Annotated in this window: 43 protein-coding genes, 2 tRNA genes and 3 pseudogenes; 26 read left to right on the top strand and 22 right to left on the bottom strand. The window is 52.6% G+C overall.

The genetic code is table 11. From position 1 onward, the window contains the following. Positions 1-132 precede the first annotated feature (132 nt). The 9 genes from VB712_RS05805 to VB712_RS05765 all read left to right on the top strand — a co-directional run bounded on the left by VB712_RS05805 (position 133) and on the right by VB712_RS05765 (position 7,014). The gene (locus VB712_RS05805; protein WP_323253061.1) at positions 133-954 is read left to right on the top strand and encodes a hypothetical protein; all 822 of its coding nucleotides are present in this window, start codon (positions 133-135) and stop codon (positions 952-954) included. Next, positions 951-1,913 carry a succinylglutamate desuccinylase/aspartoacylase family protein gene (locus VB712_RS05800; protein ID WP_323253059.1) on the top strand — a complete coding sequence of 321 codons (963 nt, stop codon included), beginning with the start codon at positions 951-953 and terminating at the stop codon, positions 1,911-1,913. The genes VB712_RS05805 and VB712_RS05800 overlap by 4 nt, the downstream gene beginning before the upstream one ends. A 395-nt stretch (positions 1,914-2,308) precedes the next feature. Beyond that, complete coding sequence (locus tag VB712_RS05795; RefSeq protein WP_323253057.1) at positions 2,309-2,827, top strand: phycocyanin subunit beta; 519 nt, start codon at positions 2,309-2,311, stop codon at positions 2,825-2,827. A gap of 113 nt (positions 2,828-2,940) precedes the next feature. Then, positions 2,941-3,429, top strand: coding sequence for a phycocyanin subunit alpha (cpcA, locus tag VB712_RS05790; RefSeq protein ID WP_323253054.1), 489 nt, complete (start codon positions 2,941-2,943; stop codon positions 3,427-3,429). Between the two features lie 120 nt (positions 3,430-3,549). Further along, complete coding sequence (locus VB712_RS05785) at positions 3,550-4,404, top strand: phycobilisome linker polypeptide (RefSeq protein WP_323253052.1); 855 nt, start codon at positions 3,550-3,552, stop codon at positions 4,402-4,404. A 137-nt stretch (positions 4,405-4,541) separates the two neighbouring features. Next, the gene (locus VB712_RS05780) at positions 4,542-4,811 is read left to right on the top strand and encodes a phycobilisome linker polypeptide (RefSeq protein ID WP_323253050.1); all 270 of its coding nucleotides are present in this window, start codon (positions 4,542-4,544) and stop codon (positions 4,809-4,811) included. Positions 4,812-4,817: 6 nt separating this feature from the next. Continuing rightward, positions 4,818-5,624, top strand: a complete 807-nt coding sequence (locus VB712_RS05775; RefSeq protein WP_323253048.1) for a HEAT repeat domain-containing protein — start codon at positions 4,818-4,820, stop codon at positions 5,622-5,624. 10 nt (positions 5,625-5,634) lie between these two features. Next, positions 5,635-6,258, top strand: coding sequence for a HEAT repeat domain-containing protein (locus VB712_RS05770; protein WP_323253047.1), 624 nt, complete (start codon positions 5,635-5,637; stop codon positions 6,256-6,258). A 108-nt stretch (positions 6,259-6,366) separates the two neighbouring features. Continuing rightward, entirely contained in the window at positions 6,367-7,014 is a 648-nt protein-coding gene (locus VB712_RS05765) for an LON peptidase substrate-binding domain-containing protein (protein WP_323253045.1), read from the top strand. Here VB712_RS05765 and pheA read toward each other — a convergent pair. From pheA to VB712_RS05750, 3 genes are read right to left on the bottom strand one after another with little or no spacing between them, the layout of a single operon-like run. After that, the gene (gene pheA / locus VB712_RS05760; RefSeq protein ID WP_323253044.1) at positions 6,986-7,864 is read right to left on the bottom strand and encodes a prephenate dehydratase; all 879 of its coding nucleotides are present in this window, start codon (positions 7,862-7,864) and stop codon (positions 6,986-6,988) included. The genes VB712_RS05765 and pheA overlap by 29 nt on opposite strands. Positions 7,865-7,910: 46 nt before the next feature. Next, the gene (locus tag VB712_RS05755; protein ID WP_323253042.1) at positions 7,911-10,295 is read right to left on the bottom strand and encodes an adenylate/guanylate cyclase domain-containing protein; all 2,385 of its coding nucleotides are present in this window, start codon (positions 10,293-10,295) and stop codon (positions 7,911-7,913) included. A 54-nt stretch (positions 10,296-10,349) separates the two neighbouring features. Next, positions 10,350-11,405: a sugar ABC transporter substrate-binding protein gene (locus tag VB712_RS05750; RefSeq protein ID WP_323253040.1), complete on the bottom strand. Its 1,056-nt coding sequence runs from the start codon at positions 11,403-11,405 to the stop codon at positions 10,350-10,352. Between the two features lie 147 nt (positions 11,406-11,552). Here VB712_RS05750 and VB712_RS05745 point away from each other — a divergent pair, with 147 nt between their 5' ends. The 5 genes from VB712_RS05745 (at position 11,553) to VB712_RS05725 (ending at position 17,798) form a co-directional block, all read left to right on the top strand. Beyond that, the gene (locus tag VB712_RS05745) at positions 11,553-12,428 is read left to right on the top strand and encodes an Npun_R2479 family HD domain-containing metalloprotein (RefSeq protein ID WP_323253039.1); all 876 of its coding nucleotides are present in this window, start codon (positions 11,553-11,555) and stop codon (positions 12,426-12,428) included. A gap of 119 nt (positions 12,429-12,547) precedes the next feature. Next, positions 12,548-14,782: a M48 family metalloprotease gene (locus VB712_RS05740; protein WP_323253036.1), complete on the top strand. Its 2,235-nt coding sequence runs from the start codon at positions 12,548-12,550 to the stop codon at positions 14,780-14,782. A gap of 213 nt (positions 14,783-14,995) precedes the next feature. After that, entirely contained in the window at positions 14,996-16,429 is a 1,434-nt protein-coding gene (locus tag VB712_RS05735; protein ID WP_323253034.1) for a tetratricopeptide repeat protein, read from the top strand. Between the two features lie 39 nt (positions 16,430-16,468). Then, positions 16,469-16,915 (top strand): GTP pyrophosphokinase, encoded by a 447-nt coding sequence (locus VB712_RS05730; RefSeq protein WP_323253032.1) that lies wholly within the window; start codon positions 16,469-16,471, stop codon positions 16,913-16,915. A 25-nt stretch (positions 16,916-16,940) separates the two neighbouring features. Then, positions 16,941-17,798, top strand: coding sequence for a fructosamine kinase family protein (locus tag VB712_RS05725; RefSeq protein ID WP_323253030.1), 858 nt, complete (start codon positions 16,941-16,943; stop codon positions 17,796-17,798). Between the two features lie 200 nt (positions 17,799-17,998). Here the strand turns inward: VB712_RS05725 and VB712_RS05720 are convergent. Then, positions 17,999-18,072 (bottom strand) — tRNA-Arg (locus VB712_RS05720). A gap of 62 nt (positions 18,073-18,134) precedes the next feature. Between VB712_RS05720 and moaC the strand changes: the two genes are divergently transcribed. Next, positions 18,135-18,629 carry a cyclic pyranopterin monophosphate synthase MoaC gene (gene moaC, locus VB712_RS05715; RefSeq protein WP_323253028.1) on the top strand — a complete coding sequence of 165 codons (495 nt, stop codon included), beginning with the start codon at positions 18,135-18,137 and terminating at the stop codon, positions 18,627-18,629. A 184-nt stretch (positions 18,630-18,813) separates the two neighbouring features. Further along, on the top strand, positions 18,814-20,172 hold the full coding sequence (gene der / locus VB712_RS05710) for a ribosome biogenesis GTPase Der (protein ID WP_323253026.1): 1,359 nt from the start codon (positions 18,814-18,816) through the stop codon (positions 20,170-20,172). Positions 20,173-20,235: 63 nt separating this feature from the next. Here der and VB712_RS05705 read toward each other — a convergent pair whose 3' ends face one another. Together VB712_RS05705 and VB712_RS05700 are read right to left on the bottom strand one after the other, a co-directional pair. After that, on the bottom strand, positions 20,236-20,460 hold the full coding sequence (locus tag VB712_RS05705) for an NfeD family protein (RefSeq protein ID WP_323253024.1): 225 nt from the start codon (positions 20,458-20,460) through the stop codon (positions 20,236-20,238). A 21-nt stretch (positions 20,461-20,481) separates the two neighbouring features. After that, positions 20,482-20,625 carry a hypothetical protein gene (locus tag VB712_RS05700; RefSeq protein WP_323253022.1) on the bottom strand — a complete coding sequence of 48 codons (144 nt, stop codon included), beginning with the start codon at positions 20,623-20,625 and terminating at the stop codon, positions 20,482-20,484. Between the two features lie 184 nt (positions 20,626-20,809). Here VB712_RS05700 and VB712_RS05695 point away from each other — a divergent pair, with 184 nt between their 5' ends. Beyond that, on the top strand, positions 20,810-23,185 hold the full coding sequence (locus VB712_RS05695; protein WP_323253020.1) for a LuxR C-terminal-related transcriptional regulator: 2,376 nt from the start codon (positions 20,810-20,812) through the stop codon (positions 23,183-23,185). A 95-nt stretch (positions 23,186-23,280) separates the two neighbouring features. Further along, positions 23,281-23,469 (top strand): annotated as a pseudogene (locus tag VB712_RS20400) (DUF2283 domain-containing protein); the annotation flags it as partial. 257 nt (positions 23,470-23,726) lie between these two features. Here VB712_RS20400 and VB712_RS05685 read toward each other — a convergent pair. Beyond that, positions 23,727-24,305 carry a Uma2 family endonuclease gene (locus tag VB712_RS05685; protein WP_323253016.1) on the bottom strand — a complete coding sequence of 193 codons (579 nt, stop codon included), beginning with the start codon at positions 24,303-24,305 and terminating at the stop codon, positions 23,727-23,729. Between the two features lie 119 nt (positions 24,306-24,424). After that, positions 24,425-25,063: a DUF3386 domain-containing protein gene (locus VB712_RS05680; RefSeq protein WP_323253014.1), complete on the bottom strand. Its 639-nt coding sequence runs from the start codon at positions 25,061-25,063 to the stop codon at positions 24,425-24,427. A gap of 99 nt (positions 25,064-25,162) precedes the next feature. Between VB712_RS05680 and VB712_RS05675 the strand changes: the two genes are divergently transcribed. Then, entirely contained in the window at positions 25,163-25,867 is a 705-nt protein-coding gene (locus tag VB712_RS05675) for a 4'-phosphopantetheinyl transferase family protein (RefSeq protein WP_323253013.1), read from the top strand. Here the strand turns inward: VB712_RS05675 and VB712_RS05670 are convergent. From VB712_RS05670 to VB712_RS05660, 3 genes are all read right to left on the bottom strand, one after another. Further along, entirely contained in the window at positions 25,835-29,497 is a 3,663-nt protein-coding gene (locus VB712_RS05670; RefSeq protein WP_323253011.1) for a CHAT domain-containing protein, read from the bottom strand. The genes VB712_RS05675 and VB712_RS05670 overlap by 33 nt on opposite strands. A gap of 27 nt (positions 29,498-29,524) precedes the next feature. Continuing rightward, positions 29,525-30,397, bottom strand: a complete 873-nt coding sequence (locus tag VB712_RS05665; protein WP_323253009.1) for a DUF928 domain-containing protein — start codon at positions 30,395-30,397, stop codon at positions 29,525-29,527. A 563-nt stretch (positions 30,398-30,960) separates the two neighbouring features. Beyond that, the gene (locus VB712_RS05660; protein ID WP_323253007.1) at positions 30,961-31,971 is read right to left on the bottom strand and encodes a septal ring lytic transglycosylase RlpA family protein; all 1,011 of its coding nucleotides are present in this window, start codon (positions 31,969-31,971) and stop codon (positions 30,961-30,963) included. 382 nt (positions 31,972-32,353) lie between these two features. On the opposite strand from VB712_RS05660, the gene purM reads away from it, so the two are divergent. Then, positions 32,354-33,373: a phosphoribosylformylglycinamidine cyclo-ligase gene (gene purM / locus VB712_RS05655; RefSeq protein ID WP_323253005.1), complete on the top strand. Its 1,020-nt coding sequence runs from the start codon at positions 32,354-32,356 to the stop codon at positions 33,371-33,373. 71 nt (positions 33,374-33,444) lie between these two features. After that, a complete protein-coding gene (locus VB712_RS05650; RefSeq protein WP_323253003.1) occupies positions 33,445-33,648 on the top strand; it encodes a hypothetical protein in 204 nt (67 codons plus the stop codon). Between the two features lie 69 nt (positions 33,649-33,717). Here the strand turns inward: VB712_RS05650 and VB712_RS05645 are convergent, their stop codons facing one another. Then, positions 33,718-34,278 carry a hypothetical protein gene (locus tag VB712_RS05645; RefSeq protein WP_323253001.1) on the bottom strand — a complete coding sequence of 187 codons (561 nt, stop codon included), beginning with the start codon at positions 34,276-34,278 and terminating at the stop codon, positions 33,718-33,720. A gap of 219 nt (positions 34,279-34,497) precedes the next feature. On the opposite strand from VB712_RS05645, the gene VB712_RS05640 reads away from it, so the two are divergent. Continuing rightward, a complete protein-coding gene (locus tag VB712_RS05640; protein WP_323252998.1) occupies positions 34,498-35,217 on the top strand; it encodes an ATP-dependent Zn protease in 720 nt (239 codons plus the stop codon). 75 nt (positions 35,218-35,292) lie between these two features. Then, positions 35,293-36,420, top strand: coding sequence for a glycine cleavage system aminomethyltransferase GcvT (gcvT, locus tag VB712_RS05635; RefSeq protein ID WP_416236261.1), 1,128 nt, complete (start codon positions 35,293-35,295; stop codon positions 36,418-36,420). A 70-nt stretch (positions 36,421-36,490) separates the two neighbouring features. On the opposite strand, the gene VB712_RS05630 is transcribed toward gcvT, so the two are convergent. After that, entirely contained in the window at positions 36,491-37,972 is a 1,482-nt protein-coding gene (locus tag VB712_RS05630; RefSeq protein WP_323252993.1) for an FAD-linked oxidase C-terminal domain-containing protein, read from the bottom strand. Between the two features lie 163 nt (positions 37,973-38,135). Between VB712_RS05630 and VB712_RS05625 the strand changes: the two genes are divergently transcribed. Further along, positions 38,136-40,523 (top strand): NACHT domain-containing protein, encoded by a 2,388-nt coding sequence (locus VB712_RS05625; RefSeq protein ID WP_323252991.1) that lies wholly within the window; start codon positions 38,136-38,138, stop codon positions 40,521-40,523. Here the strand turns inward: VB712_RS05625 and VB712_RS05620 are convergent. From VB712_RS05620 to hemC, 3 genes are all read right to left on the bottom strand, one after another. Then, complete coding sequence (locus tag VB712_RS05620) at positions 40,520-42,061, bottom strand: MFS transporter (RefSeq protein ID WP_323252989.1); 1,542 nt, start codon at positions 42,059-42,061, stop codon at positions 40,520-40,522. The two genes, VB712_RS05625 and VB712_RS05620, sit on opposite strands and share 4 nt — an antisense overlap. An 87-nt stretch (positions 42,062-42,148) precedes the next feature. Further along, entirely contained in the window at positions 42,149-42,517 is a 369-nt protein-coding gene (locus VB712_RS05615; RefSeq protein ID WP_323252987.1) for a hypothetical protein, read from the bottom strand. Positions 42,518-43,089: 572 nt separating this feature from the next. Then, a complete protein-coding gene (gene hemC / locus VB712_RS05610; RefSeq protein WP_323252985.1) occupies positions 43,090-44,049 on the bottom strand; it encodes a hydroxymethylbilane synthase in 960 nt (319 codons plus the stop codon). 133 nt (positions 44,050-44,182) lie between these two features. On the opposite strand from hemC, the gene VB712_RS05605 reads away from it, so the two are divergent. Continuing rightward, positions 44,183-44,253, top strand: a tRNA-Cys gene (locus VB712_RS05605). Positions 44,254-44,509: 256 nt separating this feature from the next. On the opposite strand, the gene VB712_RS05600 is transcribed toward VB712_RS05605, so the two are convergent. The 3 genes from VB712_RS05600 to VB712_RS05590 form a co-directional block, all read right to left on the bottom strand. Beyond that, positions 44,510-46,426 (bottom strand): ABC-F family ATP-binding cassette domain-containing protein, encoded by a 1,917-nt coding sequence (locus tag VB712_RS05600; protein WP_323252983.1) that lies wholly within the window; start codon positions 46,424-46,426, stop codon positions 44,510-44,512. A gap of 93 nt (positions 46,427-46,519) precedes the next feature. Then, positions 46,520-46,975, bottom strand: a complete 456-nt coding sequence (gene tsaE / locus VB712_RS05595; protein ID WP_323252981.1) for a tRNA (adenosine(37)-N6)-threonylcarbamoyltransferase complex ATPase subunit type 1 TsaE — start codon at positions 46,973-46,975, stop codon at positions 46,520-46,522. Then, positions 46,972-48,405, bottom strand: a complete 1,434-nt coding sequence (locus VB712_RS05590; protein WP_323252979.1) for a gluconeogenesis factor YvcK family protein — start codon at positions 48,403-48,405, stop codon at positions 46,972-46,974. The genes tsaE and VB712_RS05590 overlap by 4 nt, the downstream gene beginning before the upstream one ends. A 120-nt stretch (positions 48,406-48,525) precedes the next feature. On the opposite strand from VB712_RS05590, the gene ruvC reads away from it, so the two are divergent. Beyond that, the gene (ruvC, locus tag VB712_RS05585) at positions 48,526-49,005 is read left to right on the top strand and encodes a crossover junction endodeoxyribonuclease RuvC (RefSeq protein ID WP_323252977.1); all 480 of its coding nucleotides are present in this window, start codon (positions 48,526-48,528) and stop codon (positions 49,003-49,005) included. 64 nt (positions 49,006-49,069) lie between these two features. Here ruvC and VB712_RS05580 read toward each other — a convergent pair whose 3' ends face one another. The 3 genes and pseudogenes from VB712_RS05580 to VB712_RS20390 all read right to left on the bottom strand — a co-directional run. After that, positions 49,070-49,699: a hypothetical protein gene (locus VB712_RS05580; RefSeq protein ID WP_323252975.1), complete on the bottom strand. Its 630-nt coding sequence runs from the start codon at positions 49,697-49,699 to the stop codon at positions 49,070-49,072. A gap of 156 nt (positions 49,700-49,855) precedes the next feature. Next, positions 49,856-50,152: pseudogene (locus VB712_RS20395) on the bottom strand (type II toxin-antitoxin system RelE/ParE family toxin). Further along, positions 50,149-50,283: pseudogene (locus tag VB712_RS20390) on the bottom strand (addiction module protein); the annotation flags it as partial. The pseudogenes VB712_RS20390 and VB712_RS20395, both read right to left, overlap by 4 nt. Positions 50,284-50,410: the final 127 nt, after the last annotated feature.

Raw genomic sequence — 50,410 nt, 5'->3', positions numbered from 1 at the left:
CGTGGGGCAAACGGGAAGTTATACGCTTGGGGAGATTAGACCTCTGGCTGGGTTGGAGCAATCCTGCTCGGTTAAGTCCGGTCGATGAACCAAGAATCCCCGTCGCTTTAGCGCGGGGAGTGTCAAAAAATTTTGGGAGAAAAGGGGGAAGCGATCACCGGCTATCCGGCGGTATCGGTGTACCACGATTTTCGCACCGCTGGTTATGACCCTGTAACGGGAGCCTGTGATGATTGGGCCTATGAGGAGCAGGGGCTATTCAGTTGGACGGTGGAGTTATGGAGTCCGATGCAGCAGGTGGGCATTGAGGGCTATCACTTCCTCCAATGGTTTGATCAACATCCTTTAGAGGATGACTTGCAATTATTGGCCTGGAGCGATGACCACCTCCAAGGCCAGGGCTATATCGATTGGTATCCCTTTGACCATCCCCAACTGGGGCCAGTGGAATTGGGGGGATGGAATCGGTTCTACTGTTGGCACAATCCCCCCCCACAGGATCTTGCCGCTGAAATTGCCCCTTTCCCCCAATGGTTGGTGTGGCATTTGCTCATTTCTCCCCTGATTGTTTTCAAGGATCACAATCTCATTCCCCTCGGAGGGGAGCACTACAAAATTCAAGTCGTGGTCCAAAATAGCGGCTGGCTGCCCACCTACATCACCGAGCAGGCCCGCAAAAAACAACAAACTCGCGGCTGTCGCTGTACCCTGACGCTCCCCTCTGGGGCAACGCTGATCCAAGGAGATGCGGTGCAATGTTTGGGAGAACTAACGGGGCGATCGCACTTCCCCTCCTCCCCCAGTAGTCTCCAGGGTGACACCACCAGCGACAGCGCCAAAGCCCAATGGATCCTCTATGCCCCCCAGGGGGGTACGGTGGAGATTCAAGCCCAATGCGATCGGGCCGGCCAAGCCCAGATCACCCTCCCCCTCACCCCCAGCCCCCAACCTTGACCCCCCCCGAACCCTTCACCTTTACCCCCCACAGCCAACACCGCCTCGCCATCCCCATCGCCCGACTCCCCACCCAAACGGAGCTATCCCTAGCGATCGAGATCCGCCATGGGACAGAACCCGGCCCCACCCTCTGGCTCAGTGCCGCCCTCCATGGCGATGAACTCAATGGGGTGGAAATCATTCGACAAGTCCTACAAAGACTGCAACCCACCCAACTGCGCGGCACAATCATCGCCGTCCCCATCGTCAATATCTTTGGCTTTATCGAGCAATCCCGCTACCTGCCCGACCGCCGCGACCTCAACCGCAGTTTCCCCGGTTCTGCCCATGGCTCCCTCGCCTCCCGTCTCGCCCATCTCTTCATGGCGGAAATTGTTCAACGTAGTACCCACGGCATCGACCTCCACACCGCCTCAGACCATCGGATCAACTGGCCCCAAATTCGTGCCAACCTCGAAGACCCCACCACAGCCACCCTCGCCCAGGCCTTTGCCCCCCCCGCGATTATCCATGCCAACACCCGCGATGGTTCCCTGCGGGAAGCCGCCGCCCAACAGGGGATTCCCGTCCTCCTTTACGAAGCTGGAGAAGCAATGCGATTTAACGACACCGCCATTCAGGTGGGCATTGCGGGCATCTTTCGGGTGATGGCGGCTTTGGCCATGTATCCCTCTCCGGAGTATCCCCCCTCAAACCTAATTTCCCTCGAAGCCAGAACGACAAAATGGGTGCGAGCGTCCCGGAGTGGCCTGTTCCGGCTCCATGTAGCTTTGGGGGTGCAGGTACAGAAGCGGCAGGTGGTGGGCATTATTGCCGATGCCTTTGGGGAACAGCCTTATCTGGTGCGCAGCGCTTACAAGGGGGTGGTAATTGGTTACACCCAAAAACCTTTGGTCAATCAGGGGGACGCTTTAATCCATTTAGCCCTGATTGCTGGGGAGGGGGCCAATCCCTAGGTCATCAGCCCCGCAACAATCTGAAAAGAATCACCCAATTTTGCTTAACAAAATGTAACGGTAAAGTGTTGCACTCACAGTGTATAAAGATAACCGGAAGGTTTAAACCGTGAGCCGAACACCAGCATTCACGCTACTCCCAAGTGATTGATGGCTTTTCTCATAAACACCAACACCTTTCTCAGATTGTCGGGAGATGAGTATTTATACTTATCAAATCTTTACAATTCTGTAACAAAGTTGGCGGAAAGTTATCAAAATACAGATCGAGCGAGTAAAGTGAATTTTGACGACGGAATCACAGGTTGAAACCGGAAGTCTTGAAACAGTCAAATCACTCCTTTAAGGGTGATGACCGTGATCAATACAAAAATTAACATTAGGAGATTAACTCAATGTTTGACGCATTCACAAGGGTTGTTTCTCAAGCCGATTCTCGCGGTGAATTCTTGAGCACCGAACAACTGGACGCACTGCAAGCGATCGTTAGCGGTGGCAGCAAGCGCCTTGATGTGGTGAACCGGATCACGAGCAACGCTTCTGCCGTTGTCACCAACGCCGCTCGCGCTCTTTTTGCCGAGCAGCCCCAACTGATTCAACCCGGTGGTAATGCTTACACCAACCGTCGCATGGCTGCTTGCCTCCGTGACATGGAAATCATCTTGCGCTATGTCACCTACGCAACCTTGGCTGGCGATGCTAGCGTTCTCGAAGATCGTTGCTTGAACGGTCTGCGCGAAACCTACCAAGCTCTGGGTGTTCCCGGTGCTTCCGTCGCTGCTGGCGTGCAAAAAATGAAAGATGCTGCCATTTCTTTGGCTAACGACCCCAACGGAATCACCCCTGGCGATTGCAGCCAACTGATCTCCGAAGTGGCCAGCTACTTTGATCGCGCTGCTGCTGCTGTGGCTTAAGCCCCTGTTTCTTGCTCGCTTTATCAATTCAGATCTTTAGATCTAAATGTTCGGGGAATTTCCCCAACAGCACGAGACAACAATTATCCAGAATTTAGGAGAAGCCTAGACCGATGAAAACCCCTATTACCGAAGCGATCGCAACCGCTGATTCCCAAGGCCGTTTCTTGGGCAACACTGAACTCCAAGCTGCTAATGGTCGCTTTGAGCGCGCCCAAGCCAGCATGGAAGCTGCTCGCGCTCTGACCCAAAAGTCTCGCGACTTGGTCAACGGTGCAGCTAACGCTGTTTACCAACGGTTCCCCTACACCACCCAAATGCAAGGGCCCCAGTATGCAGCGGATCAACGCGGCAAAGACAAGTGCGCTCGTGACATCGGCCACTACCTCCGCATGGTGACCTACTGCTTGGTTGCTGGTGGTACCGGTCCCATGGACGAGTACCTGATCGCCGGTCTGGACGAAATCAATCGTTCCTTCGACCTCTCCCCCAGTTGGTATGTTGAAGCCCTCAAATTCATCAAAGCCAGCCATGGTTTGAGCGGTCAAGCTGCGAACGAAGCAAACACCTACCTCGACTACGCAATCAACGCTTTGAGCTAGTTTTCTAACTCAAAGGTCTGCCCGGAAAATTCGGCGAGTGTTGGCACGCACAGCTAGCAGTTGCCAATTTCTCCGGGCATTGTTTTATTGATTCATTTGCTGTAGTAAGGAGAGGTATTCATGCCGACATTAGTTGCTTCTAACTTGGCCGCCGCTGGGCGGTTGGGTCTTGATGCTTTTGATGGAAGCTATGTTGAACTGCGTCCCAATTGGACAGAAGCAGATCTTCAACTGGTTTTCAAGGCTGCCTATCGTCAAGTGTTCGGTAACGACTACGTGATGAAAGCGCAGCGGTTGACCTCAGCAGAATCTCTGTTGCGGCAGGGCAATATCAGCGTCCGCGATTTTATCCGGGCGTTGGCCAAGTCTGATTTATATAAAGAGAAGTTTTTCTACGCCAATAACAATCAACGGTTTGTAGAGTTGAACTTTAAGCACCTCCTTGGCCGTCCGCCTTTGGATCAAGAGGAACTGGCTTACCATACCAATTTAGTAGAAGATCAAGGCTATGATGCCGAGATCGACTCCTACTTTGAAAGTGAGGAATATGCCCGTCGCTTTGGCGATAGTGTTGTCCCTTACTTTACTGGTTTTTCCGTTGAACCCGGTTGCCGCACCGTCGGCTTTACCCGGATGTTCAACCTTTACCGGGGTTATGCCAACAATGACCGTGGCCAAGTGGGCGGCCCCGCTGCTCGCTTAAATCGTCAATTGGCGGTGAACCAATCGGCAACCATCGCTGGCCCTACGGGTCGCGGTGAGTCCTATCAGGTTCCGGCGAAAGCTTTTGGTGGCGTTGGCAATCAAAGTGCGCGGATGTACCGTGTGGAAGCGACTGGCTTGATCGGCCGTCAACTGCGCCCGGTGATCCGTCGCAGCACCACCGCTTACCTGGTTCCCTACGAAAATCTCTCGGATCGCATTCAGCAAATTCTCCGCTCTGGCGGCAAAATTCTGAGTGTGCGTCCTGCCTAATAAAAAGGAGCGATGCTCTGGGTTTCCTAGAGCACGCTCCGATTAGTGATCTAATGTTGAAGGTAGGCTTTTATGCCTACCGTTCAGCATTATGCCAGATTTTGTAAAACTCTGATTAAATTGGGACTTGAAGAATTATGTATGGTCAAAATGCTTTAGGGGCTGATGGCTTAATGGAAGGGGCAAGCCGGATGTACTTGATGGAAGTGGAAGGCCTGCGCCAAAACTCTCGCACCAGTACCCAACAGTTTGCGATTCGTCGTAGTGGGACGGTGACACTGACGGTTCCCTATAGCCGCATGAGCAGTGAATTCCAACGGATTACCCGATTAGGTGGCAAGATTGTCAGAATTGCTCCTGTGGATGCAGAGGCTCCTGCTCCTGCTGCACCGGCTGAGGACGAATAAACCGCAATGATTGAGCAGGGTTCCTATACCCTTGAGCTAGCGATCGCCAATCTCCAACAACGGGAGCATCTGGGCGATCGCTATTATGCGGCCTGGTGGTTGGGGAAGCACCGCAGCACTGACCCGGCGGCCATTGATGCTTTGCTCGATGCCCTCGATGATCAGCTAGACCGCTCCCCCGATGGGGGCTATCCCCTGCGGCGCAATGCGGCCCGGGCCTTGGGCAAATTGGCAGATCCACGCATTGTTCCCGCTTTGCTCCGTTGCCTCGACTGCCCCGATTACTATGTGCGGGAAGCGGCGGCCCAGGCTTTAGAGTTGCAGGGCGATCCTGATGGAATTCCTGCCCTCCTAGCTTTCCTGGCGGGGGGCGTGGCGGCTGCTGTGCCTACCCCCGATAAACCCCACTTAGTGCAACCCTATGAGGCGATTTTAGAGGCCCTGGGAACCTTGGGGGCCACCGCTGCCATTCCTGAAATTCAGCCCTTTTTAGATCACCCTGTGGCCAAAATTCAATTGGCGGCGGCCCGTACCCTTTATCAACTCACAGAAGCCCCAGAGTATGGCGATCGCCTCATTGCCGGCCTCTCTGCCCCCCAATTGCCCCTACGCCGTTCCGCCCTCATTGATTTAGGGGCAACCCATTACCTCCCAGCAGCCGCAGCCATTGCCCAAACCCCGGCGGAAAATAGCCTCAAGTTAATCGCCCTCAAGGGGTTATTGGAAAATCACCTCACACGCCAAGCCAGGGATACTTTACATTTAACCGAGGAGAGTGAGCAGGTGATGGCGTTGATGGATAGCCTGCTGTGAACGAAACCCCATGACCGCCCTCAATTCCCTCATTGCTGCCATTGATGCGGCCCCCTCTGCGGTGGGTCTGATTGCTGCTGTGCGCCAATTGGCGGCGGCCCGTGACCCGGCAGCGATTCCGAAATTGATTGAAATTCTGGGCTATAACAACCCTGGCGCAGCGGTGGCGGCGGTGGAGGGGTTGGTGGCTCTGGGGCCGATGGCGGTGGAGCCATTGTTAACGAACCTTGATGGCTATGATTATGGGGCGCGGGCTTGGGCCAACCGTGCTTTGGCACAGATTGGCGATCCCCGTGCTTTAGAGAATTTACTGGCGGCGGCCCAGGGGGATTTCGCCCTCAGTGTACGGCGGGCGGCGGCCAAGGGTTTAGGATTTTTAGACTGGTCAACGCTGCCCCCCAATGAGCAGGAAGCGGGGCAAAAACAGGCCTTTGCGGCTTTGATGGTGGCTTTGGGGGATGAGGAATGGGTGGTGCGCTATGGGGCGATCGCCGGCCTCCAGGGTTTAGCCCAAAACCAACCCCAATGGCAAAGTTCCGTGCGCCAAATCTTGAGGGATCACCTGCCGTTGGAAACTGAGTTAGCTTTACAAGCCCGTCTCCATTGGGCAATTCAATCCTTAACTAAACCTTAAATTCCCAGATTCCTTGCAATTTTGCCGATCTTGCGTCCCAAGATCCCGCCTTGTCCTGAGAATTCGTTACAGTAGGTAAGGCATTTTCATAAACATCATTATTGGGTCATGACATCCTCTTCCATCGCTGTGCGAGAACTGCCCCTGTTTCCCCTGCCGGATGTTGTGCTGTTTCCGGGGCGGCCCTTGCCTTTGCATATTTTCGAGTTTCGCTATCGGATCATGATGAATACGATTCTCGAAAGCGATCGCCGCTTTGGGGTGTTGATGTTCGACCCGATTCAAGGGCAAATCTCCGGCGTGGGCTGCTGTGCGGAAATTATCCATTTCCAACGGCTCCACGATGACCGCATGAAGGTGATCACCCTTGGGCAGCAACGGTTTCGGGTTTTGGAATATGTGCGGGAAAAACCCTATCGGGTGGGCCTGGTGGAATGGCTTGAAGATCATCCCACCCAAACCGATCTGCGGCCCTTGGCGACAAATGTGGAGCAACTGCTCAAGGATGTGGTGCATCTTTCCGCCAAGCTGACGGAGCAAAAGATTGATCTCCCCGATGATCTCCCCAATTCCCCCCGCGAACTCTCCTATTGGGTGGCCAGCAACCTCTACGGTGTCGCTACGGAACAGCAGATGTTGTTAGAAATGCAAAACACCGAAGACCGCCTCAATCGCGAATCGGAAATCCTCGTTTCCACCCGTAACCATCTCGCTGCCCGTACCGCCCTTAAGGATGTGCTGCCGAGTTCTGATTAAGCTCCTCCGGTAAAATGCGCGAAACGCCATAGCAGCCAAAGATTTTCAGCACTTCTGTATATTGGGGTAGGGTTTCCAGGGCGATTTGCACCGATTCCGTCCCCGCATTGCCGTTGAGGTCAATAAAAAAGAGGTATTCACCGAGCGATCGCTTCGTGGGGCGGGATTCAATGCGGCTGAGGTTAATGCCCCGCTCTGCAAACACCTGCAACGGCTTCACCAACGCCCCCGGCACATTGGCCGCTGTACTAAAGGCGAGGGAAATATGATCCCCCGGTACACCAGGGCAACGGCCCACCACCCAGAAGCGGGTGCAGTTGTCGGGGTAGTCGTTAATCGCATCGGCCAAGATCGGCAGTTGGTAAAGCTGGGCGGCACGGGGGGAGGCGATCGCCCCGGCGGTGGGGTCTTCCCGGAGATAGACCAGGGCCTCGGTGGTGGAGTTGCTGGCTAACTGCTGGGCTTGGGGAAGATGGGCATCGAGCCACCGCTGACATTGGGCCAGGGCCTGGGGGTGGGAATAAACGGTTTTGACATCGGCCAAGGTGGGGGCGCAGGAAACCAGCACATGGTGAATGGGCAAAATTAACGCCTGCTGAATCACTAACCCCTCCAATTCCCAGAGGGCATCGAGGCTAATGGCCACCGTCCCTTGAATCGAGTTCTCCACCGGGACGATCGCCAAATCCACCTGGCCCGCCGCCACCGCCTTGAGGCTTTGGGCAATGGTGGGATAGGGACAGAGTTGGGAGGTTTCTCCCGTCTGGCGCAAGTGGCGATCGCCATAGACCATGGCCACAGTTTCCGCATTCGTACCAGGGGGGCCAAGATGGGCAAGGGAAAGGGGCATCGCAACGTAATCAAAGGGGATAATTCCAGTTTAAGCGCTGGGGGAATCACTCCGAGAGCAGCCGTTGTTTCGCCCGTTCGAGATAGATCGCCGCCACCTGATCCTGAGAATTTTGGCTTAAACAATGCTGAAATTGCGTCACCGCTGCTTGCCATTCCCGCAATTGGTAGAACACCAAGCCCTGCTCAAATTGGGGACGGGTGGCCAACTTGAGCATTCGTAGGGGGGTGGGATCGGCATCAAACACCTCAAACACCGCCACATGGGTTAATTTTCCCTTCACTTGTACATAATCAATGAGGCGAATGTGATAGGGGTGTTGATGGTTCAGTTGTAAAAAGGTGTGATGGGAGATCAGCAGCGGTGCGCCATAGGTGCGGGTGAGCCGTTCGAGGCGAGAAGCGAGGTTCACCGTATCCCCCATCACCGTACTATCCATCCGTTGCCGCCCCCCCACGGTTCCCAGCACCACCGAGCCGGTATTAATGCCAATGCCAATCTCAATTTCTGCTTGTCCCTCCTGTTTGCGAGTGCGGTTGTAGCGGGCCAGTTGGCGCAACATGGCGATCGCCCCCTGTACCGCATCATCGGCCCCCGCCTGGGGAAACAGGGCCATAATTTCATCGCCAATATATTTATCCACAAAACCGCGATGGCGGGTAATGGGCGGCTCCATCCGGGAAAGAAAGCCATTGATTAACTCAAAGGTTTCCTCAGGGGTGAGTTGTTCCGCCAAGCTGGTGAAGTGACAAATATCGGCAAACAACACCGACATTTCCCGCTCCACCGCATCCCCTACTTGCACATCAATAATGCTGGCCTTGCCTAAAAGTTGCAAAAATTCCTCCGGCACAAACCGTTCATAGGCTTGGTTGAGTTGGGCTAACTGTCGGGTAATCTGCCGCCGCTCCTGCTCCACCCGATGCCGCTCGCTAATATCCTGAAAGGCGGCGATCGCATATAAAATTTCCCCCTTCGCATTAAAAATCGGCGTACCCCACACCTCCAAGGGAATGCGCCGCTGGCCATCATCCACCTCTAAATCATCAATTTGACTCACTTCCCCCCGCAGGGCGCGAAAAATGGGCTGCTGCTCCACGGGATACAATTGATCTGTGCCAATCACATAGGCATGATAGACCTCCGGTAATTTCGCGACGGTGGTGCTAGGCACAACACCACGCCCCAGGAGGGATTGGGCCCGCTCATTGGCATAGTAGGGCGTACCAGTGGCATCCAGCACAAATAAACCCACGGGAATCGCTTCGAGGAATTGCCGCAACTGCTCTTCACTATGGCTGAGGGCCTCATTGAGAACTTGCATTTTGGCGTTATTATCCGCCAAGGCGGTAAAGGAGCTTTGTAATTGGGTTGCCATGGCCTGAAACGCCCGCGCTAAGGCTCCCAGTTCATCATCGGTGGTGAGGATCACACTCACCAAATGCCATTGCCCCGGTTTGAGGTTGCTCACTCCCTCCGTAAGGCGGGTCAAGGGCATGACGATCCGCCCCTGGGTAAACCGCAGGACGTTATAGACCAAAATGCCGACGAAGGCGATCGCCCCCAACCACACCAACGCCCCCACCAACACCGGCCAAAGCAATTCCGTCGCGGGCTGCTCGACAATCACATACCAATCCACCGTCCGCAGGGAACGACCCGCTGCCAGCATCCAACCCCCTTCGATGCCACGATAGAAATTCACATCCGCTTGGGCAATATCAGGGGGCGATCGCCCAATCTGCGCCACCAAATCAAACCCCGGCCCCTGCAAGCGGGTATTGCGAAAAGCAATAATCTGCCCTTGAGCATCGGTAATATACACATACCCCCGCTGTCCCACCCGGATATTAATCGTTTGATTCCAAAGATCATCCAGGGCCACCCGTACCAACAGCGTCGCCACGGGCAACTCCAACTCATTCATCACCGGCACTGCCAAATCCAAATAGGGAAATTGGCCATCAAACCCCACATCTCCAATCGCCACCTGATCCCGGCTTAACTCCAGATCCAAAAGGGGATGATCCCGCTGATCCGGTTGAGGACGACCGACGCGATTGCGTTGAGCCAACACCGTTCCATCGATGGCGATCAGTTGTACATCTAAGAGGGAGCGATTGCGGGCCAATAGCCCCCGCAAAATTTCCGAAGCATTGGGGGTCGTTGCCAAAGAGGCACTGGTGGCGCGGATATCGCTTTGGATCTCCAAAACAAACAGGTCAAAACTCAACGCCGCCTCATTACTGACCCGTTCTAAACTCCGTTGGGCCTGTTCAATGCGGGTTAACAACGCAAAGGACATCGCCATCACCAGCCCCAGCCCCCCAATCCCACTGAGCAAAAGCATTTGTTGGGTAATTTGCCGCCGGAGAGAATCCCGTCGTGGATGGAGCCAATGCCACAATTTTTGCCAAAACGCTTTGTTCAAACTGGGGTTGATTCAGTAAATCTATCTAGTTGATCATGCTAGGTTGATCATGCCCTAATTTCCCGCCGGCAAGGCCAGATCTTCAACATTGGTGCGATCAATGAGATGGATTCTGGGCAGAAAAATGCGATCGGGGAAATCTTCACCATTTTCCAGATGGCGCAGGAGTAGCTGAAGGGAGAGGCGGGCTTGAAAATCGGGCATTTGGTTAATCGTGGCATCGATCGCCCCTGCTTTGAGAGCCTCCATCACCGGAGGCATGGCATCAAACCCCGTGATCAGGATCTCCTCCCGCCGGCCCGCCTTGACCGCCGCATTACTCGCCCCTTGGGCCATGGCATAGTTGGCCGCCACAATGGCATCCACATCGGGAAACCGAGCGAGCCAATCTGTGGTGATTTCCTCCGCTTTCTCCTCTGACCATTCTCCGGTTTGGGTCTCCAAAATATCGATATTGCCGGTGTTTAAGCCCATCAGAAACCCCTGCTGGCGATCGAGGGCATTTTGTTGGGCTAAGGCCCCATTAAGAAGCAACACATTCCCCTTGCCGCCCAACTGCTCCACCACCCATTCCCCCATTAACTTACCCCCCGCCACATTGTCGAAAACAATAAAGCTCACCAGTTGATCACTATTAACGGGGGTATCCATGGCAATCACAGGAATGCCTTGGGCGATCGCCCGTTCAATTACATTAGCCAACCGCACCGAATCCGTCACCATCACCACCAAACCATCCACATCCCCCGCCTCAATGCGATTGGCGATCGCCCGGATTTGATCTTCTGCGCAGGTATGACATTGATTGGGTAGCAACTCCACCGTCACCCCAAAATCCTCCCCGGCAGCCACCGCCCCCGCCCACACCTGCGCCTGATAGAGATCCCCATGTTCCCCCGTTTCTGGATCATAGGTATCCTTAAGGGCAAACACCACCCGTCGCGGCTGGCTGGCTTTAATTTCCGTCTCCGGCATTTCCCAACCGGCATTTTCCACCGTGATCATCCGAGGTAGCGTTGACTCTTCCTCTGGATTGAGGGATGGACGGGGACAGCCCCCTAACATCAGACTCAACCCTAATCCCAACACCAATAATCTCTGCCAACCCACGATCGCGCTCTCCTACTTATGGTTATCATGAAACTAAGGCCTCCATTCATCCACAAGGCTTAATTTTCTGGATGAATTCACCCCTGAGGGTAATTCTCCAAGGTAAAATAGCCGTTAACCTTGCTGCTTTCCCCTCTCGCAATCCCTATGTTTTTAGCAACGAATCTGCTCATTGACAATTTGGTTCAGAAACTAACCCAGGGCTACCAACGAACCTATGGGGGATGGAAGTCTGAGTACGCGGAAATTATTGCTTGGGGAGCGGGGATGGCCTTGGAAAACATCGCCAACAGTGACGCGCTTTACCACAATGTTGAGCATACTATTTTTGTTACCTTGGTGGGCCAGGAAATTCTCCGAGGAAAGCATATTAAAGAGGGGGGAACCACACCAGAAGACTGGCTGCATTTTCACATTGCGCTGTTATGCCATGATATTGGCTATGTCAAGGGCGTATGCCAACCGGATCAGCCCCTCAAGCACCTCTACGCCACCGGCTTAGACCACACCATGATTGAACTTCCCCCCGGTGCCAGTGATGCCAGCCTCGCCCCCTATCACGTAGATCGAGGCAAGCTGTTTGTCCAGGAACGCTTTGGGGGTCACAAGCTCATTGATGCAGAATTGCTCAAGGAAAGCATTGAGTTAACTCGTTTTCCCGTTCCGGCGGATGAAGATCATAAAGATACCGATAATTATCCGGGGTTAGTGCGGGCAGCGGATTTAATTGGCCAGTTGAGTGATCCCCGCTATCTCCAAAAAATTCCCGCCTTGTTTTATGAGTTTGAAGAGATTGGCACAAATCAGGTTTTAGGCTATGCTACGCCGGGGGATTTACGGGCTAATTACCCTAGTTTTTATTGGAAAGCCGTTCACCCTTATTTACCGACGGCCTTGAAGTTTCTCAATTTGACCCAATCCGGTAAACAAATCATTGCCAATCTTTACGCAACGGTGTTCCGGGTTGAACATGAACATGAACCGGATATGTCCCTCCCCCGTCCAAAAACTGTGGCGGCTTGAGGGCCAACGCTTTTGCCGATCCTCTTCTTCGGGAAATACAAGGGCGATCGCCCCTTGAAGCGATTTTTCTATCAATAACGGATTTAGGATAAGCTGAGAGCAAGGTTTCCGCTACCACCATGACTTCTCCCGCCCAAACCAGTTTCCAAGCCGGTCAAGCCGCCTTTGATACTGAAAATTATCCCGCCGCCATTGCCCATCTAGAGGCGGTGGTGCGGGATGATTGCGATCCAGCCCTCCTGACGGCTGCTTACCAAACCTTGATTGTGGCCTATACCAAGGGCGATCGCCCCCGTGATGCCTTGGATCTCTGCAAACGCCTCAGCCAAGATCCAGATCGCTACCCCTGGGCTGCCAAAGCTCTCACCGACCTCACCCGCCGCTTCCGTCAAGCCAACGCCGCCGCCCTCACCACTCCCCCAACCTCCCCCCCATCCGCCCGCGAACAACGGCCCCTGCCCATCGCCTACGCAGCCCCCCCAGAGGCTACTCCGGCGGTATTCGTCTCCGGGCGGGAATGGCGCAATGCGGAGCGGGCCAAAACTTGGAAGAAGCTCAAACCCCCCCGCCGCTGGAAATTCTCGTTACGGTTAATCGGGACGGCGATCGCCTTTTTTGCCCTGCTCCGTTGGTCAATGCTATGGACTTTTGCGTTGATTCAAGGGGTGATGGTGTGGGGATTGCGCCTTGCGCCACCGGCTTGGCTCTACGCGGAACCCGCTCCAGTGATTTTGAGCCTCTTGGCGGTGATTTTTTTGGCTACCCCTTGGTTGTTGGATCTGCTTTTAAAACAACGGGTCAAGGCCCAAACTTGGGGCATTTATAGCCTCGCCTCCCAATATCCCGAAAGCTCTAAACTCCTCCAACGCCTCGCCCAAGATCATCGCATTCCCCTCCCGAAACTGCTCCGGCTCCCCATTGCTGCTCCCGTCATCCTCACCTACGGCCATTTGCCCCGGACAACGCGCCTGGCCATCAGTGAAGGGTTGTTAACCTGTTTAGAAGATGAAGAATTGGCGGCGATCCTCGCAGCCCAGATGGCCACGGTGGTACATCGGGATTTGGGGATGATGTCGGGGGCGATCGCCCTCCTTCACCTCCCCTTTTTGCTCTATGAAGGTTTTGCTTGGGGGGGGAGTTGGCTTCAGGAGCGGATTGCCGCTCTGACGCAATTGCCCCTCCAGTTACGCCAGGGCCTCGGTGTTGCCCTGACGATGGCTGCGGCTAGCTTGGCCGCCTTGAGCTATGGCTGTTATTGGCTGTGGCGTGTTCCCCTGCTCTATTTTTCCCGCCAACGGCATTACTATGGCGATCGCTTTGGTGCCGAAGCCACCGGCAACCCCAACGCCATGAGCCGCGCCCTGCTCAAAATTTCCCTGGCCATCAGCCGCCACATTGAGCAACAGGAAAGCACGTTCTGGCTCTTGGAAAGTGCCGATCTACTCATGCCCGTGGGCCATCGCCAAGCCCTGAGTTTAGGCAGTCTCCCCGATAAAACCCCCTTTGCGGAGGTTTTAACTTGGGAATGTGTGAATCCCTACCGCCATTGGTTGGCCTTGATGAATTCTCATCCCTTGATGGGCGATCGCCTCTACCTCCTCAACCGCTACGCCAACTATTGGGGCCTCCCGCCAGAAATTGACCTGCCCACCGTCATCCCCCCGCCCCAAACCTGGCGACAACACCTCGAAAAATTCGCCAACAGTTACCGCGCCCTCCCAATTTTGCAAAGTGCCGTACTTTCTGGGTTATTTTTCGGCATTGTTTCCCGTAGTATTTTGTGGATCATCGGTGTAAGTGCGGATCTACTCAGTGATTGGTTTCCCCTCTGGCGGTTGATCTGGCTGGCCAATGCCCGGTCTTTCCTTGATGGTTGCATTCTGATCGCCTTTAGCCTCAGTTTAATCCTCTGGATTAATGGCTATTTCCCCAATATCCGCATTAGTCCTTCTCGCCAAAACCCCCGCATTGAAGACTTGATGCGCGATCCCAAAACCGTCCCCCCGAAAAGCTACGGAGTGCAGTTAGAGGGGATTTTATTAGGACGGCGGGGCTTGGGGAACTGGTTGGGGCAGGATTTAATGCTCAAAACCTCGTCGGGACTGCTGAAATTGCATTTCATTGCCAAAGCTGGCCCTTTGGGGAATTTATGGCCCATCCCCCCCCGTCCGGTGGAGTTTGTGGGGCAGAAAGTGACGGTGTTGGGGTGGTTGCGGCGGGGGAGTACGCTGTGGGTGGATGTGGATGTGTTGCGCTCTGGCGGGAGGCAGACCCGTAGCGGTTATCCGGTCTGGGTGACGGCGTTGGCGATCGCCGCTGCCCTTTGGGGGTCTTGGGTGATTTGGCAGGCTTAAGGAAGCCGCAATGTTATAACTGAAACGAGCATACAGGAGTCTTAAAAGATCATGGGGCAACCACACAAACCATGGGCGATGGCCATCGGTATTCTATTGGGTTGGGGCATGATTGCCCCCATGGCTACAGCGAAACAGGTACAAATGAATGACTCTTGTCAGGGAATGGGGCGAAGGCAATCTGCCTCTAGGGTGTCATTCTGTAGGGGCGCAATGCTTGCGCCCTCTGCGACGAAGCAACTCATTGATGGCCTCTACAGCGAAAATTTAGAGGCAGCGAGTGCATTTCAACAGGGGGTGAGCGCCTATCACAACCTCGAATTAGCTAAGGCCGAAACTTTCTTATTGCAAGCGATTCAGTCCGATCCCTTTATTGGCATGGCCTATTACCTGTTGGGGAATGTTTATCTCCAAGAAGACCGCTTAAACGATGCCATCAGTCGCTATCAAGAGGCTGTCACCCTCGAGCCGATGTTAGGGGTTGCCTATTACAATTTGGGCATTGCCTTCTATCGCCAAGGTCAGCCCCAGGCGGCCCTAGATCCCTTCGAGCGGGCCATCTTACTCGAACCCAAATTTGCCCCCGCCCATTACAATCTCGCCCTGGTGTTGGATAGTTTGGGCAGTTACGATGCTGCTAGCCAAGCCTATCGCCAATCGCTGCTCTTGGATGACCAAAATGCTCAGGCTTATTACAACCTGGGGCTGATTGTCAATCGCCAAGGCAGTGCTGATGAGGCGTTGGGCTTGTTTGAGCGGGCGATCGCCCTTGAACCGGAATTTGCTGATGCCTATTACCATCAAGGCTTAATTTATGCCCGTCGCAATCAATGGCAAGAAGCCCTCAATGCTTTGGGCAATGCTACCGCTCTAGAGCCAGAAAATGCTCTAGCTCAGTACAATTTGGGGTTAGTGTATTTGGAATTGGCTAATTTTCGGGCGGCGGCCAATCGCTTTCAGCGGACTGTGGCCCTTGACCCCACCAATGCCAATGCCTACCGTCAGTTGGGCGTGGCGCAAATTGAATCAGGCCGGCCAGAAGAGGCGATCGCCGCCCTCCAAACCGCTGGAGAACTTCTGCCCCACGATGCCCGGATGTACTATAACCTCGGCATTGCCTATCAGGATGCGGAACGGTATCAGGAGGCGATCGCCCAATATAACCGCGCCATTGACCGCGACCCCAGTTTTATCGATGCTTACTTTAATTTGGGGGTTTCTCAATTTGAGCTTGCCTATCTAGAGGCGCGACAGGAAGCGCTGACAATGCGGCGGGTGGCCAATGGGGAGGCGATCGCCTCTTTTAACACCCAAACCCGGAACCGCTATCAAGAGGCTGTGGATACGCTTCAGTATGCGATTGAACTGTATAGTACGGCGGAGAACTTTGAGCGGGTGGCGGAAATTCGCGAGTATTTAGAAATGACCGTCATTCCGACGATGAATGTTGGGTTAGAGATTGAAGCGGCCCCCCCAATTGATATCCCCATCTCGCCACCGCCGGCACGCCTCGATCCTGATCCCTTTTCCCTCCCGGAGCCGATGCCCTCCGATGCTTCCCCCCCAGAGCCGGAAGAAATGATCCCGGCTTTTCCAGAGGCCAGCCCCGCCAATTCGATTTTTGATGGGGCATTGCCGCCACGATGAGCCGCCATTGCATCCCTCTCCCCGATCGCATCCTGAGTTATGGCTGAACAGGCGTTATTGAATGTGGCGATCGCCCTTGCCCACCAAGCCCACCAGGGCCAAATGGATAAAGGCGGCCATCCCTACATTGGCCATCCCCTGCGGGTGATGGCGGCGATGGGGGATGAGGAGGCGAAAATTGTGGCGGTGTTGCACGATGCGATCGAGGATTCCGATCTGAGCTTGGCTGATCTCACCGCTGCGGGATTTCCGGCGGTGATCACCCAAGCCCTAGATGCCCTTACCAAACGTGCCGGGGAAGCCTACGAAGACTATTTACAGCGGGTGATGGCCAACCCCCTGGCCCTGCGGGTGAAAATTGCCGATATGGAAGATAACTGCGATTTAAGCCGCATTGCCCAACCCACGGCTAAGGATTACGCCCGTTTGGCCAAATATCAAGGCATCCTGCCCCGGTTAAAGGCCGCCCTAGGGCCGCTAGGATAGGGGCGATGGGTTTGGAGCGTGCAGAATGTGGGATCAAATTGCCAAAGAAATCAGCACATGGACGGGGGAGCCTTTTCAGATTGGCGATCGCACCAGCGTCGGCGGTGGCTGTATTAATCAGGGCTATTGCCTACGGGGGGGCAATGTCGCCTACTTTATTAAGCTCAACAGTGCCACCCAAATCGAAATGTTCGAGGCCGAAGCCCTGGCTTTAAACCAGATGGCCGCCACGGGAACGATCCGTGTCCCTAAACCCTTAGGTGTGGGGGTTGCGGGGGGATCGAGTTATATCGTCATGGAATGGTTAGCGTTTGGCCGGGGAACGTCCCAGAGTTGGGAAAAAATGGGTCGGGATTTAGCCGCCCTCCACCGAGCCAGCGGCCCCGGTCAATTTGGCTGGGATCGCAACAACACTATCGGCTCTACCCCTCAAGTCAATGATTGGACAGACAATTGGGCGGATTTCTTCGCGGAGCACCGCATTGGTTTTCAATTGCGTTTGGCAAAACGGCGGGGGGGCAATTTCCCCGATACGGGCCAAGTGATTGCCAAGGTGCGGGATATTCTCAGTGATTGGCAACCGTCCCCCTCGTTACTCCATGGGGATTTATGGTCAGGGAATGCGGCCTGTACGGTGGCGGGGGAGCCGGTGATTTTAGACCCGGCCACCTATTGGGGCGATCGCGAGGCCGATATTGCGATGACCGAACTATTCGGCGGTTTCCCGGCTCATTTTTACAGCGGTTATGAGGCCGTTTGGCCCCTCGATTCCGGCTATCGTCAGCGCAAACCCCTCTACAACCTCTACCACATCCTCAACCACTTCAACCTCTTTGGCGGCGGCTACGGCTCCCAAGCCGCCCGGATGATTGAACAACTTTAGGGATCCCCCCGGCTGCGCCGACCCCCTTAATAAGGGGGTGTACTCTTGAACCCCCCTTTTTAAGGGGGGCAGGGGGGATCCTGCTTCGCTTCGAGGCTCACGATCCCCCCGGCTGCGCCGACCCCCTTGATCAGGGGGTTAAATTCCAAAGGGGATTAAATCCAAAACCCCCCTTTTTAAGGGGGGCAGGGGGTATCAAACGGGCGAGAAGGGATTCGAACCCCTGACACCGTGGTCCGTAGCCACGTGCTCTAGTCCACTGAGCTACACGCCCTTGCGTAGCGCTTTTGTGCGACAGTTATTAAATGTAGCACAACCCACAGAACCGCGCAAGCCATGACTCTAAAAAAATCCCTCACCCACCTCAACGCCGCCGGAGAAGTGGCGATGGTGGATGTGAGCGATAAAGCAATTACCCATCGGCAGGCGATCGCCGCTGGACAAATCCGCATGAAAGCCGAAACCCTAGAAGCCATCCTCGCAGGCAACAGCCCGAAAGGGGATGTAATCACCACCGCCAAACTCGCCGGGATCATGGCCGCCAAACAAACCGCCCACCTCATCCCCCTCTGCCATCCCCTCCCCTTGCAAAAAATCGCCGTCGAGATTACCCCTGATCCGGCTTTACCCGGCTTACAAATCCAAGCCACCATCACCACCACCAGCCAAACCGGCGTAGAAATGGAAGCCCTCACCGCAGTCAGCATCGCAGCCTTAACCCTCTACGACATGGCCAAAGCGTTGGAAAAAGGGATGGTGATTGAAAATATCCACTTGTTGGCGAAAACAGGGGGGAAGTCGGGGGATTATCAAGTGGGAAGTAGGGAGTAGGAAGTGGGAAGTAGACCAGCGTAGGGGCGAAAGGTTTAAAATTTGCGCCCTGTTCCCAGTTCCCCGTTCCCCATTCCCCCCAAAAACTCGTTAGTATAGAGTGTTGACCCTCTTTGTGGCACGACTTTGATTGAGCATGGCGAGAGGGTACTTCACCCGAATCATTGTTTTTTGTTCAAAATCTATGTCTTTGCCCATCGTGGCGATCATTGGTCGCCCTAACGTCGGAAAATCTACTTTTGTCAATCGTTTGGCGGGGAGTCGTCAGGCGATCGTCCATGATCAGCCGGGGATTACGCGCGATCGCACCTATCAGGAGGCCTTTTGGTTGGATCGCGATTTCATCGTCATTGATACCGGCGGGATCGTCTTTGATGATGATACGGAATTTTTGCCCATGATCCGGGAGCAGGCGATGCTGGCCCTTGCGGAAGCCAATGCAGCGATCCTGGTGGTGGATGGTCAGGCGGGGCCGACTCCTGCGGATGAAGAATTGGCCAATTGGTTACGGCAACAGAAATTGCCGGTATTTTTGGCAGTGAATAAATGTGAATCTCCCGATGAAGGGATCATGTTTGCATCGCAGTTTTGGGAGTTGAATTTAGGGGAACCCTACCCGATTTCCGCCATTCATGGTAACGGGACAGGAGATCTGCTTGATGCCGTGATTGCGGTGTTACCGACGGCGGAGGAGTTGCCGGAGCGGAATGAAATTAATGTGGCCATTGTTGGGCGGCCCAATGTGGGGAAATCCACATTGCTCAATGCAATGACGGGGCAAAATCGCTCGATTGTTAGCCCCATTTCTGGTACGACCCGCGACACCATCGATATGCACATTGAGCGGGAAGGGAAGGAGTACCGGCTCATTGATACGGCGGGGATTCGTCGGAAGAAGAATGTCGAATATGGGGCGGAATTTTTCAGTATTAACCGGGCGTTTAAGGCGATTAAACGGGCGGATGTGGTGTTGTTGGTGATTGATGCTGTGGATGGGGTGACGGAGCAGGATCAAAAGTTGGCGGATCGGATTATTGAGGAGGGTCGTTCGGCGATTATTGTTGTCAATAAATGGGATGCGGTGGATAAGGATTCCTATACCATTTATGACTATGAAAAACATTTGCGCGATCGCCTCTACTTTTTCGATTGGGCGCAAATGTTGTTTATCAGTGCGCAAACGGGTCAACGGGTGACAAAGGTGTTTGATGCCATTGATCAGGCGGCGGCGGCGCACCGACGGCGGGTGACTACGGCGGTGATCAATGAGGTGTTGGAGGAGGCGATCCGTTGGCATTCGCCCCCGACGACGCGCCAAGGCAAGCAGGGCAAAATTTACTACGGGACGCAGGTGAGTACGGCTCCGCCGGTGATTGCGTTATTTGTTAATGATCCAAAGCGGTTTAATGAGTCCTATAAACGCTATATCGATCGCCAATTCCGGGAGCAATTAGATTTCACGGGTACGCCGGTACGGTTTGCCTGGCGGGGCAAGAAGGTGCGAGAAATCGAGCGCAATCCCAACCGCGCCACGAAGGTTTAACCTGTAGGGGCGAAAAATTTTCGCCCCTCCGGCAGGCTTACGCCAACGCCCCTACGGGTGGTGCTAGGCGCGGGTGATCAGGAGGGTGATGCCGATACGGCCGATTACCTGGACGGGGGTTCCGGGGGGGAGGGGATCGTTGTGGGTTGGGTCGTGGATTTGGGCGGGATAAAAGGAGCCTTGGAAGCTAATCCGCCCTTTGGTTTTGGGGGTGACGGTGGCGGTGATGGTTCCGGGGATGGGAACGGGGAAAAATTCGGGTTTGCTGGTGAGAAATCGCGGATTCATGATCGTTGTGGGGGGTGAGGGTTAGCGGGTTTTGGGCTGGTGGAGGATGTAAATGATGATCAAGAGGGCAGCGATCGCACCGATCACAGTGGAATAGCTCACGAGGGTTGTCCAAATCACGGCAAATTCAAGGATGGTTTTGATGTCGGGGAGGTAACGTTTCATAGGAACTCCTAGGTAAAGCTGCCATACATCTAGTGTCCTAGGTTGTTTTAGAATTGCCAGGACACAGATGTAGCCAAGATCACAGCGGTTGGTGTACACACAGCAATACACAAACGTGTAGGGTGTACACGTTTTGCACGGGGAAAGTATACTAGTGCTAGCGTCGATGTATCAGGAGTGGGCAATGAATGAGCCAGAGGAGTTTGCTAAGAATTTTGCAAGGCTAACTCCCCGACAGCGAGAGGTTCTGTCCCACATCATGGAAGGCAAGAGCAATCAGGAAATTGTCGAACATGATCGTATTAGTCCTGGTACAGTACGGAAGTATGTACAGAACATTTGCGATATTTTGCAAGTTCCAGGGGAAAAGGGGCATTCTAGAAAACTAGCATTAGTTACTTTAGTCAGAAGGTATAAACCAGATTTTCTGAAAGAGCCACAGCAAGATCTAGAAACTCTAGAAGAAGATGGAAATAGTTATGAATTTGATCTAGATTTCGTAGGGAGGGAAGGTGCGATCGCCCATTTGGATCAATTACGCCAAGAGGGGAAAACCTGTGTTTTGATCCAGGGTGCGGGGGGGGTGGGTAAAACGGTGTTGGCGGAGCGGTATTTGGCGGCGCAGTTTCCGGGGCGGTTGGTGCGGTTTGATGTGGCGAAGGAGAAGCAGGCGGTGGGGTCTGCCAGTGGGTTGTTGGAGTCGAAGTTGAAGGAGTTGGGGGAGGAGCCGGGGCGGGAGTTTGCGGTATCGTGCGATCGCCTTCGCAGCAAGCTCAAAGCAGAGGCCTATGGGGTTTTGGTGGATAATTTGGAACCGGCTCTCGATGGTCATGGGCGATTGATTTCGGAGCATCGTGAGTATGTGGAGTTATTGCGGGTTTTATCGGATGCGTCCTTAAAGTCCTTTACGTTGATCACGAGTCGGGAGCAGCTGAGTGAAAATCTCAGTATTGAACTTTACCGCCTAGATTATTTGAAGGTGAAGGCTTGGGGGACTTATTTTAAACAGAAAGATTTGAATGTTGATGCTGCGGTGTTGGCAGAAATGCATGGAACTTATCGCGGGAATGCCTTGGCGATGCGGGTTTTGCGGGGGCGGATTGTGGAGGACTATCAAGGCAATATTGAAAGGTATTGGGCGGAGCATCAGACTCCCGACGGGCTGGTTGTTGAGCAAGCAATGGAAAACCTAATCACTCAACAGTTTGAGCGTTTGCAGCAGGTTAATCTGAATGCTTACAATTTGCTCTGTCGGATGGGGTGCTTTCGGTTTCAGGATGTGCCGACGGTTCCGCGAGAGGGGTTATTTTGTTTGCTATGGGATATTCCCCAAAATAAGGCACAGAAAGCAATTGATACATTGCGCGATCTGGCTTTAGTGGATCGTGTGGATGGTGAGTATCGCTTGCATCCTTTAATTAAAGAGCAAGCAATTGAGCGATTGAGAAATAGTGAGGATTGGGAAAGAGCTAATCGCACAGCAGCTAAATTTTGGAAAAACATTGTGCAAATTATTAAAACCTTAGAAGATTTCAATCGCGCATTTGAAGACTACTATCACTATATTTCAATCAGTGACTATGAAAATGCTTTGGATGCAATTTTAAAGCGTAAGCAATCGATATGGAAAGAATATTATTACATCAATTCAGAGATAAAATGTGACGAAAGATTATGTACAGTTGCTCGAAGATTTGGGCTACATACTCTCTTTATTGATGCTATAAATAAATTAATTGAGAAGGTTACTCAACCAACCGCAAAGCGAATAATTGTATTGCTGAACTTGGCTGAAAATTTATGGGCAAGAGGTGAAGTTAGAGAGGCTATTGAAATTTACCAAAACTGTTATCAGTCAATGCTAGTTCTAAATTTAAATGAAGTTACTGAAAATAATAATCAACTTCTAGAATTGATTTTTATTTTCAGTCAAGGAGTATGCTTTTTTGAATTGGGTCAAACAGAAGTAGCTCTGGATCACCTGATAACAGTATATCAGAAGGCAAAACAAGCAGAAATATTTTTCTATGTTATTGAATCATCTTTTGTCCTTGCGGCTTGCTATGCTAAATCAAAAATTTTTGAAAAGTCCAATTACTTCATCAACGAAGACTACTTGTACTATTGTAAATATGGTGATCAGTTAAGTTCATGGGCAATTGTTCATAGACATTTTTTCTTAGGAGAAGCTTACTACTTCATGGATAGTTTTGAAAAGTCCGAGGTTCACTATAAAAAAGCTATGGATGAAGCAGAAAACATGACATTTTTCCAAGTCATTGGTAAATCTTACTCAGGACTAGCTAAATTGAAGCGCAGCCACGGTGATTATATATCTGCCTTGTCTAACCATCGACAAGCCATTCAAACCTTAAATACAATTGATGCCAAGTGCGATCTTGCTGAAGCTTATTATCAAATCGCCTTAACCTATAAAGCCATGGGAGACACCCCCAACAGCCAAGACTATTTCAATCAATCCATCGCCCTCTGGCAAAAAATCAATGCCCCCAAACAAATCGAACGCATCCAAAAATCTATGAACACCCCCCCGCAATAAACCCAAAAACCCCAGAAACCGGGTTTCTTGCACCCCCTCATTTTCCCCCTACCCCCTCCCAGAAACCCGGTTTCTTTCACACCAACGAAAAAACCATGAAAATCAAATATGATCCTGAAGTTGACGTTCTACGGATTACCCTGAAAGATGTAGACATTGAAGAAAGCGACGAAGAAACCCCCGGCATCATCCTCGACCTCGACGCTCACCAAAACATCGTCGGCATCGAAATCCTCCAAGCTTCCCAACGCATCGACAACCCACAGGCCATCGAATATGTAATTACTCCCCCCAACAACACCGAACCCCGTACCCCCGGATTACTCACCGGACAACTTTCAGACCCATTTTTTGAACCCTTACCTGAATCAGAATTGCAACAATGGGAATAAACTATTTTCCCCATCGATGCAACACCCTCGTAGGTATTTCACCCCATAAAAAAACCAGAAACCCGGTTTCTTGCACCTCCTCATTTTCCCCCTACCCCCTCCCAGAAACCCGGTTTCTTTTACACCGAAATCCTCCAAATCTCCCCAGTTTATTCATCAAATTTAACCCGTTTGTAAAGGTCTGAGAGATGAATCTGAAGGTTCACCGTTTCCAGTTCCACAATGGCATCCTTGCCCATAAATTCAGTCAATAACCATTGACGCTCACCCACTTTTTTACAGAGTTCGACTCGATAGGATTTTTGTTCAATTAATAAATACTCTCGTAACTGGGGAATCGAACGATAGAGTGTAAATTTTTGACTCTGATCAAATCCCGCAGTAGAAGGGGATAACACTTCTGCAATGAAACAAGGATTGGTTACAGCCATTTGTTGAGCATCGGTAAATTCAGGTTCTCCTGCAATTACCATCACATCCGGGTAAACATAGCTCTGAGCTTCCCCAATCCATAACCTCATATCACTAACAAAAATTTCATAATTTTGCTCTCCCCCTTGCAAGGGAAGTAAACGACTCAAATTTAACGCTAACCGATTATGATTAGCCGAAGCACCCGCCATTTTAATAATTTCTCCTTGAATCCATTCGCTTTTATCAATAGCTTTTTCTTCTTGTTTGAGATAGTCTTCAACCGTAATTGAGGATTGCTGAGTGACGACAGCCATAGTTTATTGGGGTGTTAATTTAATACAGGTATAACAATTTTGGGTCAAATATCCCATTAATGAGCGTAGGGGCGAAAACCCTTTCGCCCCTACGGATTAAGCAGATTGCAAATCAGAACCTAACCCAACAGTTGAATATTGGAGAAGGCATAGCGATCGCGCCGGCCACTTTCTGGATTGTCAACAATCCGCTCACTCAGAATTTGATAATTGCCCACCTGAACATAGGAATCTTCAAAATCACTCTTTTCCCCCTTCTGTTCCCCTGTTTTCGGGTCATGATAAACAGAATCATAACGGTGGGAGAGATAACCCTCCGGCGTTTCATGAATACCGTGGGTGTAGATCGTCACCACAACCCCGTGGATGTGACGATGCACCATCGAAACCACATTATTGTGGAGTTCGTAGCGATCGCCTTCCCCCTTACCGCCAATAATGATTTCCACCGCCCCCGTTGCCAGCGTCTCCCCATAGGTAAACGTATTCTCCCCATGCACCGCCTCAAAATCCCGGCGCACCCGATGAATCCCCGTTTCCCACAATTGACCATGGATCGCCTTCTGGGCCGCATCATCGGCCACATCCAAGACCTCCGCCTTCATATCCGGCCCCAACTTCACCCGGCCCTGGATCACCTGACCCTCATGCTCATAGGTGATATCAGCGGTATAACCGGGGAAATCTGCATCCCAGGTGTAGCGATTTTCATAGGCAGCGCGAAACAGGTTGCGGGCAGAAACTTGGGTAACTGTCATAAATACTCCGAGTGTGAAAGTCTAATGATTGTCAATTAGTATACACTATTGCAAGCCTGTTGGGTGTTTGCAGCCCGGCGATCGCTTTTTTTTTGCTCTATGCCTAGTTTGCCCCCCTGCCATGTCCATGTCTGGCTGATCCACACCGCCACCCAACCCCCTGGCCCCTGGCCCCACCTCACCCCGGCGGAATGGGAACGGGGACAACGGTATCGACAGGAGGGCGATCGCCACCGCTTTTATCTCGCCCGCAGCAGCCTCCGCCAATTGCTCCACCACTACACCGGCCATCCCCTAGGGGTGATTCTCACCACCCCCCAAGGCAAACCCTTCCTCCCCGATCATCCCCTCCAATTCAACATTTCCCACACGGGGGATTGGGTGGCGATCGCCTTCGCTCACCATTGGCCCCTCGGCATTGATATCGAAACCCTGCGCCCCATGGAGGATGTCCTCGCCCTCGCCCGGCGTTTCTTCCGCCCCAGCGAAGCCGCCGCCCTCGCCCAACAGCCCGACCCCACCGCTGCCTTTTTCACAATTTGGACAAGGAAAGAAGCCTTTCTCAAAGCCACCGGGGAGGGCCTTCAGGGACTTCAAACCGTTGAACTGAATCTGGATCGCCCCCCGCAAATTCTCGCCATTGATGACCCAGGCCAGGCTCAGATCCCTTGGTGGATCACCGATTTAGCCCTACCGGGGATGGCTGGGGCCTTAGTCGTAGGAGGGCAGCCCGAAAAAGTCGCAATTCACGAAATTCACACCTGGTCAGGATTACCAGGGACTGCCGATGAGGGCAAAGCCTGACCAATAGTAGGGATGGTTGAAGGGGCGATCGCCCAACTTCTGTAACGCTGGCGGTAAATCTAACGCCATCTCACTGCCCACCAATTGCCCCCCATCCAGGGTAATGTCCTGATTTAACAAATCCAATTGGGCGCGGCGCAGGGCTTCCGCCTTTGTCGGAGCCGTCGTGAGATGTTGATAAAATCCCTTCATTAACGCCAACGTCGCCACATCATTGGCGGGCCAAATACTCGCCAACGCTGACGATACTCCGGTACTCACCGCAATCCCCGCAAAGCCAAATTCCGCATCCGGACTGCCAAAGGCCGTCCGACAAGCACTCAACACCAACAGATTCACCCCCTGCTCCCGCCAAGGGATGGACTGTAAATCTGCCATGGAAATTTGTTGATCCCAAAGTTGAATGTAGGACTGATCCGGCGCACCGGGGCGAAATTCGGCGTGGGTGGCGAGGTGGACAATATCTACGCCATTGCTCTGTTGAGCTTGCCAATTTGACCAAGTGACCTCCTGATTAAGGAAGGTTTGGGTTTTGGTTTGGGTGGCGGCGATCGCCTTCAACTCCGTCGGCACAGCAGGTAAATCTGGCTGCATCACAAAATCCGAAACCCCCATTGCAAACATCGAAGCTTGATTGAGGTTGGTGCGTTGGGTTTGAGTGAGGGATAAACTGGGAACCATACTGAGGTTGTAGTTTTCCATTAAAAACCCCTCGCCACTGTGGAGCGCCGCCATGGGTAACGTATGCAATCCAGCATCAACGCTAAACAGGAGCGCCTCCAAACCAAAACGATCTAAATCTGCTTGCATCGGTGCAATTAACCATTGATACAATTGCTGGGCCGGCGGTAAATAACTGACCGTCATCCGCCGCACCGGATCGCCAATTTCCTGGCGCAGTCGTTGCACCATTGCTAACACCTCGGTTTTCGCCACCGGCACAACGTAATGAATCGGTTTCGCGGTGGGAGGAATAAGAATCAGATCGATATGTTCTGGCCGGAGGAAGATATAAATCAAGGCGGATTCTAAACCCGTTTCTGCACTGCGGGTTTTGAGAATATCTTGCATTTCCCCAAAACTTAAGGCATTCCCCGGATCACCTTTGCCTAAATAATTGAGCAATTCCCCGGCAAAAAATTGATCAAGGGAGGCGATCGCCCCTTCTAAATCCTGGCCATCTAGGAGTTGTTGCACCGTGGAGCGATCGCCCACCGCTAAATCACTTTTCTCATTGCGATTGTTACTACTGGGATTCGCCATCGGATTGCTATGGAGTTGGTTTAATGCCGGTGGCGGTGTAACCGTGGTGGCATCCTTCACCACTTGCGGAATTTGCTGGGCAGGCGAAACAACATTCCCCTGATTGGGAGCAGCAATAAAGCCATCGATATTGAACACGCCTGTCGTACCTGTTGCTTGATTATTGCCTAAATTAACCTGAGCCGGCCCCTGGTAATTGCTGTAATCCAACGTCCCTAAACCCGTTCCACCATCGAGAACGCCGCCAAAATTCACGCCCGGATTAAAGACAAAGGTATCCCGACCACTCCCCCCCGTTAATCGGCCCACATTGTTAAAATTAAAGGCAATATTACCGTTATCCATCCGCCCCTGTTGGGTTCCCGTTAATGTCCAAGTGGCATTTTGATTAAAGCCTTGAATACTAGCCATGCCATTCACGGTCAGATTCGTATTTTTGAGGAAAGTCTGCGTGATCATATTATCGGTAAAGGATAATGTGCCGGTATTACCCAGTTTACCGATAACCGTTGTAGTAAATCCGCTGATTTGCGTTAATTCTGAAGCTGATAAATCCCAGGCTGGCGTATCAATATTACCGCCCAAAATTATACTTCGATTCGTAGAGAAAGGATCTATGGTTAAGGTTCCTGATCCCGTGACGGGTGCAGTAATAGTTGAACCATTGGCAATGATGGAGAGATTATTCGTTTGAATGCCAGCATTATTAACAAAAAGGCTACGGCCTTTGAGGGTTAAATCTGTTGCAATGACTTGATCCTGAATAGAAACAGCACTTAACGCATCAAAGGTAATGATTTGACCTGTAATCGAAGCATTGGCGACAATGGTATCGGCTCTAAATGTGATATTGCTACTCAATAAATTCAAGGCATCTTGAATGACAATAAAATCTGTTGCTTCCAGCACAACATTGCCAGTGAGGGCATTTAACGCGGTGGTACTAATAAAATAATCTACCCCTGGATCAGTGGCTTGAAAAATATTCGGGAGTTGAGCATCATGGGTATTCGCTGCACCGATAAAAATATTGGTCGGATCAAGCAATAAAGTTCCACCTTGGCCTTGGGGAGCAGAAAGATCGGCGTTGCCATTGTAGGCGAGGTTGACTTTGCCGGAAACTTCAATAAAGCCACCATCGCCCCCCGCTGCACCGCCCCGCGCCTCAAACGTACCCGCCGCCACCGTGGATTCATTCGACCAAATTAAGATATTGCCTCCATCTCCTTCGGGGCCGGTGGTGTTGGCAAGGATGCGACTGTTGCCATCAATGAGGACTTTTTGAGCAACTTTGCCAATCTGGATATCACCGCCCCCCGTTGCCCCGGAAGCGTCGAGGGTACTGTTGACCAGGGCGAGGCGATCGCCATCCACCCCAATCCGTCCCCGATTCCCCGTCCCATCCTGAACATCAATCCCCCCCGCCAACACCATCAATCCAGGGGTACTGGGAATAGCCAGATCAGAATTATCCAGATCAATCGAGCTATTTTCTACCCTCGCCCCCGTTACATTCGGGCTACCCGTGAGCAATGCCGGTAAATCCAACGCCGTAATTTGTGCCGATGCCCCTAAATCTTGGGTATCCACTTCTAAACTCAGCAACATCCCCGGCTGACTAATCCGCACATATTGGGAATCTGGCACAGCCATCACCTGCACCGTACCTCCGGGCGCGGTTAATGTCCCAGTATTTAGCACGGTGGAGCCGATTAAGCCCAATTGTTGCCCAGGGTTAACCGTCAAATCCCCACTGTTGATGATTGCACCGCTATCGGTAGGGCTGAAATGAAAACCGAGGGGATTTCCCACCAAATCCTGATATTGATTATTTTCGTAGGCGAATAGCGTCCCGTTAGCAAACTCCAAAGCCGTGGCGGTGGTAGCAACAAAACTCCCCGGCACATCCAGCCGCGCATTGGCCCCAAACACAATCCCCGCCGGATTCATCAGATAAAAATTGGGACTACCCCCCAAAACCGTGAGGAGGCCATTGATTTGGGAGGGATCGCCGCCGATGACGCGGGCAAAAATATTTTGGGTGGTGGGATCAGCGAGGAAAGCCGCCACCTCAGCGGCAGTGAGGCCAAACTGCTGGAAACTGTGGAATAGGTTGCTTCCCGCAGCGGTTCCCCCTTCAATTTGGTAATGATTCCCCGTTTGCACGACAGTGGTTCCCGTGCCATCGGTGGCGGGAATAATCGATTGGCCGTAGGCAGGCAGAACAAACCCCCCTAGACCAATCAACACCGTGCAGGCGGTGAGACTCGATCGCCACCATCGGGTTTGAGGGGGATCATGAGGGGCAAGTCGCGATCGCGCGATGATCGCCCCTTGATCGAGTTGATGAAAATGCGATCGCACCATACCCCCCTCCAGTGACCTGGTTAACAGCTAATTCACAAAAGGTGCGGGAGCAATCTCGCACAACTCCACAGAATTTAGCAGCGTAAACCAAGGCTCCGTTGATGTAGCACATTGAGTCCCCACCAGATGATACCAATGCTCTGCTTTCCCTTGATCACGAAGGGCATTGGTTTGACTGACGAATCGTGTCTGAGCATACTGCTGGAGTGGTTCATACCACAGACCTGCCGCCGCATAGGCTGCGGGGTTTGTCACCGGATCAATACCCTGAACCCGTTGCGCAATGGGATCCTGTGGATCTAAACGTTGCATCCAAGCATCCATCGCAATATTGGCAGCCGGATCTTGGGCATCAAAGACCAAACTGACATACCAGTGATACAGTTGCCCCTCACTCAAGCCATAGTCCTGGGGTAGAGCAAAGCTCATAATCCCGCTTTCGCTAGGAGCCGCCTGCTCAAACTCATAGACCAATTCCGTATCTTGCCCCGTCGCTAAATCATGACGATAGAGGGAGAACTTAATCGCCTTCGCATCGGAAACCGGAACATAGGCATAGAAACCTGGACGTTCAGATAACGTCAGCGATAGCCCGTTTTGGGGGACAAGTAACTGGAGTTGAGACAAACTCTCCGGCAGACGGGAGCCGCCATCATTGGCAGTTTCCGGTGCGCCGCGACGGGGGGGAGTAAAACCATCCCTTGTGCCGCCATCGGTGGCACTGTTGGGCGCACCCCGTCGGGGAGCCTCAAAATTCCCCCTTGTGCCGCCATCGGTGGCACTGCTGGGGGCCCCCCGTTGAGGGGCCACAAACGCCCCGCCCCTGGTGCCGCCATCGGTGGCACTACTGGGCGCACCCCGGTTGGGGGGATTAAAGGTTTGAGCAGAACTGGTCTCCACGGGCCCAAAAAGGCTAGTGCTGATCAGGACACAGGAGAGAGTTGCCCAAGTTGGCCAAGAATGAGAAAAACGATGAGATAACATGGGTTGAAATGAAAGCTCCTGATAAAGATTTGCATCAAGGATCAAATGCCGGCTTTAAATCCATCGCTTTACCAAGAGCTAGATTATTCAGACGGGCGAGGATGAGGTTGTTCCCCTCTTCACCGACTCTTGGTCATCGTCAGGATGATCACGGCGCAATATTTTCCTACTTCAATCCTAAAGCACAATTCCGAACTCCGTAGAATTACGTGCAAAACGCGATAGAATAAACAGCCCCAACAAGATTTAGAGTCCCCTTCCACTCTAACCTCAGAACTGTCAAGATTTCAACCCGGAAATCTTGCAAAAATTACAGCATTTTTACGCATTTTTGAGCGGGTTCTCCATTGGCTGTTGTGAGGCAGGGAAGGGGTTAGAATCCTGTGGATTAAAAACTGGGGCATGGCTACGCCAACAAACAACAAAAAACCCCCCTGAAACAGGGAGGTTTGGCGGCATATTGAGGAAGATGGGCTGAATTATTGCAGGACTTCCACTTTCACAGGGGCAACGCCACTACCAATCATGCCGATCGCCCCCGCTGCGGCGCGGGAGAGATCAATCACCCGGCCTCGGGTGAAAGGCCCTCGGTCATTAATGCGCACAACGACGGAAGCGCCAGTCCGCAAGTTGGTGACACGCACCTGTGTCCCAAAGGGCAGGGTACGATGGGCAGCAGTCATTGCATTTTGGTTGAACCGTTCACCGCTAGCACTGCGGCGGCCATGGAACCCCGGGCCATACCAAGAGGCAATCCCCTGCTGGAGGAATTGACCGACGGACTGGGCAGGGGCAGGAGTGTTGCGGAATTGGGATTGAGGACGGCCGATAATGTTGGCCATGGCTAAGGGGCCAGCGCCCCCCACAAGACGACGCAGACGATTGGTGACTTGCAGAGCATCCTGATCCCAGTTTCTGGTGCTGTCGGGGAGGATGTGCTGGGCATCAATGGGGGCGATCGCCTCTTCCCCACGCATCACCCAATAGGCTCTCGCCTCATGGTTCCACTTTAACGTTAGTTCTGCCGCCGTTTCTGGGGGTAGGGCGTTGATTTTTTGTGCCACTGCTGCCGCCCGTGCTAAGGGGTGGTCTGGGGTGGTGGCAATTTCGCCAGAAAGCACTTGCTCAGGGGTAATGAAGCCGGTGTCCAAAGATGCAGCGTTGGTGGACGACTCGGCGATAAACGTAAGTACAGGAATATTCCGGACGTAGAGGGTTGCGGCGTTAGATGTCCCTACGGTATGGGGGAAAAGCGTTGTCAATGAGGGGGCGATCGCCACTTGAGGCTGTCGCGGCGATGAAGCTGTTTCCACAGCGTCATTGCTGACGGTTTCTTGAAGATCAGAAGCAGCCAAGGTTTCAAGCGCATCAGCATTCGCTGTTTCTACACTGTTGGCCGACTCAAGGGTTTGAGCGGAGGCGATCCCCGCAGTGCCTAACAAGGTGGTTAGGACAGTAGCGGTGACGCTACTCATCAATTGCTTATTCATAGGCGTTCAGCATTAGGTCATTGCACAATCAGGCCAGACAAAGGGCGACCCGGTTCAAAACGAGCGAGAAGCCACAACGTTATCGAACTGCCACAGCCTACCATGAATTTTTGTGAAGGCAAGGGGGTTAACGCAGATCTGGACTGCTGAAGCGTCATCATGGGCCAATTTGAGAATTGTCGCTGAGGGGGGCAACCCCTTACCCCATCAAATTTTCCCGGTTCAGGGGATCAGCAGTGATCCCTAAAGATTTAAAATTCTAATCATTGTGATTTTTGGTGATTTTTTGTGATTCTGGCAGCCCCTACTGCTCTCCAAAAGTCCTTTTTTTTAGCCCCAACCCCTAAAATAACCAGAGCATTCCCCTGATTTTGAAGTATTTATGGATTACAAAGAGGCTGGCGTTGATGTGGTAGCGGGGCGTTCCTTTGTGGAGCAAATTCGCGATGATGTGCAAAGTACCCAACGCCCGGAGGTGTTGGGCAATCTCGGCGGTTTTGCCGGTTGTTTTCAACTGCCCACGGGCTATCGAGAGCCGGTGTTAGTCTCCGGAACCGATGGGGTGGGGACGAAGTTGCGTATTGCCCACAGCGTCAATCAACATCACACCGTGGGGATTGATTTGGTGGCGATGTGTGTCAATGATATTTTGACCACAGGGGCCGAACCGTTATTTTTCCTCGATTACATTGCCACCGGGAAGCTAGAGCCGAACCAATTGGCCCAGGTGGTGGCGGGGATTGCGGCGGGTTGCCGGGAAAGCGGCTGTGCGTTGTTGGGGGGGGAAACGGCGGAAATGCCAGGGTTTTACGGAGCAGGGGAATATGATTTAGCGGGGTTTTGTGTGGGGGTGGTGGAAAAAGGCGATCGCCTCAACGGTTCTCAAGTAGACATCGGTGATATCGCCATTGCCCTCCCCAGCCAAGGGGTACATAGCAATGGCTTTTCCCTCGTGCGCAAAATCATCGCCACCCAAGGCTACAACTGGTCAGATGCCATTGCCGAATTGGGGGGAACCTTGGGGGAAATTTTCCTCACCCCCACCCGGATCTATGTGGCCCCCATCCGGGCCGCCCTCAAAGCCGGTCTTAAAATCCACGGCATGGCCCACATTACCGGCGGCGGCCTGCCGGAAAATCTCCCCCGTTGCTTAAATCGTGGCCAATCAATCCGCGTCGATCGCCAAACCTGGACGATCCCCCCCATCTTTCAATGGTTAGCCCGCCAAGGGGATGTCACCGAAACCGCGATGTTTGACACCTTCAATATGGGGGTGGGGTTTGTGGTGATTGTGCCACCCGCCACTGTGGATAAAGCCTTAGCCTACTTCCAAACCCAGGGGTTAGCGGGGTGGGTGATGGGAGAGGTGATCATCGGTACGGGGGAATTGGTTTGGGGTTAATCGCGCTCTTAACCCATGGAATCACGGGATAGAATGGAAGCAATCATGAGCCTGTTTGAGAGTAACCAACAATGATCGGATTTATACAAGCGGTCGTAATCGGCATTCTGATCGTCACCTACATCGGAGGCCTGTGGAAATTTTGGCAGGGCTATAACCGCACCAACTTTCAACCGAGTTTCCTACAACGGATTTCCCTCACACTTCTCTGGCCCGCCCTCTTAATTGTCAACAAATCCTATCGGAAAAACTTCCAAAAAGCCCTCCGGGGCTAAACCATCAGAAAAGAGCGATCGCCTCCCCTCAAGGCGATCGCCCCCCTTCTTCAATTCATCAGCAAATCGTCAAGCATCCTGCCCTTGGGCCGCAGCCAGGGCATACTGGGCCACCTGTAACGTATAGCGGGCCTGCTCTACAGGGGTCAATGCTTCCCAATCCACTGGGTTCGGTGTTGCCGCTGTACCACTGCGCATCGCATAGGCCAAAGGCCGGGCAAACAGGTTTAAATCCTCCAAACTCCAATCCGTCAGCAGCGGGCTTACACATTCCACCAACTGCTCTAAAGGGGAAAGACTGCTGGCGGCTAATTTTTGGGCTTGGCGGGCAATTTCCTGGAGCCAAGCCGCTGGGATCGTTGCGGCAAATTGACGGCGTAGGGCCTCCTCAACCCCCTGAGGGGCCCAACAAGCCTCTAGCTGATTAAAAAACTGCGCGGCGCGGCTTTCCCATTCCCCAGCGGGCCAGTCGAATCCCTCCACCTCCGCCTCCACAGCAACAAAATAATCATCTGCCATGGCAGGATTCCAAGGATAGCGGTCTTCCGTGGTCAGTAATTGGTCTAGCAGTTCGCCCTCAGTTTGAGCTTGGCGGGCGGTGTGAGCATGATCAGGTTGAGGGGTATGCATGGGTTCTTCTCCCGTGGTCATCCAAATTTGAGGATGTCGAATTGTTCTTGTTGGGGGGATCTACACAACGGGATCGCACCGTTCCGCAGCCTTCAAAAGTTTTTTCAAAATTAATTCTCAGAACGGATTCAGTATGGGGTGGATCCCTTGCCCTTGGCAAGGGAGGCCAGCGGGTTTGTTAGGCTAAGGTGGCTAAATCTTCATCCGTCTCCTGCCATCATGCTCCAACAAACCACCCTCAATTTGATTGCCATTGGTGTTTTTCTGATGGTGATGTCCGTCCTCCTTGGGCCACTGATCCAACTCCCTGCCGCTGTTCCCGCTGGGGCAACCCTCAGTTTTATGGTTCTCTTCGCCGCTGATACCCTCGCCTGGCAGGGGCGGGGGGGGAATTTACTCGTAGATGCGGTGGCGCGGCTTTCCCCCCAACACCGCGATCGCGTCCTCTATCACGAAGCGGGTCATTTCCTCGTAGCCTATGCCTATGGTCTCCCGATTACCGGCTATACCCTTTCCGCTTGGGAAGCTTGGCGGCAGGGCAAACCGGGGTTTGGGGGGGTGGAATGGACAGCGACGGATGGGCCGGGCGATCGCCCCGGGCCGGTTCTCCAAAAACAATGGCTCGATCGCTTCTGTATTATTGCCATGGCCGGCATTGCCGCCGAACGGCTACAGTATGGCAGCGTGGAAGGGGGCAATGACGATCGCCAACAGGTGAGCCAAGCCCTCACCGCATTGGGTCAACCCCAGCAACAGGTTGCCGCTAAACAGCAATGGGCGGAATTGCAAGCCAAGATGCTGATCCAAAACCACCAAGCCGCCTATGAAGCGTTAGTGGCGGGGATGCGATCGCGCTCCTCTGTGGCTGACTGTGTACAATCTCTGACCGCTGCCGGTTTAAGCCCCAGCGATGCCCTAGGGCCGCTCAACCGCTCCTGAAATCGCAAAACATCGATAAAATGGCAATAAGATTGGGCCCTAGGGCAATCTTCAACAACTTATTCAGGAGCAGCGGTGGTCTCAGCATCTTCCTCCCCCTTGGCACGAACGCCTCTTTTTGACCTGATCACAACCCAAAATCCTCGCCTTACCCCCTTTGCCGGTTGGGAAATGCCGGTACAATTCAGTGGCTTAAAGGCAGAGCATGAAGCCGTTCGCACCGCCGTGGGGATGTTTGACATCTCCCACATGGGCAAGTTTTATTGGCATGGCCGCGATGCCCGTCAGCATTTACGCAAACTGGTTCCTTCGGATTTAATGCGCCTTGAACCGGGCCGCGCCCAATACACCGTCCTGCTCAATCGTCATGGCGGCATTATTGACGACATCATTGTTTATTACCAAGGCCAGACGGAAACCGGGGAAGAAACCGGCGTGATGATTGTTAATGCGGCGACGCGATCGCGCGATAAAGCTTGGCTTTTAGCCCATTTAGAAGATACCCCCGTCACCCTAGCGGATATTTCCAAAGATCATATCCTGATCGCTCTCCAGGGGCCGGGGGCGATCGCCACGCTTCAGCCCTTCGTGGATCAGGATTTGAGCAATCTTCCCTTGTTCGGCCATTGCCAAACCCACATTGCTGGGGGCATTGCCTTTGTGGCCCGCACCGGCTACACCGGAGAAGATGGTTTTGAAATCATGGTGGATATTGCCACGGGCCGCACCCTTTGGGCGCAACTGACGGCGGTCGGTGTCACCCCCTGCGGCCTAGGGGCGCGGGATACGCTGCGCTTGGAGGCGGCCCTTGCCCTCTATGGTCAAGATTTAAACGATACGATTACACCCATTGAAGCCGGTTTAAACTGGTTGGTGCATTTAGAGGGCCATCCTGAATTTATCGGGCGAGATGTGTTGGTGGCTCAAAAGGCTGAGGGTGTGGCGCGAAAATTGGTGGGGTTACGGATGGGGGGCCGCCATATTGCCCGCCATGATTACCCGGTTTGGGCGGATGGGGCGGTGGTGGGCCATGTCACCAGTGGGACGCTTTCCCCGACGTTAGGGGAGGCGATCGCCCTTGCCTATGTGCCGCCCCATTGGGGGAAAATCGGCCAAAGCTTAGAGGTGGAGATTCGCGGCAAGACCTATCCGGCAACGGTGGTGAAAAAGCCCTTTTACCGCTCCCCCCACCGGCCCCGATAATGGCATCCGGTTGTAGGATTGAGCGGCGTAGGGGCGAAAAATTTTTCGCCCCCACTCAACGGATTTGAGGTTAAAACAATTCCGCACCGGGGATCGGGGTCACATTCTGCAACGCATTGGCCCGCGCTCCGCACTGTTGAGGGGTGGGAAAGAGTTTGCCGGGATTGGCCAGCCCTTTGGGGTTGAAAGCATCGCGAACCTTCGCCATCGTTTCCAGATCTGCGGGGGTGAACATCTGGGGCATATAGCAATTTTTATCGGCTCCAATGCCATGCTCCCCCGATAAACTCCCCCCCGCCTCCACACAGAGCCGGAGAATTTCCGCCCCCACTTCCTCGACTTCGGCAAAAGCTCCCGGTATGGCTTGATCGTAGAGAATCAGGGGGTGTAAATTGCCATCCCCGGCATGGAATACATTAGCAATGCGATAGCCTGATCGCTCGCTTAAGGCCTCAATTTCCCGCAACACCCGCGCCAACTGGGTACGGGGAACCACGCCATCTTGCACAAAATAATTGGGACTCATTTGGCCCGCTGCGGCAAAGGTGGCCTTGCGCCCCTTCCAAAGCTTGAGCCGTTGAGCGGGGTCGGTGGCGGTGGTGAGCGATCGCGCCCCCTGTTCCTGGCATAATGCCCCCACCCGTTCCAAATTTGCCTTCACCTCCACCGCTAACCCATCCAACTCCACCAACAAAATTGCCCCCGCATCACGGGGATAACAGCCCAACGCCACCACATCCTCCACCGCATTAATACTGAGGTTATCCATCATTTCCAGGCCAGCGGGAATAATCCCCGCCCCAATAATCGCCGTCACTGCCCCCCCCGCCGCCTCAATACTGTCAAAATCCGCTAACAGGACGGCGATCGCCTCCGGTGTGGGCAAAATCCGCAGCGTGATTTCCGTCGCCACCCCTAACGTTCCCTCCGACCCCACAAACACGCCCATCAGGTCATAACCGGGCATCTCCGCCGCCATCCCCCCCAACTCCACAATCGAGCCATCGGGCGTAACCACCGTCAGCCCTAGGACATGGTTCGTCGTCACCCCATATTTCAAACAATGCACCCCGCCGGAATTTTCCGCCACATTCCCCCCAATGGAGCAAATAATTTGGCTCGATGGGTCGGGGGCATAGTAAAATCCTTGATTGCTCACCGCTTGGGTCACATTACTATTAATCACGCCGGGCTGGACTGTAACCCGTTGGTTGGCATAATCAATTTTGAGGATCTGATTCATTTGGGCTAAAACAATCAGCACGCCATCGGCTAAAGGCAACGCTCCCCCCGATAGCCCCGTCCCTGCCCCTCGGGCCACCCAAGGGAGATTGTGGCGATCGCAAATTTGCACCGCCGCCGCCACTTGGGCTGTACTGCGGGGTAACACCACCAAAGCAGGACGTTGACGGTAGGCCGCCAGACCGTCACACTCATAGGTCAGTAACTCTTCCTTGCGGCGAATCACTTGGTTGGGCCCGAGGGCCTGCTCAAATTCACGGCGAATAGCAGCAGGAATAGCCACGGGGGAGGAAGGGGCGATCGCACTCATGGTGTATCTTGGGAGCAAAAGATTGAGATTGCCCCATTGTACCCGGCTTTCTTACGGTTCAGATTCCCTCACCCTCCCGATGAACCCTGTACAATTTATGAGCAACCAGGGAAATTTTTAGGGTGTCTCACATTCAGTGGGGTAGTCATCTCGATCGGCAAGCATGGCGGAACCGACACAACAGGCATTAAAGGCATCTAGCACCGGCATTGAACAGGCGAAATCCGCTTGTCTCAGTTCCGCCAGCAAAATCACGCAACTGCGGCAACTCCATGTTTCGCGGGCCACGATGCAGCAGTTTTTTACCGGCCAACCCATTGACCAGAGTTTATTTCATAAAATCTGTAGAATTCTCGAACTTAACTGGCAAGATATTGCTGATCTTTCTGACCTCCATATTAAACACATTCCTGAAGAAAGCAACGGCGAATCTCATGCTTTACCGGCCGTGGCTTCCTCCTTTAACCTTCGCTGGCAAAAGCTCAAAGTCCAAGTAGAGGAAACCCTGCAACGTCACCATGAGCAGATTGAACTGCTCAACCTTCAGACCTTGCCGATTATGGATCTGGAGTTTGATCTTTATATTGTCGAAAAGTTAGCGCGGGATATTTCCGTTAATATCAATGCGTATTTGAAACAGTTTGATCCCCGGGAGGATTTTGAGCGGTTTGGGTTGGGCGATCGCAATGAACGCCTCAATGCCTTAGAAGCCGCGAAAAAGTACCCGCGTTTGATCGTCCTGGGGCAACCAGCAGCGGGGAAAACAACATTTTTAAAATATCTGGCGATCGCCTGCTGTCAAAATCAATATGGTGAATATATTCCCATCTTTCTCGATCTCAAAGTTTTTAGCACAGAACTCCTTGAAGATGCCAATGTTTTAGAATTAATTATTCAAGAAACCTTGAATTTCAATCATCTTAAAGAGGTGCAGGAAATTCTCAGCTATGGTCATCTGCTAATTCTCATCGATGGCCTTGAGAGCATTCCCGATACAGGGCGCAAAAATGTCCAATTTCAACTGCGCACCTTCACCCAACGCTATAACAGCAATCGCTTTGTCATCGCTTGCCGTACCCAGTTCACCGACTACACACTCCCCACATTTCGCCATGTGGAAATTGCCGACCTCAACCTCAGTCAAATTAATGCCTTTGTCCAGGCTTGGTTTAAAGCGGAACTCGATACCACCGCCACCCATGAAATCACCCAAGCCTTCATGACCGAACTCGCCCTTGAGGAAAATCATAAATTTTTTCTCCTCGCCCAAAAACCCCAACTTTTACAAATTCTTTGCTGGATTTTTCAATACCTGGGCCGCCTCCCTGCCACTCAGTTTGAATTTTATGAATTGGGGTTAACCCGCATTCTTGAAGTCGCCCATCCCCCATCCCCCCATCATCAACCCACGATCTATCTTGAGCTTGATTTAGCAGAGCGCTATCGTCTGCTTAGTTATTTGGCGATTTTGACCTTTGAAAAAAAAGAACTGTTTATTCAATTTAAAAAATTAAAATCCTATATTAATCTTTATCTTAAAACTCTCCCTAGTTTTACCATTGGTCAAACCACAATGGCGGACTATGCGGAACGGCTCCTCAGTGATATTGAAATGCAGCATGGCATTATTTTTCAACGTAGCCCTGATTTATATTCCTTTGCCAGTCCGCGCATTCAGGAATATTTAGTGGGCTATTATCTCCTGCGTAATTTTGACCCGAATTTTCTGAAAAAATCCCTGGGGACGATTACCAATAAAAATTGGTATGAGCTTTTTTCCTATCTCACCCAACGGGTTTATCGCCTTGATGATTTCCTGTTACACATTAAACATAAAATTGACCAAATTGTCGCAAGGGATAAGAAAATTCAAATTTTCCTCTCTTGGGTCAATCAAAAAGCGATCCTCGTCAAAGTTCCCTATAAAATTGCTGCGGTTCGCGCCTTCTATTTTTCCCAAGCCATTGATCGCATTTTTGATCCCCGCATTTCCCGCCCCATCGATTTTTCCCATGCAGTGAATCGGGCTTTAAAATCTTCGCTCCATGATTGGTCTTTGGCCTGTCATTTAGATCGGGAGTTGGACTATGCCTTTAGCCACAATGTGATTGAAGAGTTAGACCCGGAATTTGTCCTGGATTTAATTTTGAATTGTCTGTTGGTGACGTTTGCCCATGATTTAAGCCTGTTTATGACCTTTGCTGAAGACCGGAAGCTCACCATTGAGCCGGAGTTGAAGCTGGCCCTCCACAAGTTTCAAAATCAGTTACCGAAAGGCGATCGCGGCGGTGTGGAATATCAAAAATGGTGGCAGGCCAATAGTCAGATCTGGATTCGCAATCTGCGGTTAGTGATTATTGAGCATCGCAATGTGGGCTATGATTGGCAATTTAACCGAGAGCAGCAGGCGTTGCTGCGGCAATATTACAACGCCAATAAATTATTGGTGGAATGTCTCTATAACAATCCCCGAGTGGCCCCCCAAACGATCCAAGAACTGGAAGAAACCCTCCTACTGCCAATTTCCGATATTCGCAGCCGTCATCATTAGGCGGGGGGATCTTCCTGCCAACGGTGGATTTTGCCGTTCTCAATGTCGAGGATGATGTGGTTGTGGCGATTCGTGACGGTGTACCCATCGCCTTTGTCACTATGCCAATGCCAGCGGATTTCGGCGCGGTTATGCTGGAGCGTGATTTCCTCAAGGGCGATCGCAATTTCCCCGCAGGTGGCAAAGTAGGCGGCGGTGACTTGGGCGATCGCCTCCCGCCCCTGAATTTTCTGCCCTTTGAGTACCACTTCTCCCCCTGAAGTAAACAAAGCTGCAAAGGCAGCGGCATCCTGGGCCATACAAGCTTGGGCCGCCGCCATCACCAACGCCTTAATTTGCCGCTGTTGTCGCTGCACAGCACTCCACAAGAGCCACAGCACCCCAAAGCCCCCCAAACTGCCAAGGGCGAGCAGCCACCAATATTGATCCACGATCCCCGGTTCTTGATCCATTGCCCAACCCCCCACCGCCGGGCCAATTAAATACCCCACAGCCCAGCATTGAGAGTTAAGGGAAAAGTAAATGCCCCTTAGGGATTCGGGGGCTAAATCCACCACGAGGGCGGAGGCGGCGGGGGTGTAGGTGACGGTTCCCAGGGCGAAGAGGCTGAGGGCTATCAAGGCCGGGATCATCGCCCCCGTTGCCACCACCCCAGTACGCCACACCGCCACAAACCCCCCACCCCAGAGCAATAGGGAGAACATCAGGACGTGCCAACGGCTAAAACCCTTGAGCCAGCGGGCAATGGGTAATTGCAGGAGGACGGCTAGGGCTAAATGGAATGTCATCAAGCCACTCAGTTCAGCGGGGTTAAAGCCCCCGGAACGCAGAAAGTTGGTGAAATAGAGGGGTAAGGCGCTTTGGATTTGGGAAATATAGGTGGTGAAGAGGATATTGACGGCGCAGTAGATCATGAAGGTGCGATCGCCAAAGGCATGGAGCCACCCCTGAGCAAAATTCGTGGAGGGAGTTTGGGGCGATCGCGTTTCGGGGATTGTCCAATAAATCAACACCATGAACAGCAGGAAGGAAATACCATCCCCCACAAACAGGTTGCGATAGTTTCCCCCCCAAGCGATCCATTGCCCCGCCACCACTGTCCCAATCCCCAACCCCAAGAGATCCGCAAGGCGGGTGAGGGCAAAGGCTTCATTGCGCTGCACGGGATTGGCGAGATCCGCCACCGCTGCTTCAGCGGCGGGCCAATAGAGGCCCACCCCTAAACCCATGAGGAGATTGCCCAGGACGAGGGTGGGGAGGTTATGGGCCAAGGCAAAGGCGACATCGGCAAGGGCTGAGATCAGGGCAGAGAGCAGTAAAATCCCCCGCCGACCCCATCGGGGCGAATCCGCGCCCATGCCGCCCAAGAACCGGCCGACAATCCCCGAAAGGGATTGGCTGCCCAGGGCAAAGCCGACAGCAGTCGCCGTTAGCCCCACCTCGTTAACGAAAAAAATAGCCGCATAAAAGAGGGTAAATCCTGTCCCGATTTGGGAGAGGAGACGACCGGCGGCTAGAACCCAAACGGAACGATTCATAGCGATAGGGGCGCAAAAAGGCGATCGCTTTCCCTTGTTACCAGGAAGGCGATCGCCCAAGTGAGGCTCAACCTTAGGAATAGCGGTTTAATCGAGATAGCCGATTAATGTCTTAATATCTTCGATTTCGTTGGAAGCAACGGGACGATTCCCCATCAACACAATATCTTTACTGATCACCAAGCTACTTTTTGCGATGGGGCGATTCCCCGAAACGACCATGCTGCTGCTGATCTCAAACGTACCGCTGGTCACGGGGCGAATCCCCATGGAATTGTAAGTACCGACAATATTCAGATGGCTGATTTCAATGGGGCGGCCTTGGGGGAGGGGCATCCCACCGGATTGATAAACTTGAATGCTACCTTGCTCCGTTTTAGTTTCAGGGAGTTTAGGTTTGGGGGCTTCTTTGGGTGCGATGGTTTGTTTTTGGGCGGTTGCGTTTTCAGCGGTCACGGTGCTTTTCCCTCAGTATTGAAATGCGGTGTGGTTAAAGGAATCAAAAAACGGCAGTGGACTGGCAAAGCGGGCATAAACGCCAGTTCAGAGGAGGTGAAGCTGGGTTAATCAACACAGCCCCAAGACCTAGGTAGGATTTTAACGGTTTTTTAACATCTTACGGGCCCCCTTGGTATAAAACTACATCTATCTTCATCCCCCGTCTATCGAAATTGATGATGGGTCGAATTGCAAAACCTGATCAATGGTGGTCAAGAAAAAAGCAAGTCATTCTCGGTGACTTGCTAGATTGAGCTTGCTGTATTGGGAGGAGAGTGGAGAGATGCTGTACAGAGATTGACGAATCGGTGTAGAGAAACGCTGCGGCACTCACTTGGTTATGTAAATAAATGTAACAGATTTATTGCGGAAGTTGCAACATTAATTTACAAATGCCCTCAATTGTTGCCCCCAAGGGGCTAGGGGATCTCGCTGTGTTGCCCGGTTGGGGATCCCCCCGGCTATGCCCACCCCCTTAAAAAGGGGGTTAAATGCCAAAACCCCCCTTGTTGAGCAGGGGAGGATCCTCCCTAACGCTGAATTTCGGCAAAAATCGCCGCTAAAATATCGCCGGCTCCCTTCGCCTTCAGCGTTGCCGCCAAGGTCTGGCCGAGGGTTTCCGCTTGATCTGCCGGGCCGCTCAAGCTGTCTTTAATCAACTGTTGACCATCTAAACTGGCCACCATGCCCACCAAAGTTAAGGTTTCCCCTTCAATGTGACTGTTCACACCGATGGGAACTTGGCAGCCCCCTTCGAGCGATCGCAACAGCGCCCGTTCTGCAAAGGTGCATTGTTTCGTGGGAGTATGCTCTAAAACTTTGAGCAGATCGAGGATATCCTGATCCCCTTCACGGCATTCAATCCCCAAAGCCCCTTGGCCCACCGCATGAAGGGAAATTTCAGCGGGGATAATTTGGTGAATGCGATCGCTCATCTCCAACCGCTCTAAACCCGCCACCGCGAGAATAATCGCATCGTATTCCCCCGCATCCAACTTGGCGAGGCGAGTATTGAGGTTGCCGCGAATGTCTTTAAATTCGAGATGGGGATAGTGGTAGCGCAGTTGGGCCAAACGGCGCAGGGAGGAAGTCCCCACCACCGTACCGGCGGGGAGGGTTTCCAGTTGGTGGGCCTGATGTTTGGCGTGAACCACGAGGGCATCGGCAGGATCGACCCGTTGGGTGACGCAACCGAGCATCAAGCCTTCGGGGAGATTCGTGGGCAAATCTTTCAGGGAGTGAACCGCAAAATCCGCCGTCTTGTTGATCAGACCCACCTCTAGCTCTTTGGTGAACAGCCCTTTATCGCCAATTTTCGACAGGGCCACATCAAGGATTTTGTCCCCCTGGGTGCTCATTGTCTCCACTTCAAACGTAATATCGGGGAAATGGCTTTCCAGTTGGGCTTTAACCCAGTAGGTTTGCACAAGGGCTAATTGACTTTTCCGGGAGGCGAGGCGCACGGTACGGGGGGGAGTTGCAACGGTCATAGGGGGTTAATTTAGGGTCATCAATAGCGTGATTCAATCTAGAGTATCGCAGGGATGCCCCCCCTTGGAATAGATTTCTGGGAAAAAAGGCGATCGCCCCCTTTTCCTATGCTATAATCAGCAATGCGACATCGGCGGCATAGCCAAGTGGTAAGGCAGAGGTCTGCAAAATCTTTACCCCCGGTTCGAATCCGGGTGCCGCCTCTTTAATTGAACAAGCTCAAAACCGCTCAAACCGGCTCTATACCTAGGTTTGGCGGTTTTTAGTATTTTAAGTATAAATACCCATCTGTATCAACGAAGCCTCTACGATCAGGGGCAATTTAGAGCAAAAATAGATCAAATTTAGACAAGTTCCTTAGAACTATCAATGATTCATCTTGATCCCCAGGGAACCCCCTTGAACCCGTAGGGGCGAGCAATTTTTCCTCCCCACTTCGCCCCCACACTGCTCAGGAGTTTATTCCGCCAACTCCGCCAAAGCGAGCCAGCGTTCCGTGACTTCATCAATGGTGGCATTTAATTGGGCTAGTTGATCGGTGAGGGTTTGGAGCTTTGTATAGTCTGCCGGGGGGTTTTGGTAGATGGTGCGCTCTAGGGCCGCTTTTTGGGCTTCGAGGACGGGGATTTTGGTTTCCAGTTCCGCCAGTTCACGGCGTTGGTAATTGGAAAGGCGGCGGGCGGGGGGAGCAGCTTTAGCCACTGGTGGGGGGGCGGTGAATTTGGCGGTTTCGATTTTTGCCGCTTTCGCGGTGGCTAATTCTGCCTTTTTATCATCCAAATAAACGGAGTAATTGCCTGGATATTGGCGCAACTTCCCCCCCGGTTCGAGGGCAAAAATAAACTCAACGGTACGATCTAGGAAATAGCGATCATGGGATACGCAGAGAACACAACCGTTAAAATTCTCTAAATAATCCTCCAACACTGCCAAGGTTTGCACATCGAGATCATTGGTGGGTTCATCCAAAATCAAAACATTGGGCGCACCCATGAGGATTTCCAATAAATATAACCGCCGTTTTTCGCCCCCCGATAGTTTATGAATGGGGGCATATTGTTGACTAGGGGGAAAGAGAAACCGTTCCAACATTTGGGAAGCGGTGATGATACTGCCATCGGCAGTTTTCACCAATTCCGCCCGCGCTTTAATGTAATCAATCACCCGCTGATTTTGATCTCTGGCAGCCAGGAGATCCTCGGAATGTTGATCAAAATAGCCAAAATGGATCGTGCTGCCAATTTCCACCCGACCCTGATCTGGTTCAATTCGCCCCGTAATTATATTCATCAGCGTCGATTTTCCCGCCCCATTGCCGCCAATAATGCCAATGCGATCGCTCGGCCCAAATTCATAACTAAAATCAGCAATGAGGGGGCGATCGCCATAGGCTTTACTCACCCCCACCAATTCAATCACCTTCTTCCCAATGCGCCGCCCTGGGGTATCAATACTGACTTTTTCTTGGGCCGTTTTAAAGGTTTTTTCCCGCATTGTGTCAATGCGATCAATGCGGGCCTGTTGCTTCGTACTGCGGGCTTTGGGGCCTTGGCGTAACCAAGCCAATTCTCGCCGTAGAACCCCCGCGTGTTTACGCTCACTACTAGCGGCAGAGGCTTCCGCGTCTGCCTTTTTCTCCAAATAATAGGCGTAGTTGCCGTTGTAGTTGTAAAGGTCGCCGCGATCAATTTCTAAAATGCGCGTGGTGACGCGATCCAAAAAGTAACGATCATGGGTAATCAGTAATAATGCGCCGCGAAACTGCTTGAGATAATCCTGTAACCATTCCACCGATTCCGCATCCAAATGGTTGGTGGGTTCATCCATGAGCAAAAGATCGGGATCGGAAAGCAGCGCTGTGGCCAGGGCGATGCGTTTGCGATAACCGCCGGAGAGATCCCCCACTCGCGCCTCAAAATCATCAATCCCTAACCGCGTTAGGATAATCTTGGCGTTGGTTTCCAATTCCCAAGCCCCCACACCATCCATCTGTTCCGTAATCGCCGCCAATTGGCTCATGAGTTGATCAAGATCCTGCCCTTGGGCCTGGGCCATGCGGTGGGATAGGCGTTCGTATTCCCGCACTAGATCCATCGCATTATTGCTATCGGCAAAAACTTGATCGAGGACGGTGCGATCGGGGTCAATATCCGGCTGTTGGGGAAGATAAACGACGCTGGCTCCGGATTTGAGGAGGCGATCGCCCCCATCCAACGGCTCTAACCCGGCAATCATTTTTAAAAACGTCGATTTACCCGAACCATTCACGCCAATCAAGCCAACTTTTTCCCCGGCTTCGATCGTGCAACTGGCGGAGCGGAGAATTTCTTTAATACCAAAATCTTTTTGAACGTTTTGAAGGGTGAGGATACTCATGAAAAACGGGATGAAGGAAATGGTGGGATCCCCCCTGCCCCCCTTAACAAGGGGGGTGAAAAGAGGGAAACGGTGGGATCCCCCCTGCCCCCCTTAACAAGGGGGGTTAAGAGAAGGATCAGCCATGCCTACCCAATTTACGCGAATTTCGCGCCCTTCCCCTTGGGGGGTGAGGTGGATTTCCCCATAGGCAGGGGGGCGATAGGGGAGACGTTCCGCCCATTCAATGGCTATGATCCCCGGCTCCACCTCTTCCCCCTCCCAATAGAGTTCGGGGTAGAGGCCCCCCACAGCATCGGGTTCAAGGCGGTAGAGGTCAAGGTGATAGAGGGGGAGGCGGCCGCTGTGGTATTCGTTAATCAACGTGAATGTGGGGCTAAGGATGGGGTCAGCAATGCCCAATCCTTGGCCTAAACCCTGGATCAGTGTCGTTTTTCCCGCACCGAGATCCCCTCTGAGTAGGAGGGTGCAGGGGGGGAGCGATCGCCCCCATTTTTCCCCCAGGGCAAAGGTTGCCGCTGCATCCGGTAGCACAATTTCCTGGGTCATTGTTGCAACTCAGCCCACTCGTTTAACACCTCATCAATGCGGTTTTGGAAGCCATTGCTCTTGCCATACCAGCGCAATAACACCCGCGCCAACCGTTGATGATCATGGCGCACATAGCCGGTTTTGGGGTCTTCATCGAGGATATTGGCGGCAATGATCCGGCGGCCCAGTTGGGTGATGGCTTCGCGATCGCAAAACACGGGATGGGAATTATCCTGAGCGTACTGAATCAGTGTATGGGCGGAGGGATAGCGACGGTTCACCACCACCGCATCAAAGAGTTTTTTTCCACAGGCGCGGTCAATGGCGCGGATATGGTCGGCAACGGTGTAGTTATCGGTTTCCCCCGGTTGGGTCATGATGTTACAGGCATAGATCCGGGGGACTTTCGTCCGGGCAATGGCATCGCGAATTTCCGGAACGAGGAGGTTGGGGATCACGCTGGTGTATAAGCTGCCGGGGCCAAGGATGATAAAATCTGCCTCCTCAATGGCCTTAATCGCAGCGGGTAAGGCGGGGGGATTGGCGGGGGTACAACCGACGCGGGCGATCCGCCCCTCAGCGTGGGGAATTTGCGATTCCCCCTCAATGCGTCGGCCATCAGTCATTTCCGCCCAAAGGCAGACATCGCTCAACGTCGCCGGGAGAACACGACCCCGGACGGCGAGGACTTTGGAACTGGCGGCGATCGCCTTTTCAGGATCCCCCGTAATATCGGTCATCGCCGTTAAAAATAAATTGCCAAAGCTATGGCCCGACAAGCCATCGCCGGTATTAAACCGGTATTGAAACAACTGGGTGAGGAGTTCCTCCTCCGTCGCCAGAGCCGCCACACAGTTACGAATATCCCCTGGTGGCAACGTCCCCATTTCCCGCCGCAACCGCCCCGAAGAGCCACCATCATCCGCCACCGTCACAATCGCCGTAATATTGGCGCTATATTCCTTCAAACCGCGCAAAATCGTCGATAACCCCGTCCCCCCCCCAATGGCGACAATTTTCGGCCCCCGGTTGAGGCGACGATGGGCCAAGAGGCGATCGATCAGTTCTTCCCCATCCCCAGGATGAAGCACTTCCGTAATCGAGCCAACGCTCCGGCTTTGGCCCCAGATCAGCAACACTAACCCCAAAGCCAAGGCAAAGGGGCCAGAAAGGGAATTGGGCAAAACCCGGGCCAGGGTTTCGATAATTTCAGAGACCAAACCCATGAGGCGATACACTGGAGTTAAGCCCACCCAGATGGCGGCCCCCAAAATTGCCAAAATCATGCCGGTGATGCTCAACAGCAGCCAACGCTTAATTAACAACCCTGGTGCAAGCCATTTCATCCAGTAGTTGACCCGTTGGGGCGTGCGTTGGCCGACGGTGAGCCAACGTTGCTTTTCCACGTTGATATTGTGTAGGGCCTGTTGGAGTAACCCGATAGACATAATGGCAATCAAAATGAAGGGTATTCGGAATGATCTCTCAAGAATCATCAGCATGATAGCCCAAATGTCGAGATCTCTCCTGTTTGCCATTACACCAGCAGTGGCGGTGATTCAGCGCGAATGCGGATTCTAGGCATTGATCCCGGCTTGGCGAGGGTGGGGTTTGGCTTGGTGGAGTTTGTCCGGGGGGAGCCGCCCCAGTTGCTCCATTGCGGGATTATTGAAACGGCGGCCAAAACGGTTCTAGGCGATCGCCTCATCACCATCTACAACGATCTTCACGAGTTGTTAGACCAAAGCGAGGCGGATTTAGTCGCGGTGGAAAAGCTGTTTTTCTACCGGATGGGCAATACGATCGCGGTGGCCCAAGCGCGGGGCGTGATCCTCCTGGCTTTGGCGCAAAAGGGTTGTGCGATCGTTGAGTTCACCCCAGCGCAAGTGAAACAGTCCCTCACCGGCTACGGCAACGCCAAGAAGCCCGATGTTCAAGATGCAGTGATGCGGGAATTGCAACTGGAGCAGGTTCCCCAACCTGACGATGCCGCAGATGCGATCGCCCTCGCCCTCACCGCCCATTTTTCAGCCCCAGGCAACCCATAGAGGTGAAATGGTTCAGACCATAAAGAGGTGGAAAAATCAAGCAGATTCAACCCAACTGTTATGGTTATCGCCCATAAGTCCAGAGCACCATATCGATTTTTCTCGGTGTCCATGCAGAAGTACCAAAAGATTGGTTGTTTTCGTTTGCTTTTCGAGTGAGAATACCGATTAGCAGAATGCCATCGGAGACGGTTAAGTTTTCTGGGTTCATTTTGGCAAGAGCATTTGTTTCAGGGAGAAAGGGAACCAATCGAAGTGCTTTCACGACGAACTGATCAACAGTTGCAAAGTGCTCAGGGTACATCAGCGCTAGTAAACCAGATGCACCGGCCGTTCCCAAGCCTCGGATTTTCTTCGCTGTGACTATTGCTTTTTGAATGTCGTTGCAATCCAGATTAAGTAACTGTTGTTGTAAATTTTCCAGTTCACTGAGTTTGTCACCATCGAGGTACTTCCTAAGCTGCATGGTGGTCGTCGCATACCGATTAGGAGCAGTATATTTCCAACGAAAGTATTCATCGTGAAGAAAAGTGTACCAACCCTGGGGCGTGAGTTCATGCAATCTATTCAGATCTAACGCATTTAGTGATCGCTCAAGTTCGATGTTTCGTGGTTGAACAAATTGCCAGTAGCGCTGAAGCGCATACTCCCACGCATCGGGTTCAGAAGACTGCCATAGATCAGCAATATCCATACAGAGACTTTAGAGTGAAACAATAAAATTATACTGCAACCGACGGAAAGCCCTCGGATTTGGAGATTTTTCCCGCACTCTTCATCATTCCTCACTTCCAACGTCCACAACCGAGTCAAAACAGCAGCCAACTCAAAACGAAGGCAGAGGTGGTTATTAATGCCGCGATCGCCATGATTTGGGGTCACGCCGACCATGGAAAATAGCGGTTACAATAATCCGACTGGAAACTACACGATAATAAATGGCGTATGGAAATCGTTTGATCACTGCTCGTCGAACATCCCGGTACACAATTGCATAGGACTCTGGCATTATGCAAATTCGATTGAGTAGGTCATCTACACAATCAATAAACTCATCTCCTAAACCAGATTTTTGGTTTTCTTACCAATCGTATGCATTGCTGAGATCGTCACAGACTTCAGGACGAAAGACCAGTACATATTTCATGTTTTCTTTTTGACGGATGCTTTAATCTCTCCCCAAGTGAGAATATTATCAGGATCGTTTTCATAATCATCGATCCGACGATCCAGTTCATCTTTTTGCGCTTCTGTTAAATCAGGATAGGCTTGTTCGGCGGGTGCATCTCAATTAGGAGATGAGTAAATATACTCATTACAATTCCTCCTCAAAAGCCTACATAATTTAGACACTGTTGACCACCTTTGACCCATGACTCCCCAAACGCAGGCTGAACTCCAGCAA

The organism is Spirulina sp. CCNP1310 (assembly GCF_034932185.1).
Taxonomy (GTDB): domain Bacteria; phylum Cyanobacteriota; class Cyanobacteriia; order Cyanobacteriales; family Spirulinaceae; genus Spirulina.
The sequence above is the reverse complement of the archived record's forward strand: the minus strand, read 5'-3'. Positions and strand labels throughout refer to the sequence as shown.

Bases quoted from the DNA above. Each gene is read 5' to 3' on its own strand.
- VB712_RS05775 (WP_323253048.1), top strand. From the start codon at position 4,818: ATGATTGAGCAGGGTTCCTATACCCTTGAGCTAGCGATCGCCAATCTC.
- VB712_RS05695 (WP_323253020.1), top strand. From the start codon at position 20,810: ATGAATGAGCCAGAGGAGTTTGCTAAGAATTTTGCAAGGCTAACTCCC.
- VB712_RS05700 (WP_323253022.1), bottom strand. From the start codon at position 20,625: ATGAAACGTTACCTCCCCGACATCAAAACCATCCTTGAATTTGCCGTG.
- VB712_RS05740 (WP_323253036.1), top strand. From the start codon at position 12,548: ATGACTTCTCCCGCCCAAACCAGTTTCCAAGCCGGTCAAGCCGCCTTT.
- VB712_RS05650 (WP_323253003.1), top strand. From the start codon at position 33,445: ATGATCGGATTTATACAAGCGGTCGTAATCGGCATTCTGATCGTCACC.
- VB712_RS05785 (WP_323253052.1), top strand. From the start codon at position 3,550: ATGCCGACATTAGTTGCTTCTAACTTGGCCGCCGCTGGGCGGTTGGGT.
- VB712_RS05765 (WP_323253045.1), top strand. From the start codon at position 6,367: ATGACATCCTCTTCCATCGCTGTGCGAGAACTGCCCCTGTTTCCCCTG.
- VB712_RS05590 (WP_323252979.1), bottom strand. From the start codon at position 48,405: ATGTCTATCGGGTTACTCCAACAGGCCCTACACAATATCAACGTGGAA.
- VB712_RS05600 (WP_323252983.1), bottom strand. From the start codon at position 46,426: ATGAGTATCCTCACCCTTCAAAACGTTCAAAAAGATTTTGGTATTAAA.
- VB712_RS05660 (WP_323253007.1), bottom strand. From the start codon at position 31,971: ATGAATAAGCAATTGATGAGTAGCGTCACCGCTACTGTCCTAACCACC.
- VB712_RS05795 (WP_323253057.1), top strand. From the start codon at position 2,309: ATGTTTGACGCATTCACAAGGGTTGTTTCTCAAGCCGATTCTCGCGGT.
- hemC (WP_323252985.1), bottom strand. From the start codon at position 44,049: ATGACCGTTGCAACTCCCCCCCGTACCGTGCGCCTCGCCTCCCGGAAA.
- VB712_RS05640 (WP_323252998.1), top strand. From the start codon at position 34,498: ATGCTCCAACAAACCACCCTCAATTTGATTGCCATTGGTGTTTTTCTG.
- VB712_RS05745 (WP_323253039.1), top strand. From the start codon at position 11,553: ATGTTTTTAGCAACGAATCTGCTCATTGACAATTTGGTTCAGAAACTA.
- VB712_RS05735 (WP_323253034.1), top strand. From the start codon at position 14,996: ATGCTTGCGCCCTCTGCGACGAAGCAACTCATTGATGGCCTCTACAGC.
- VB712_RS05705 (WP_323253024.1), bottom strand. From the start codon at position 20,460: ATGAATCCGCGATTTCTCACCAGCAAACCCGAATTTTTCCCCGTTCCC.
- VB712_RS05630 (WP_323252993.1), bottom strand. From the start codon at position 37,972: ATGAGTGCGATCGCCCCTTCCTCCCCCGTGGCTATTCCTGCTGCTATT.
- VB712_RS05620 (WP_323252989.1), bottom strand. From the start codon at position 42,061: ATGAATCGTTCCGTTTGGGTTCTAGCCGCCGGTCGTCTCCTCTCCCAA.
- ruvC (WP_323252977.1), top strand. From the start codon at position 48,526: ATGCGGATTCTAGGCATTGATCCCGGCTTGGCGAGGGTGGGGTTTGGC.
- VB712_RS05685 (WP_323253016.1), bottom strand. From the start codon at position 24,305: ATGGCTGTCGTCACTCAGCAATCCTCAATTACGGTTGAAGACTATCTC.
- VB712_RS05725 (WP_323253030.1), top strand. From the start codon at position 16,941: ATGTGGGATCAAATTGCCAAAGAAATCAGCACATGGACGGGGGAGCCT.
- VB712_RS05770 (WP_323253047.1), top strand. From the start codon at position 5,635: ATGACCGCCCTCAATTCCCTCATTGCTGCCATTGATGCGGCCCCCTCT.
- pheA (WP_323253044.1), bottom strand. From the start codon at position 7,864: ATGCCCCTTTCCCTTGCCCATCTTGGCCCCCCTGGTACGAATGCGGAA.
- VB712_RS05780 (WP_323253050.1), top strand. From the start codon at position 4,542: ATGTATGGTCAAAATGCTTTAGGGGCTGATGGCTTAATGGAAGGGGCA.
- VB712_RS05625 (WP_323252991.1), top strand. From the start codon at position 38,136: ATGGCGGAACCGACACAACAGGCATTAAAGGCATCTAGCACCGGCATT.
- VB712_RS05670 (WP_323253011.1), bottom strand. From the start codon at position 29,497: ATGGTGCGATCGCATTTTCATCAACTCGATCAAGGGGCGATCATCGCG.
- purM (WP_323253005.1), top strand. From the start codon at position 32,354: ATGGATTACAAAGAGGCTGGCGTTGATGTGGTAGCGGGGCGTTCCTTT.
- der (WP_323253026.1), top strand. From the start codon at position 18,814: ATGTCTTTGCCCATCGTGGCGATCATTGGTCGCCCTAACGTCGGAAAA.
- VB712_RS05730 (WP_323253032.1), top strand. From the start codon at position 16,469: ATGGCTGAACAGGCGTTATTGAATGTGGCGATCGCCCTTGCCCACCAA.
- moaC (WP_323253028.1), top strand. From the start codon at position 18,135: ATGACTCTAAAAAAATCCCTCACCCACCTCAACGCCGCCGGAGAAGTG.
- VB712_RS05680 (WP_323253014.1), bottom strand. From the start codon at position 25,063: ATGACAGTTACCCAAGTTTCTGCCCGCAACCTGTTTCGCGCTGCCTAT.
- VB712_RS05675 (WP_323253013.1), top strand. From the start codon at position 25,163: ATGCCTAGTTTGCCCCCCTGCCATGTCCATGTCTGGCTGATCCACACC.
- VB712_RS05580 (WP_323252975.1), bottom strand. From the start codon at position 49,699: ATGGATATTGCTGATCTATGGCAGTCTTCTGAACCCGATGCGTGGGAG.
- tsaE (WP_323252981.1), bottom strand. From the start codon at position 46,975: ATGACCCAGGAAATTGTGCTACCGGATGCAGCGGCAACCTTTGCCCTG.
- cpcA (WP_323253054.1), top strand. From the start codon at position 2,941: ATGAAAACCCCTATTACCGAAGCGATCGCAACCGCTGATTCCCAAGGC.
- VB712_RS05645 (WP_323253001.1), bottom strand. From the start codon at position 34,278: ATGCATACCCCTCAACCTGATCATGCTCACACCGCCCGCCAAGCTCAA.